The 45,589-nt window shown below is 54.8% G+C and carries 39 protein-coding genes and 1 riboswitch; of the genes, 12 read left to right on the forward strand and 27 right to left on the reverse strand.

Annotated elements, in window-relative coordinates:
- The 5 genes from ACSZPU_RS03030 to folA form a co-directional block, all read left to right on the forward strand.
- Window positions 1-1,141 (forward strand): MFS transporter (locus tag ACSZPU_RS03030; RefSeq protein WP_498995338.1); only part of this gene is annotated, 1,141 nt, incomplete at its 5' end.
- An 11-nt stretch (window positions 1,142-1,152) separates the two neighbouring features.
- Complete coding sequence (locus ACSZPU_RS03035; protein WP_498995340.1) at window positions 1,153-1,656, forward strand: heme-degrading domain-containing protein; 504 nt, start codon at window positions 1,153-1,155, stop codon at window positions 1,654-1,656.
- 123 nt (window positions 1,657-1,779) lie between these two features.
- Window positions 1,780-2,307, forward strand: a complete 528-nt coding sequence (kefF, locus tag ACSZPU_RS03040) for a glutathione-regulated potassium-efflux system oxidoreductase KefF (protein WP_498995414.1) — start codon at window positions 1,780-1,782, stop codon at window positions 2,305-2,307.
- A complete protein-coding gene (gene kefC / locus ACSZPU_RS03045) occupies window positions 2,300-4,162 on the forward strand; it encodes a glutathione-regulated potassium-efflux system protein KefC (RefSeq protein WP_498995343.1) in 1,863 nt (620 codons plus the stop codon). The genes kefF and kefC overlap by 8 nt, the downstream gene beginning before the upstream one ends.
- 188 nt (window positions 4,163-4,350) lie before the next feature.
- Window positions 4,351-4,830: a type 3 dihydrofolate reductase gene (gene folA, locus ACSZPU_RS03050; RefSeq protein ID WP_498995344.1), complete on the forward strand. Its 480-nt coding sequence runs from the start codon at window positions 4,351-4,353 to the stop codon at window positions 4,828-4,830.
- A gap of 48 nt (window positions 4,831-4,878) precedes the next feature.
- Here folA and apaH read toward each other — a convergent pair whose 3' ends face one another.
- Genes apaH through lptD form a run of 6 tightly spaced genes read right to left on the reverse strand, consistent with a single transcriptional unit; the run spans window position 4,879 to window position 11,591 of the window.
- On the reverse strand, window positions 4,879-5,727 hold the full coding sequence (gene apaH, locus ACSZPU_RS03055) for a bis(5'-nucleosyl)-tetraphosphatase (symmetrical) ApaH (RefSeq protein WP_498995347.1): 849 nt from the start codon (window positions 5,725-5,727) through the stop codon (window positions 4,879-4,881).
- 4 nt (window positions 5,728-5,731) lie between these two features.
- The gene (apaG, locus tag ACSZPU_RS03060; protein WP_498995349.1) at window positions 5,732-6,109 is read right to left on the reverse strand and encodes a Co2+/Mg2+ efflux facilitator ApaG/CorD; all 378 of its coding nucleotides are present in this window, start codon (window positions 6,107-6,109) and stop codon (window positions 5,732-5,734) included.
- A gap of 3 nt (window positions 6,110-6,112) precedes the next feature.
- A complete protein-coding gene (gene rsmA, locus ACSZPU_RS03065) occupies window positions 6,113-6,934 on the reverse strand; it encodes a 16S rRNA (adenine(1518)-N(6)/adenine(1519)-N(6))-dimethyltransferase RsmA (RefSeq protein WP_498995350.1) in 822 nt (273 codons plus the stop codon).
- Window positions 6,931-7,917, reverse strand: coding sequence for a 4-hydroxythreonine-4-phosphate dehydrogenase PdxA (gene pdxA / locus ACSZPU_RS03070; protein ID WP_498995353.1), 987 nt, complete (start codon window positions 7,915-7,917; stop codon window positions 6,931-6,933). The genes rsmA and pdxA overlap by 4 nt, the downstream gene beginning before the upstream one ends.
- Window positions 7,917-9,203: a peptidylprolyl isomerase SurA gene (gene surA / locus ACSZPU_RS03075; RefSeq protein ID WP_498995355.1), complete on the reverse strand. Its 1,287-nt coding sequence runs from the start codon at window positions 9,201-9,203 to the stop codon at window positions 7,917-7,919. The genes pdxA and surA overlap by 1 nt, the downstream gene beginning before the upstream one ends.
- A 45-nt stretch (window positions 9,204-9,248) precedes the next feature.
- Window positions 9,249-11,591: an LPS assembly protein LptD gene (gene lptD, locus ACSZPU_RS03080; protein WP_498995357.1), complete on the reverse strand. Its 2,343-nt coding sequence runs from the start codon at window positions 11,589-11,591 to the stop codon at window positions 9,249-9,251.
- Window positions 11,592-11,786: 195 nt separating this feature from the next.
- On the opposite strand from lptD, the gene djlA reads away from it, so the two are divergent.
- Window positions 11,787-12,602, forward strand: a complete 816-nt coding sequence (gene djlA / locus ACSZPU_RS03085) for a co-chaperone DjlA (protein WP_498995358.1) — start codon at window positions 11,787-11,789, stop codon at window positions 12,600-12,602.
- 233 nt (window positions 12,603-12,835) lie between these two features.
- On the opposite strand, the gene rluA is transcribed toward djlA, so the two are convergent.
- From rluA to araB, 7 genes are all read right to left on the reverse strand, one after another.
- A complete protein-coding gene (rluA, locus tag ACSZPU_RS03090; RefSeq protein ID WP_498995360.1) occupies window positions 12,836-13,495 on the reverse strand; it encodes a bifunctional tRNA pseudouridine(32) synthase/23S rRNA pseudouridine(746) synthase RluA in 660 nt (219 codons plus the stop codon).
- An 11-nt stretch (window positions 13,496-13,506) separates the two neighbouring features.
- Window positions 13,507-16,413: an RNA polymerase-associated protein RapA gene (rapA, locus tag ACSZPU_RS03095; protein WP_498995363.1), complete on the reverse strand. Its 2,907-nt coding sequence runs from the start codon at window positions 16,411-16,413 to the stop codon at window positions 13,507-13,509.
- A 286-nt stretch (window positions 16,414-16,699) separates the two neighbouring features.
- Window positions 16,700-19,057, reverse strand: a complete 2,358-nt coding sequence (polB, locus tag ACSZPU_RS03100) for a DNA polymerase II (RefSeq protein WP_498995365.1) — start codon at window positions 19,055-19,057, stop codon at window positions 16,700-16,702.
- Window positions 19,058-19,166: 109 nt separating this feature from the next.
- Window positions 19,167-19,790 (reverse strand): YdcF family protein, encoded by a 624-nt coding sequence (locus ACSZPU_RS03105; protein WP_498995368.1) that lies wholly within the window; start codon window positions 19,788-19,790, stop codon window positions 19,167-19,169.
- Window positions 19,791-19,947: 157 nt separating this feature from the next.
- The gene (gene araD, locus ACSZPU_RS03110; protein WP_498995370.1) at window positions 19,948-20,643 is read right to left on the reverse strand and encodes an L-ribulose-5-phosphate 4-epimerase; all 696 of its coding nucleotides are present in this window, start codon (window positions 20,641-20,643) and stop codon (window positions 19,948-19,950) included.
- Between the two features lie 54 nt (window positions 20,644-20,697).
- Window positions 20,698-22,200 (reverse strand): L-arabinose isomerase, encoded by a 1,503-nt coding sequence (araA, locus tag ACSZPU_RS03115; RefSeq protein WP_498995373.1) that lies wholly within the window; start codon window positions 22,198-22,200, stop codon window positions 20,698-20,700.
- A 10-nt stretch (window positions 22,201-22,210) separates the two neighbouring features.
- Window positions 22,211-23,905: a ribulokinase gene (araB, locus tag ACSZPU_RS03120; RefSeq protein WP_498995375.1), complete on the reverse strand. Its 1,695-nt coding sequence runs from the start codon at window positions 23,903-23,905 to the stop codon at window positions 22,211-22,213.
- 335 nt (window positions 23,906-24,240) lie between these two features.
- On the opposite strand from araB, the gene araC reads away from it, so the two are divergent.
- Both araC and ACSZPU_RS03130 read left to right on the forward strand, forming a co-directional pair.
- A complete protein-coding gene (gene araC, locus ACSZPU_RS03125; protein WP_498995378.1) occupies window positions 24,241-25,086 on the forward strand; it encodes an arabinose operon transcriptional regulator AraC in 846 nt (281 codons plus the stop codon).
- Between the two features lie 128 nt (window positions 25,087-25,214).
- The gene (locus ACSZPU_RS03130; RefSeq protein WP_498995380.1) at window positions 25,215-25,979 is read left to right on the forward strand and encodes a DedA family protein; all 765 of its coding nucleotides are present in this window, start codon (window positions 25,215-25,217) and stop codon (window positions 25,977-25,979) included.
- On the opposite strand, the gene thiQ is transcribed toward ACSZPU_RS03130, so the two are convergent.
- The 4 genes from thiQ to sgrR all read right to left on the reverse strand — a co-directional run bounded on the left by thiQ (window position 25,972) and on the right by sgrR (window position 31,086).
- Complete coding sequence (thiQ, locus tag ACSZPU_RS03135) at window positions 25,972-26,667, reverse strand: thiamine ABC transporter ATP-binding protein ThiQ (RefSeq protein WP_498995382.1); 696 nt, start codon at window positions 26,665-26,667, stop codon at window positions 25,972-25,974. The genes ACSZPU_RS03130 and thiQ overlap by 8 nt on opposite strands.
- On the reverse strand, window positions 26,651-28,261 hold the full coding sequence (gene thiP / locus ACSZPU_RS03140) for a thiamine/thiamine pyrophosphate ABC transporter permease ThiP (RefSeq protein ID WP_498995384.1): 1,611 nt from the start codon (window positions 28,259-28,261) through the stop codon (window positions 26,651-26,653). The genes thiQ and thiP overlap by 17 nt, the downstream gene beginning before the upstream one ends.
- A complete protein-coding gene (thiB, locus tag ACSZPU_RS03145; RefSeq protein WP_498995385.1) occupies window positions 28,237-29,220 on the reverse strand; it encodes a thiamine ABC transporter substrate binding subunit in 984 nt (327 codons plus the stop codon). Before thiB ends, thiP begins: the two co-directional genes overlap by 25 nt.
- 33 nt (window positions 29,221-29,253) lie before the next feature.
- Window positions 29,254-29,354: riboswitch (TPP riboswitch) on the reverse strand.
- A 76-nt stretch (window positions 29,355-29,430) separates the two neighbouring features.
- Window positions 29,431-31,086 carry an HTH-type transcriptional regulator SgrR gene (sgrR, locus tag ACSZPU_RS03150; protein ID WP_498995388.1) on the reverse strand — a complete coding sequence of 552 codons (1,656 nt, stop codon included), beginning with the start codon at window positions 31,084-31,086 and terminating at the stop codon, window positions 29,431-29,433.
- A gap of 87 nt (window positions 31,087-31,173) precedes the next feature.
- Between sgrR and sgrT the strand changes: the two genes are divergently transcribed.
- Window positions 31,174-31,326 (forward strand): glucose uptake inhibitor SgrT, encoded by a 153-nt coding sequence (sgrT, locus tag ACSZPU_RS03155; protein WP_498995389.1) that lies wholly within the window; start codon window positions 31,174-31,176, stop codon window positions 31,324-31,326.
- A 100-nt stretch (window positions 31,327-31,426) separates the two neighbouring features.
- A complete protein-coding gene (locus ACSZPU_RS03160; protein ID WP_498995391.1) occupies window positions 31,427-32,605 on the forward strand; it encodes a sugar efflux transporter in 1,179 nt (392 codons plus the stop codon).
- Window positions 32,606-32,651: 46 nt separating this feature from the next.
- On the opposite strand, the gene ACSZPU_RS03165 is transcribed toward ACSZPU_RS03160, so the two are convergent.
- Window positions 32,652-33,962, reverse strand: coding sequence for an MFS transporter (locus ACSZPU_RS03165; RefSeq protein WP_498995393.1), 1,311 nt, complete (start codon window positions 33,960-33,962; stop codon window positions 32,652-32,654).
- 231 nt (window positions 33,963-34,193) lie between these two features.
- Here ACSZPU_RS03165 and ACSZPU_RS03170 point away from each other — a divergent pair, with 231 nt between their 5' ends.
- The gene (locus ACSZPU_RS03170; RefSeq protein ID WP_498995395.1) at window positions 34,194-35,090 is read left to right on the forward strand and encodes a LysR family transcriptional regulator; all 897 of its coding nucleotides are present in this window, start codon (window positions 34,194-34,196) and stop codon (window positions 35,088-35,090) included.
- A gap of 37 nt (window positions 35,091-35,127) precedes the next feature.
- On the opposite strand, the gene aroD is transcribed toward ACSZPU_RS03170, so the two are convergent.
- From aroD to ACSZPU_RS03190, 4 genes are read right to left on the reverse strand one after another with little or no spacing between them, the layout of a single operon-like run.
- A complete protein-coding gene (gene aroD, locus ACSZPU_RS03175; RefSeq protein ID WP_498995397.1) occupies window positions 35,128-35,883 on the reverse strand; it encodes a type I 3-dehydroquinate dehydratase in 756 nt (251 codons plus the stop codon).
- Window positions 35,884-35,913: 30 nt separating this feature from the next.
- Entirely contained in the window at window positions 35,914-37,125 is a 1,212-nt protein-coding gene (locus tag ACSZPU_RS03180; RefSeq protein ID WP_498995398.1) for an MFS transporter, read from the reverse strand.
- 10 nt (window positions 37,126-37,135) lie between these two features.
- Window positions 37,136-37,999 (reverse strand): shikimate dehydrogenase, encoded by an 864-nt coding sequence (locus tag ACSZPU_RS03185; protein ID WP_498995400.1) that lies wholly within the window; start codon window positions 37,997-37,999, stop codon window positions 37,136-37,138.
- Between the two features lie 10 nt (window positions 38,000-38,009).
- Window positions 38,010-40,043, reverse strand: a complete 2,034-nt coding sequence (locus ACSZPU_RS03190; RefSeq protein WP_498995401.1) for an oxidoreductase — start codon at window positions 40,041-40,043, stop codon at window positions 38,010-38,012.
- A 143-nt stretch (window positions 40,044-40,186) separates the two neighbouring features.
- Between ACSZPU_RS03190 and ACSZPU_RS03195 the strand changes: the two genes are divergently transcribed.
- Complete coding sequence (locus ACSZPU_RS03195) at window positions 40,187-40,321, forward strand: hypothetical protein (protein WP_498995403.1); 135 nt, start codon at window positions 40,187-40,189, stop codon at window positions 40,319-40,321.
- 124 nt (window positions 40,322-40,445) lie between these two features.
- On the opposite strand, the gene leuD is transcribed toward ACSZPU_RS03195, so the two are convergent.
- The 5 genes from leuD to leuL all read right to left on the reverse strand — a co-directional run bounded on the left by leuD (window position 40,446) and on the right by leuL (window position 45,304).
- Window positions 40,446-41,051, reverse strand: coding sequence for a 3-isopropylmalate dehydratase small subunit (leuD, locus tag ACSZPU_RS03200; protein WP_498995405.1), 606 nt, complete (start codon window positions 41,049-41,051; stop codon window positions 40,446-40,448).
- A 12-nt stretch (window positions 41,052-41,063) separates the two neighbouring features.
- The gene (leuC, locus tag ACSZPU_RS03205) at window positions 41,064-42,461 is read right to left on the reverse strand and encodes a 3-isopropylmalate dehydratase large subunit (RefSeq protein WP_498995407.1); all 1,398 of its coding nucleotides are present in this window, start codon (window positions 42,459-42,461) and stop codon (window positions 41,064-41,066) included.
- Window positions 42,462-42,463: 2 nt separating this feature from the next.
- The gene (gene leuB / locus ACSZPU_RS03210) at window positions 42,464-43,555 is read right to left on the reverse strand and encodes a 3-isopropylmalate dehydrogenase (protein WP_498995409.1); all 1,092 of its coding nucleotides are present in this window, start codon (window positions 43,553-43,555) and stop codon (window positions 42,464-42,466) included.
- Complete coding sequence (gene leuA, locus ACSZPU_RS03215) at window positions 43,555-45,126, reverse strand: 2-isopropylmalate synthase (protein WP_498995411.1); 1,572 nt, start codon at window positions 45,124-45,126, stop codon at window positions 43,555-43,557. Before leuA ends, leuB begins: the two co-directional genes overlap by 1 nt.
- Window positions 45,127-45,217: 91 nt before the next feature.
- A complete protein-coding gene (leuL, locus tag ACSZPU_RS03220; protein ID WP_498995416.1) occupies window positions 45,218-45,304 on the reverse strand; it encodes a leu operon leader peptide in 87 nt (28 codons plus the stop codon).
- Window positions 45,305-45,589 lie beyond the last annotated feature (285 nt).

The following is a 45,589-nucleotide window of genomic DNA, read 5'->3' on the forward strand; positions in this document are numbered from 1 at the left end:
CTTATCGGTAGTTAACCCTTCCTCCTACACTCTCCACAATCATGTCCGAGCGTTGCACTTATTATCTGAATTCGCGGCCTGGTCACTGGTGGCGTGGGCGATTGTTTCCCTGGCGACGGGCTTCGTCACGCATGAATATCAGCTGCTGGTGCTGCGCTTTATTCTGGGTGTGTCTGAAGGCGGCATGCTGCCCGTGGTATTAACCATGGTGAGCAACTGGTTCCCGGAAAAAGAGCTGGGCCGGGCCAACGCTTTTGTCATGATGTTTGCCCCGCTCGGCGGCATGTTCACCGCTCCGATTTCCGGGGCGATCATTGCGGCACTCGACTGGCGCTGGCTGTTTATCATCGAAGGCTTGCTCTCTCTCGTGGTGCTGATGGTCTGGTGGTTCCTGATTAGCGACCGTCCGGAAGAAGCGCACTGGCTGCCGGAAAGCGAACGCGAATATCTGGTAACCACGCTGCAACGCGAACGGCAGGCCCGTCTGGCGGAAGAGCCTGTCAGTAATGCGCCGGTCAAAGATGTGTTCCGCAACCCTGGCCTGATGAAGCTGGTTGTCCTCAATTTCTTCTACCAGACCGGCGATTACGGTTATACCCTGTGGCTGCCGAGGATCCTGAAAAATCTCACCGGGGCCAATATGGCCGGGGTGGGGGTACTGGCGATTTTACCTTTTGTCGCCACGCTTGCCGGGATCTACGTGATTTCACTTTTCAGCGACCGTACCGGCAAACGGCGTGCGATGGTGCGTATTTCGCTCTACTGCTTTGCCGCCTGTTTACTGGCATCCGTGGTGCTGAAAGAACACATCGTGGCGGCCTATGTCGCACTGGTGCTGTGTGGTTTCTTCCTCAAAGCGTCAACCAGTCCTTTCTGGTCGATTCCGGGGCGCATTGCATCGCCGGAAGTGGCGGGGAGCGCGCGTGGCGTGATTAACGGGCTGGGGAATCTGGGTGGTTTCTGCGGGCCGTATCTGGTTGGGGTAATGATCTATTTTTACGGGCAAAACGTAGCGGTCTGCGCGCTGGCCGGATCGCTGATCATTGCCGGGACGATAACCTTCCTCCTGCCGAAAAAATGCGACCGTGTGCCGGATGATGCCGCTGCGCTTCGCGGTGATGAAAAACCTCACCGGGCATAAAGGGGAAAACTATGACGCTGGAACAGCACATCGCGCTGTGTGAACGTCACCAGGCACAGCTGCGTTTCCCCTCGTTTGACGCCGCCGATGCCTGGACGCTGGGCAACGCGTTGTATCGTGGGGCTGAGCAAAAAGGCTATGCGCTGGCCATTGAAATCAGAGTTAATCAGGTCTGCCTGTTCAGTGCGCTGATGTCCGGGGCGACGGCGGAGAATATCGACTGGGTGCGACGTAAACGCAACATGGTCGATTTCCTGGGGCTGAGTTCCTGGGCTGCGGGGCTGATGTTGCAGTCCCGCCAGACCACCCTTGCCCAGCGCTATGGTTTAGATTTGCGCGATTACACGGCCTTTGGCGGCAGCTATCCGCTCTATCTGTCCTGCGGGATGTTGATTGGCTCGGTAACGGTTTCCGGCGCGCCGCAGCGTGACGATCACAATCTGGTGCTCAGCACGCTGGCGGCCATGACGGGCCTTGCCGATAGCGAACTGACGCTGGTCCCGGAGCTGCTTTAACCGCGATTTTGGCAGGCACTGTATTGGTGCCTGCCAATCCCGCACAGATTGTCGCTGTTAGCACGACGATTAACTGTCTACACTCAAACAAAAAAGTGTGCAGTGAAAACAGGTTAATCGAGGATTCTGATAATTTATGCCCATCCCTATCCGCAGTATTCCCATGCGAATAAGCGGATGATTGAGCATGCAGGGACCGTAGAGGGCGTGGAAATTCGCTCTCTTTATCACCTCTACCCCGATTTCAATATTGATATCGCCGCTGAGCAGGAGGCGCTAAGTCGCGCTGACCTGGTTGTCTGGCAACATCCCATGCAATGGTACAGCGTACCGCCGCTTCTCAAACTCTGGATTGATAAAGTCCTGGCGCACGGCTGGGCCTATGGCCATGGCGCACGGGCGTTGCAGGGGAAAAGCCTGTTATGGGCGGTCACAACCGGCGGCGGGGATCAGCACTTTGATATCGGCTCCCATCCCGGGTTTGACGTTCTGAGTCAGCCATTGCAGGCCACCGCGCTTTATTGCGGCATGAAATGGCTACCGCCGTTTGCGACCCACTGTACGTTTATCTGCGACGACGAAACCCTGCAGGCGCAGGCTCGCCACTACAAACAAGTGTTGCTCGACTGGCAGGAGGCGCAGCATGGATAGTCATACGCTGATTCAGGCGCTGATTTACCTCGGGGCAGCCGCGCTTATCGTGCCGATCGCGGTGCGTCTGGGACTGGGGGCCGTGCTGGGGTACCTGATCGCCGGCTGTATCATTGGCCCGTGGGGCTTACGGCTGGTGACTGACGCCGAAGCTATTCTCCACTTCGCGGAAATCGGCGTGGTGCTGATGCTGTTTGTGATTGGCCTCGAGCTGGATCCGCAGAGACTGTGGAAGCTGCGCGTGTCGGTTTTTGGCGGCGGCGCGTTACAAATGGTGTCCTGCGGCATTTTGTTGGGCGCGTTTTGTATGGCGCTGGGCCTCGACTGGCCGGTGGCGCTGCTGATTGGTCTGACGCTGGCGCTCTCCTCAACCGCGATTGCCATGCAGGCGATGAATGAGCGCAACCTGACGGTTTCGCAGATGGGGCGCAGCGCGTTTTCCGTGCTGCTGTTCCAGGATATTGCGGCCATTCCGCTGGTGGCGATGATCCCATTACTGGCGAGCAGCGGCGCATCCACAACGGTGGGGGCGTTTGCCCTGTCGGCGCTGAAAGTGGTTGGCGCGCTGGCGCTGGTGGTGGTGCTGGGGCGCTATGTTGCGCGCCCGGCGCTGCGTTTTGTGGCCCGCTCCGGCTTGCGTGAAGTGTTTAGCGCCGTGGCCCTGTTTCTGGTATTTGGCTTCGGTTTATTGCTGGAAGAGGCCGGGTTATCCATGGCGATGGGGGCATTTCTGGCGGGCGTACTGCTGGCGAGCTCGGAATACCGTCACGCACTGGAAAGCGATATCGAGCCGTTTAAAGAGCTGCTGCTGGGACTCTTTTTCATCGGTGTCGGCATGTCGATAGACTTTGGCACCCTGGTGACCCATCCGTTGCGTATCCTGCTCTTGCTGGTCGGTTTCCTGGTCATTAAGACGCTGGTGCTCTGGCTGATTGCCCGCCCGCTGAATGTGCCGGGCAGGCAGCGTCGCTGGTTTGCGGCACTGCTGGGGCAGGGCAGTGAGTTTGCGTTCGTGGTCTTTGGCGCGGCGCAAATGGCCGGTGTGCTCGACCCGGAATGGGTCAAAGCCTTAACCCTGGCAGTGGCTTTGTCTATGGCGGCTACGCCGGTACTGTTAGTCCTGCTGACGCGGCTGGAAAACTCAGCTACCGGGCAGGAGCGGGAAGCGGATGAGATTGATGAGGATGAGCCGCGGGTCATTGTGGCAGGATTCGGCCGCTTCGGCCAAATCGCCGGGCGTCTGCTACTCTCTAGTGGAGTCAAAATGGTCGTTCTCGATCACGACCCGGACCACATCGAAACGCTGCGTAAATTCGGTATGAAGGTCTTTTATGGCGACGCGACGCGCGTGGATCTTCTGGACTCTGCCGGGGCCGGAAAAGCCGAAGTGCTGATCAATGCGATCGACGATCCGCAGGCCAACCTGCAACTCACGGAACTGGCGAAAACCCATTTCCCCAGGCTGCGTATTATCGCCCGTGCTCGCGACGTCGATCACTACATTCGTCTGCGCCAGGTGGGCGTTGAGAAGCCGGAGCGTGAAACGTTTGAAGCGGCGCTGAAAGCGGGGCGTATGGCGCTGGAGGGGTTAGGGCTAGGGCCTTATGAGGCGCGTGAACGGGCCGACCTTTTCCGCCAGTTCAATACGCAGATGGTTGAGGAGATGGCCGGGGTGGATAACACCGCACAGGCCAGAGCGGACGTCTTTAAGCGTACCAGCGCGATGTTGACGGAGATTATCAGCGAAGACCAGGCGCATCTGTCCGTGGTCCAGCGGCATGGCTGGCAGGGGACCAAAGAGGGGCGTCATACGGGGGATATCGCCGATGAACCAGAGGCGAAAGCCCAGCCGTAGCGCGTGTTACGGTTGATTGACGGTTAAGGGGTTGATTCACGGGAAAGTGGAAAGCAAGGTGTCCGATTGCGCGGCGTGGGTTTGCTTACAGATTACGAAAATTTTCTGTCTCTTTACCTGCCGCCAGTCGACGAAAGAATACGCTTTCCGTATAGTGGCGGCAATTTTTTGCATCCGGGAAATTATCAATGATCAGTTTGATTGCGGCGTTAGCGGTGGATCGCGTGATCGGCATGGAGAATGCCATGCCGTGGAACCTACCTGCCGATCTCGCCTGGTTTAAACGCAATACGCTAAACAAACCTGTGGTTATGGGACGCCTGACGTGGGAGTCGATTGGACGCCCGCTGCCAGGCCGTAAAAATATTGTCATCAGCAGCAAGCCGGGCAATGACGATCGCGTGCAGTGGGTCACCTCTGTCGACGCGGCGATTGCCGAGTGTGGCGACGCGGAAGAGATCATGGTGATCGGCGGTGGCCGTGTTTATGAACAGTTCCTGCCGAAAGCACAGAAACTCTATCTGACGCACATTGATGCCGAAGTTGAAGGGGATACCCATTTCCCGGATTACGATCCGGACGACTGGGAGTCGGTATTTAGTGAGTTTAACGATGCGGATGAGCAGAACTCTCACAGCTACTGCTTCGAGATTCTGGAACGTCGGTAATTGTCTGCCCCGGCGGCGTGTGGCGTACCGGGGCGACATCATTCTTGCTTAAGAGGCGACCGCCTCGCCTTCACCCAAATCCATCTGACGGTTTGACGGTTGTACAAACCGGGCTTTATCTTCCCAGCGCAGGCAGGTCAGTGTTCCCCCCCAGCAGCAGCCGGTATCCAGCGCATAAATGCCTTCTGGCGCGCCTTTTCCTTTCAGTGATGCCCAGTGACCAAACACGATGCTGTATTCCTGCGAGACAGGTCCAGGAATGGCAAACCAAGGTTTCAACGGCGCAGGCGCGTATTGCGGAACATCTTTGCAGTACATATCCAGCTCACCGTTCGGGAAGCAGTAGCGCATGCGCGTTAAGGCATTACTGATAAAACGTAGCCGCGCCATTCCGCTTAGCTCCGTCGACCAACTGTTGGGATAGTCGCCGTACATCCCGTCGAGGAAGAACGGATAGGAGTCGCTGGATAGAATGGCTTCAACATCGCGTGCGCACTGTTTGGCTGTGTCCAGATCCCACTGCGGCGTGATACCCGCATGGGCCATCACCAGCTTTTTCTCTTCATCGAGCTGCAACAGCGGCTGACGACGCAGCCAGTTGATCAGATCATCGGCATCGGGCGCTTCCAGTAGCAAATTAAGCCGGTCTTTTGGCTTATTACGGCTGATACCGGCAAACACCGCCAACAGGTGCAGATCGTGGTTACCGAGGACGAGGCGAACGCTATCGCCCAGTGATTTTACGTAGCGCAGTACGTCCAGCGAGCCGGGGCCGCGCGCGACTAAATCACCCGTCAACCATAAGGTGTCCTGCCCAGGTACAAATTGCACCTGATTTAACAATGCGAGCAGTTCATCATAGCAACCATGAACGTCGCCAATAAGATATGTAGACATTGTATCAGTGGATTAGTGTTTGAACGGCAAGTCGGAAGACCGGGATAGCGATGCGGAACGCCTTCCCTTGCGCATCGATCATTTCATAATGGCCCTGCATCGTGCCCATTGGCGTTTCAATTACTGCGCCACTGGTGTACTGATATTCTCCGCCGGGCTCAATGTGCGGCTGGACGCCGACGACACCTTCACCCTGAACCTCAGTCTCACGGCCATTCCCATTGGTGATGAGCCAGTAGCGTTTGAGCAACTGGACCGGTGCCCGCCCCAAATTCCGAATAGTGACGGTGTAAGCGAAAACATAGCGTTCTTCATCAGGTGAAGATTGCGATTCAATGTAGACGCTTTGCACCTGAATCGAGACTCGGGGCGAATTGATCATGACTTAACTCTCCTTCGGCGGCGTATTATCAGTCTGGTAGTTCGCCATCTTGCAATACTGCGCTACAGAGATGTTTTCTGCACGCATCGCCGGATCGATTCCCAGCTCCGTCAGCACCTCAACAGAGAAGATATTTCCGAGGCTGTTGCGGATCGTTTTACGGCGCTGGTTAAAGGCTTCCGTGGTGATCCGGCTCAGCACCCGGACTTCTTTCACCGGATGTGGCAACGTGCGGTGTGGTACCAGACGCACGACAGCTGAATCCACCTTAGGCGGCGGCGTAAAGGCTGTTGGCGGCACTTCCAGTACCGGGATAATCTGGCAATAGTATTGCGCCATGACGCTTAAACGACCATACGCCTTACTGTTTGGCCCTGCAACCAGACGATTGACGACCTCTTTTTGCAACATAAAGTGCATGTCGGCAATGGCATCAGTATAGCTAAACAGATGGAACATCAGCGGTGTAGAGATGTTATAAGGCAGATTGCCAAACACGCGCAGCGGCTGACCCATGGTCTGCGACAGCTCGCCGAAATTCATGGCCATCGCATCTTGCTGAAAAATCGTCAGCTTCGGCCCGAGGAACGGGTGCGTTTGCAGACGTGCCGCCAGGTCGCGGTCCAGCTCGATAACGGTGAGTTTATCCAGACGTTCGCCAACTGGCTCGGTCAGCGCGGCAAGGCCTGGGCCGATTTCGACCATCGCCTGGCCTTTTTGCGGATTGATAGCCGAAACAATACTGTCGATCACAAACTGATCGTTGAGGAAGTTTTGCCCGAAGCGTTTACGGGCTAAGTGGCCCTGATGGACTCGATTAGTCATTGAGTATTAACAATCATGGTGATGGCGAGATTAAGCGCCGTAATAAAACTGCCGACATCGGCTTTTCCCTGACCCGCCAGTTCCAGCGCGGTGCCATGATCCACAGATGTACGAATAAAAGGTAAACCGAGCGTAATGTTCACGCCACGGCCAAAGCCCTGGTATTTTAGCACGGGCAGGCCCTGATCGTGGTACATCGCCAGTACGGCGTCGGCATTATCAAGGTATTTGGGCTGGAAAAGCGTATCGGCAGGCAGTGGACCGCTAAGGTTCATGCCTTTGGCACGCATTTCATCAAGAACCGGAATGATCGTGTCGATCTCTTCGGTGCCCATATGCCCGCCTTCCCCGGCGTGCGGGTTCAGGCCACATACCAGAACATGCGGCTGGCGGATGCCAAATTTCTGCTGCAAATCGGTATGCAAAATGGTGATGACGTCACGCAGCAAGTCTGGCGTTATGGCCTCTGCGACCGCTTTGATCGGCAGATGGGTCGTCGCCAGCGCGACGCGTAACTCTTCTGTTGCCAGCATCATCACTACTTTGCTGACGCGCGAGCGCTCTTCGAAGAATTCCGTATGCCCGGTGAAGGGCGTACCCGCGTCGTTGATTACCCCTTTGTGCACGGGGCCGGTGATCAGCGCAGCAAACTCGCCGCTCAGACAACCATCGCAGGCGCGGGCCAGCGTGTCGACCACGTAAGGCCCATTCTGGACGTTCAGCTCACCCGGTACCACCGACGTCTTAAGTGCGATTGGCAATACGGTAAGGCTTCCGGCCTGTTGTGCAAGGGCGGGGGGTTCTGCGTTGTACTCACGCAAAGTGAGGGGCAAACCCAACTGCGCCGCACGCGCGGTCAGCAGCGCCGGATCGGCACACACCACTAACTCAACGGGCCAGTCACGCTGGGCGAGTTGTACGACCAAATCAGGACCAATCCCGGCGGGTTCGCCGGGAGTGATAACGACACGATGTACGTTCATTAGTTGCTCAGGATTTTAACGTAAGCACTGGCGCGCTGTTCCTGCATCCAGGTTGCCGCTTCTTCGGAGAATTTGCGGTTCATCAGCATGCGGTAAGCACGATCTTTTTGCGCAGCGTCGGTTTTATCGACGTTACGGGTGTCCAGTAGTTCAATCAGGTGCCAGCCGAAGGAAGAGTGTACCGGGGCGCTCATCTGGCCACGGTTCAGCTTCATCAATGCATCACGGAATGCCGGATCGTAGATGTCAGCAGCCGCCCAACCCATGTCGCCACCCTGGTTAGCAGATCCTGGATCCTGGGAGAACTCTTTTGCCGCCGCAGCAAAGGTCGTTTTACCGCTCTTAATATCTGCCGCAATCTGTTCCAGTTTCACACGTGCCTGGTCATCACTCATGATCGGTGATGGTTTTAATAGAATGTGGCGAGCGTGGACTTCGGTCACGGAAATGCTCTGGCTCTGGCCACGCAGATCGTTCACTCGCAGGATATGGAAGCCAACGCCTGAACGGATTGGACCAATGACGTCGCCTTTTTTCGCCGTGCTCAGCGCCTGAGCGAAGATAGACGGTAGCTCCTGAATACGACCCCAGCCCATCTGGCCGCCTTTCAGCGCCTGCTGGTCGGCAGAATAGGTGATTGCCAGTTTGCCAAAATCACCGCCATTACGCGCTTCGTCAACAATAGAACGCGCCTGGCTTTCAGCTTCATTCACCTGGTCAGAGGTTGGGTTTTCCGGCAGCGGAATCAGGATGTGGCTCAGGTTCAATTCGGTGCTGGCGTCGTTTTGGTTGCCCACTTGCTTAGCCAGCGCGTCAACTTCCTGCGGCAGCACGGTGATGCGACGACGCACTTCGTTGTTGCGTACTTCGGCAATGGTCATCTCTTTGCGGATCTGGCTACGGTAGGTGTTGTAGTTCACACCGTCGTAAGCCAGACGGCTGCGCATCTGATCCATGGAGAGGTTGTTTTGTTTAGCGATATTCGCGATGGCCTGATCGAGCTGATCGTCGGTCACCTTGACGTTCATTTTCGTCGCCATCTGCAGAATGATTTGATCCATGATCAGACGTTCGAGAATCTGATGACGTAGCGTCGCATCATCAGGCAACTGCTGACCTGCCTGACCCGCGTTCAGCTTCACGGATTGCATCAAACCATCAACGTCGCTTTCGAGCACCACGCCGTTGTTCACGACGGCAGCGACTTTATCGACAACTTGCGGTGCAGCGAAACTGGTATTCGCAACCATAGCGATACCGAGAAGCAGCGTTTTCCAGTTCTTCATACTTTTTCCATTTCAATTAACCGATAACTTTGCAAATCAACCACATCATAACGAGCTACGGTACGGCAGAATATTTGAGCGCAGCATTTGATGCGTGCCCAGGCCGTAATTCGAGCTCAAACCGCGCAACTCAATTTTGAAACCGATGACGTTGTCATACTTGCTTTGGTTGTTTTCCCAGCCGTTGATTTTGCGTTCATACCCAACGCGAATGGCATAACAGCAGGAGTTATACTGCAGACCTAACATCTGGTCGGCAGGCTTTCTTGTATTGGTATCGTAGTAGTAAGCCCCGACGACGGACCAGCGGTCGACGATCGGCCAACTTGCTGCTGCACCAACTTGCGAAATCCCGTCTTTATATTGTTCTACGGTCGCGTAGCCTGGCAGCGTAGCCTGGATATATTCCGGGCTGGCATAGCGATAACTGAGCTGTACCATACGGTCTTCATCGCGGCGATATTCAATCGACGTGCTGCTGTTAGCGATGTTGTTCAGACGCGTGTCATACTGCACGCCGCCACGTAAGCCCCAGCGATCTGAAATGCGCCAGTACGTATCGCCCGCCCACACCAGTGAACCCGTTTTGTTGTCTTTCTCCCAGTTGATGTTGTCATCGCCAGTGCGTGACTCCGTGAAATAGTAGATTTGACCAACAGAAACGTTAAAACGTTCAACGGCAGCATCATCATAAATTCGGGATGTGACGCCGGTGGTGACCTGGTTCGCCGATGCGATGCGATCCAGACCACTATAGGTACGGTCACGGAACAGGCCGCTATAGTCGGATTGCAGCAGCGTGGAGTCGTAGTTATTGATGCCGCTCTGGTTGCGATACGGCACATACAGGTACTGGGCGCGCGGTTCCAGCGTCTGGGTGTATCCTTCCGCCAGATTCATATCACGCTCGAAAATCAGCTTCCCGTCGACCTTAAACTGCGGCATCACACGGTTGACGGACTCTTTGTAATCGGTGCCGTTAGATTCGTTGTACGCATCAAGATTGGTTTGCTGATAGTGCGTTGCCAGCAATTTAGCTTCGGTATCGAGGCTACTCCAGTTATTCGACAACGGCAGGTTCAGCGTCGGTTCAAGGTGAACACGCGTAGCTTCCGGGTTATTGGAGTTGGTATTAACAAAATGCACCGCCTGACCATAGATATGCGCGTCAAACGGACCTAAATCGTTTTTGTAGTAATTCACATCCAACTGGGGTTCAGCAGCATAGGAATTACTGTTCTCACGGTTAAATACCTGGAACTGTTTGGTTGATACGGTGGCGTTGAAATTCTCCAGCCCATAACCGAGGCTGAATTTCTGCGTGGCGTAACCATCAGTACTGGAACCGTATTTCGACGAAAAATCGTTAAAATAGTACGGATCGCTGACTTTGGTGTAATCGACGTTGAAACGCCATACCTGATCCATCACGCCGGAGTGGTTCCAGTAGAACAACCAGCGATGACGATTCGATTCGGCAGGATAGTCATCCTGATAGACGTTATCCGACGGTAAATAGTCGAACTCAACCAGGCCCGCACCCGCCTGTGTCAGGTAGCGGAATTCGTTCTGCCACTGAATATTGCCGCGTTTTTCAATGTAATGCGGGGTGATCGTGGCATCGAAGTTGGGGGCAATGTTCCAGTAGTACGGCAGATAAAACTCAAAGCCATTGTTCGTGCCGTACTTCGCATTCGGGATCAGGAAACCTGAACGGCGCTTGTCACCTACCGGCAACTGCAGGTAAGGACTGTAGAAAATCGGTACCGGGCCGAGCTTGAAGCGCGCGTTCCAGATTTCAGCAACCTGCTCTTCACGGTCATGAATGACTTCGCTACCCACGACGCTCCAGGTATCCGAGCCCGGCAAGCAAGAGGTGAAAGAACCGTTCTCAAGAATGGTGTAACGGTTTTCGCCGCGCTGTTTCATCAGGTCGGCGTTACCGCGCCCCTGACGCCCCACCATCTGGTAGTCACCTTCCCAGACGTTGGTGTCTTTAGTATTCAAATTTGCCCAGGCTTTCGGACCTTTCAGGATGACCTGATTGTCGTCGTAGTGCACATTACCCAGTGCATCCACTGTACGCACCGGGTCAGTCTGGCCTTCCACCTGTTTCTGATGAAGTTGAACTTCATCGGCCTGCAGGCGGCTATTACCCTGATTAATATCCACATTGCCACTAAAGTTGGCATTGTCAGGGTAGTTACCTTTGGCGTGATCGGCGTTGATGGTCACAGGCAGATTGTTGGTATCGCCTGTCACCAATGGACGGTTGTAGCTGGGAACGCCAAGCATACATTGCGAGGCGAGACTGGCTGACATCCCTTGTTGACTGTAGAGGGCTGTGCCGATCATTGTGGCCAGGAGGGTGGGAATACGTTTTTTCATACGTTGTATTTGTTGTTCCGTCATCTGTGGCTTTACGCTGGCAAACGGTCAGAGACTAACGTACTCATCTTCGCAGCGCTAGTTAATCCTGCCCGTTTTCGAGCCAGGTCAGAGAAGACTGTGCCTGTGCACGGCATAGAATGACGGGTATGATAAAGCAAATTTTAGCCGACGGCATGACGATTTGGGGAGTATATGCAGTATTGGGGGAAAGTGGTTGGTGTGGTTTTCGCTCTGATCATGGGCGGAGGCTTTTGGGGCGCGGTTCTGGGACTGTTAATCGGCCACATGTTTGATAAGGCGCGCAGCCGAAAAATGGCGTGGTTTGCCAATCAACGTGAACGTCAGACGCTCTTTTTTGCCACCACCTTTGAGGTGATGGGCCATTTAACAAAATCCAAAGGACGCGTGACGCAGGCCGATATTCAGGTTGCCAGTCTGTTTATGGACCGGATGAACCTGCACGGTGACTCCCGTGCGGCGGCGCAACAGGCCTTTCGCGTAGGGAAAGCGGATAACTACCCATTACGTGACAAAATGCGTCAGTTTCGCAGTGTTTGCTTCGGACGCTTCGATTTAATCAGAATGTTCCTGGAAATACAGATTCAGGCGGCATTTGCTGATGGCTCGTTGCACCCTAACGAACGTGAAGTGCTGTACGTTATTGCCGAAGAGTTGGGGATCTCCCGCGGGCAGTTCGATCAGTTCTTGCGCATGATGCAGGGTGGGGCGCAGTTTGGCGGCGGCTATCAGCAGCAAGCGGGCGGTAGCTGGCAGCAGCAGGCGCAGCGTGGCCCGACCCTCGAAGATGCCTGTAACGTGCTGGGCGTGAAGCCGACGGACGATGCCACCACCATTAAGCGCGCCTATCGTAAGCTGATGGGCGAGCACCATCCGGATAAACTGGTGGCGAAAGGGCTACCGCCAGAGATGATGGAAATGGCGAAGCAGAAAGCGCAGGAAATTCAGAAGGCTTACGAGCTCATCAAAGAGCAGAAAGGATTTAAGTAAGTTGCGGTCTAGCGTACTAGCCAGATTATCCCCGGGCTGTTGCTCGCAATCCTCACGTACTTTGAGTTCGCTCTGGTTGCTGTGCGCGGGCCGTGAATAATCTGCCCGCCATCGCTGGCTTGGCGTTAGGCTCCGCAATAACCCCGGGAGTCGGCGTAAAACGCCTCGCCCGGGCTAATGGCTGGGTAGCCCGGATAAGGCGAAGCCGCATCCTGGATGAGAGCAGCGTTAACTCAGAAATCCACCGGCGCTTTGAATGTCATGCTGTTGCCATACGCCGGGTGGGTTATCGTCAATGTCTCCGCATGCAGTTGCAAACGTGGTGCCATCGCTAACGCCTCGTCGTGGGCGTAGAACCTGTCGCCCAGAATCGGGTGCCCCAGCGCCAGCATATGCACACGCAGCTGGTGCGAGCGCCCGGTAATCGGCTTGAGCCGCACGCGCGTGGTGTTGTCGGCAGCGAACTCCAGCACCTCATACTCGGTCTGCGCGGGTTTACCGGTTTCATAGCAGACTTTTTGCTTCGGGCGATTCGGCCAGTCGCAAATCAGCGGCAGATCCACCAGTCCCTCTTCTTTCTCCAGATGCCCCCAAACGCGCGCCACATATTGCTTTTTCGGTTCGCGTTCGCGGAACTGGCGCTTGAGTTCGCGCTCCGCCGCTTTGGTCAGAGCCACCACAATCACGCCGCTGGTCGCCATGTCCAGACGATGCACGGATTCCGCCAGCGGAAAATCGCGCTGAATACGCGTCATCACACTGTCCTTGTGCTCTTCAAGACGTCCCGGCACGGACAACAGACCGCTCGGCTTGTTGACCACCATAATCTGCTCATCCTGATAGAGGATGGTCAGCCAGGGATCCTGAGGCGGATTGTAGGACTCCATTACCATAGCCTGCTCCGTTACTGATGCGTCACGACGATAAGACGCAGCGCGTCAAGACGCCAGCCTGCCTGAGAAAGGCTTTCCAGCACCTGCTGGCGATTGCTCTCGATGGCGCTCAGTTCGTCGTCACGAATGTTCGGGTTGACGGCTTTGAGGGCTTCGAGGCGCGACAGCTCTGCGGACAGTTTTTCGTCCGCTTCGGTTTTCGCGGCGTCAATCAGCGCCTGGGCAGCTTTCTCCACCTGGACTTCACCTTTCTGCAGAATAGTGTGGACATCCTGCTGTACCGCATTCACCAGTTTGCTACCGGTATGACGATTCACCGCGCTGAGCTGACGGTTGAAACTTTCAAACTCGACCTGGCCTGCGAGGTTGGTTCCGTTTTTATCGACCAGCAGACGGATTGGCGTCGGTGGCAGGAAACGCGTTAATTGCAGCTGTTTCGGTGCCTGTGCCTCAACGACGTAAATCAGTTCCAGCAGCAGCGTACCGACAGGCAGGGCCTTGTTCTTCAACAATGAAATAGTGCTGCTGCTGGTATCGTCAGAGAGGATCAGATCCAGCCCGTTGCGGATCAGTGGGTGCTCCCAGGTAATAAACTGGGCGTCTTCGCGGGACAGTGCCACTTCGCGTTCAAAAGTGATGGTACAGCCATCTTCCGGCAGGCCCGGGAAGTCCGGTACCAGCATATGGTCGGATGGGGTCAGCACAATCATGTTCTCGCCGCGATCGTCCTGGTTAATACCGACGATATCAAACAAGTTCATAGCGAAGTTGATCAGACCGGTGTCATCGTCTTGCTCTTCAATGCTCTCTGCCAGCGCCTGCGCTTTTTCACCGCCGTTAGAGTGGATTTCCAGCAGGCGGTCGCGACCTTGTTCAAGCTGTACTTTCAGCGCGTCATGCTGTTCGCGGCAGGTCTTGATCAGGTCATCAAAGCCTTCGGTCTGTTCCGGGGACGCCAGATAACCGATCAGGCTGGTGTGAACTTTGTCATAAATTGCGCGACCGGTCGGGCAGGTGTGCTCGAACGCGTCCAGACCTTCGTGGTACCAGCGCACCAGCACGGATTGTGCGGTTTTTTCCAGATAAGGCACGTGGATCTGAATGTCGTGCGCCTGGCCGATACGGTCCAGACGGCCGATACGCTGCTCCAGCAGGTCCGGGTTGAACGGCAGATCGAACATTACCAGATTGCTGGCGAACTGGAAGTTACGCCCTTCGGAGCCGATTTCAGAGCACAACAGCACCTGTGCGCCGCTGTCTTCTTCACCGAACCAGGCCGCCGCACGGTCACGTTCGATAATCGACATACCTTCATGGAAGACGGCTGCGCGAATACCTTCACGCTCGCGTAATACCTGCTCCAGCTGCAGCGCGGTGGCGGCTTTGGCACAGATCACGAGAACTTTCTGTGAACGATGGCTGGTCAGATAGCCCATCAGCCACTCGACGCGCGGGTCGAAGTTCCACCAGGTACCGGTGTCGCCTTCGAATTCCTGATAAATCTGTTCCGGGTAGAGCATATCGCGGGCGCGATCTTCGGCGCTTTTGCGCGCACCCATGATACCGGAGACTTTAATCGCCGTTTGATACTGCGTCGGCAGCGGCAGCTTGATGGTGTGCAGCTCGCGTTTAGGGAAGCCTTTCACGCCGTTACGGGTGTTACGGAACAGCACGCGGCTGGTGCCGTGGCGGTCCATTAACATCGAAATCAGCTCCTGACGCGCGGCCTCAGCGCCATCGCGGTCGCTGTTGGCAGCCTGCAGCAGCGGCTCGATGTCCTGTTCGCCAATCAGGTCGCTCAGGGTATTAAGCTCATTATCATTCAGGCGTTTGCCTGCCAGCAGCAGAGCGACCGCATCGGCGACCGGACGGTAATTTTGCTGCTCGTCAACGAACTGGGTGAAATCGTGGAAACGGTTTGGATCCAGCAGGCGCAGACGCGCAAAGTGGCTCTCAAGGCCCAGCTGTTCCGGGGTTGCGGTCAGCAGCAGGATGCCCGGCACACGCTCAGCCAGCTGTTCAATGGCCTGATATTCGCGGCTGGGGGCCTCTTCGCTCCACACCAGGTGATGAGCTTCATCCACCACCATCAAATCCCATTCCGCATCGCACAGGTGCTCCAGGCGTTGCTTGCTGCGGCGCACAAAGTCCAGCGAGCAAATCACCAGCTGTTCTGTTTCGAAAGGGTTGTCGGCATCGTGCTGTGCTTCGGCATAGCGCTCGTCGTCAAACAGCGCAAAGCGCAGGTTGAAGCGACGCAGCATTTCGACCAGCCACTGGTGTTGCAGGGTTTCCGGCAGAATGATCAGCACACGTTCCGCAGCGCCTGAGAGCAGCTGCTGGTGCAGTATCATCCCGGCTTCGATGGTTTTACCTAAGCCGACTTCGTCCGCCAGCAGTACGCGTGGCGCATGGCGGCGACCAACATCATGGGCGATATGCAACTGGTGAGGGATCAGGCTGGTACGCTGACCGCGCAGCCCGCTCCACGGCATACGATACTGTTCACTTTGATATTTACGCGCGCGAAAACGCAGCGCAAAGCGGTCCATACGGTCAATTTGCCCGGCGAACAGGCGGTCCTGCGGCTTGCTGAAAATCAGTTTGCTGTCGAGAAAGACCTCGCGCAGCATAACGTTGGTTTCCTGCGTATCCAGGCGTGTACCGATATAGGCGAGCAGGCCGTTTTCTTCTTTTACGTCTTCAACAGTCAGCTGCCAGCCTTCGTGGCTGGTTACCGTATCGCCAGGATTAAACATTACGCGTGTAACGGGGGAATCGCTGCGTGCATACAGACGATTTTCTCCCGTCGCGGGAAAAAGCAGAGTAACGGTTCGCGCATCCATCGCTACGACTGTACCCAGTCCGAGTTCGCTTTCCGTGTCGCTTATCCAGCGTTGACCAAGTGTAAAGGGCATAAATTGAACTCTATATCTCAAATTGCAGGCAATAGTTCGTCACCGCCTGAGAATCAGGCGGACGTCTAAGTTTGGGGCCAGGAATAGAAAGGGCGCTATGGTACTGGATGGCAATGCTTTCGTCACTCTCGTTATGCCCGTTGTTTTGCAAGTCGCCTCGTTGTTGGCATCCTGGTCACATTGTTCACAATGTGCCTGAAAACGTTCTCAACAATGGCCGCGAAGCAACCTGCAATCCAGAAGTACAAACGGTGGCGCGATGTTACCGCACCAGACGGATGCGAAATCAAAACAATCCCAGTTGCCCTGTCAGTAGTGTAGCAAAATCATCGTCAGTGAAGGGCAGTATTCCATCGGCGACCGGCTGAAGTTGTTTGGTCAGGTAGTGATCGTAGTCCAGTGGCGCTTGCTGATAATCCACTGGCTCCGGTCCTTGTGTCGTCCAGACATACTTGATGGTTCCCCGATTTTGATACTGCGCCGGGCGTCCGCGTTTTAGATTTTGTTCATCTGCGAGTCGCGCCGCGCGAACGTGGGGGGGCACGTTACGCTCGTAGTCCGCCAGCGGGCGGCGCAGACGCTTGCGATAGACCAACTGGTCATCCAGCTCACCTGCCATCAGCTTATCGATGGTCTCCCGCACATAGTCCTGGTAGGGTTCGTTGCGAAAAATACGCAAATAGAGCGCCTTCTGGAATTGCTGCGCCAGCGGCGTCCAGTCGGTTCGCACCGTCTCCAGCCCTTTAAACACCATCCGCTGTTCTTCGCCGTCCTGAATCAATCCGGCGTAGCGCTTCTTACTCCCCTGGTCCGTGCCGCGAATGGTCGGCATCAGAAAGCGGCAAAAATGGGTTTCGAACTCCAGTTCCATGGCGCTGGTCAGGTTTTGCGACTGGAGATGCGTCGTCCACCAGCTATTGACGTGTGCAACCAGTTCGCGACCAATACGCGCGGCATCGGCCTCGTTATGGGCTTTTTTGAGCCAGACAAAGGTGGAGTCCGTATCGCCGTAAATGACGTCGTAGCCCTGTGCTTCGATCAGTGCTTTGGTCTGCCGCATGATCTCATGGCCGCGCATGGTGATCGATGAGGCCAGTCGCGGATCGAAAAAGCGGCAGGCGCTGGTGCCCAGCACGCCATAAAAGGCATTCATGATGATCTTAAGTGCCTGCGACAGCGGCTTGTTGCCCACTCGCTTGGCTTCATCGCGCCCGTGCCAGATCTGGCCGACGATTTCCGGCAGGCAATGGGTTTGCCGGGAGAACCAGGCACCGAGAAAACCTTCGGTACTGTGTTCGGCGTCAGGCTGTGCCATCCCTTCTACCAGACCCACCGGATCGATTAAGAAGGTGCGGATGATCGAGGGGTAAAGGCTTTTGTAATCCAGCACCAGCACGGAATCGTACAGGCCCGGACGCGAATCCATCACGTAGCCGCCGGGGCTTGCCTGTGGTGGAACGTCGCCGAGATTTGGCGCGACATAGCCCGCCCGGTGCATGCGTGGAAAATAGAGGTGGCCAAACGCGGCTACCGATCCGCCATGTCTGTCGATCGCCAGGCCGTTTACCGTGGCACGCTCCAGCAAGAACGGCATGATCTCCGTTTTGTGGAAGATGCGCGTCACCAGCTCGCAATCTTTCAGGTTGTAGGTGGCAAGCGCGGGTTTGTTCTCGGCAAAGCGACGATCGATTTCGTCCATCCGATCCCACGGGTTATCGATCGCTTTACCTTCGCCCAGGAGTTCCTGGGAGACCGTTTCCAGCGAAAACGAGGAGAAGTTCCAGAAGGCGGATTTGAGCGCTTCAATCCCGTCAATAATCACCCGACCGGTCGCCTGGGCGAAGAAGACGCCGTTTTTGAAGCCGTGCTCGCGCCATTCAAGCGGCTGGTTACCGCGCCCGAGTAACAGCGGGATACGGTAGCGCTCGGCGCTCTTTTGCAGGACGCGCAGGTCAAACTGCACGACGTTCCAGCCGATGAGCACATCGGGATCGTGCTGTGCAAACCAGGCGTTAAGTTTTTCCAGCAGTTGCGGGCGGCTGGCGACATACTCGAGATGAAAATCCAGCCCGCTGGCATCACCGTTTTCCGGGCCTAGCATATAGACCGTGCGCTGGCCACATCCCTCCAGACCGATGCAGTAAAGCTCGCCGTTACGGGTGGTTTCGATATCCAGCGAGACCCATTTGAGGGACGGACGATAGTGCGGATTGGGTTTCAGGCGCGCATTGATCAACTGCTCGCCGCGCGGGTCGCCATCCACCCACACCGGTGCGGTAATAAAGCGCTCCATCAGAAAGCGTTCCGGTGGGCGGACGTCGGCTTCATATACCGTGACGCCGCCGTCGCGCAGCAGCTTTTCATAGCGCATCAGTTGACGGTGCGCGCGGCAATACAGCCCCTGAACCGGCTGGCGATGGAAGTCCTTAAGTTGCAGCGGCGTGAGACGATACTGGCTTTCTCCGACAAGCAAACGCTGTGCCTGGCTGACCTGTGTGGCTGGAATAAATGCGACCGATTCTTGTGGCGGCAAAAAGACCTGCAGCGGCCCGTTATCCGTCGCCAGCCAGAATTCCACCTCGGTTCCCTGTGGCGTGTCCCGCCAGTGGCGGGTCAGTAAAAAGCCTTCTCGCGCTTGCGTCACACCGTTCTCTCATCACGTCATTATCGGCGAGATTATAGCCTGGATTGCGCAGAAATACTGATTTTTTGTACAGGTATGTGGTTTGCGACTGGTGCTGCGCGTAGCCTGGCTACAGGTCGACTTTTTGTATCGGCGTGCCTGGTAGATATCTCAGTATGCGATAACCGGTGTAATAGAAAGCTTCGCTCAGCAGAAAAGGCAACTGTGTTGACCATGAACGATACCGGCTTGTGCTGGTGGGCGAGGACCAGCTCACGATGTCGTTATCCTGAGCGATAAGCCGCATGCGCAACATATGCAGAGGGTCACTGACCAGCAGTGCCGTGTGCATCTTCTGGCGTTCCATGATCGTTTTGGCGTTACGGATATTTTCGCGTGTGACGGTAGACTGCTCGTCGATAAAAATAACCGCCTCAGGGACGCCAAGGTGAACGAGATAGTCCCGGGCGATGGCGGCATCGGATTCGCTTGCGCCCTGGCTGAGGCCACCGGTCAGGATCAGCGTATTCACTTTGCCGTCCCGATAGAGCCCAATCACGTGGTCCAGTCTGGCGGTAAAGACCGGGCTGGGGGATTTTCCATTGATACCAGCCCCCGCAACAATCGCGCAGTCGGCTTTGCGGGTCTGATCCTGTTGGCTAAAGCGGTAAATAGCGATGGCGTTATAGACGATCACGAACGCCGCCGTGGCGATCCCCAGCAGTAACCATTTTCCCGCTCTCTTTATTAGCACCGACGTTTCTCCCTTGTTTCAGCCTGGGGGTTAGCATTATCCGTTCACGTCGAAAAAACAACATTATGCGGATTTATGTCGATGTATTCGGAATTTGACAGAAGGGGATCGGTAGCCCGGATAAGGCGCTTACGCCGCATCCGGGAGAGAGTTGAACTCACTGTCCGTAATAGGCTTTGGCGCCGTGTTTACGCAGGTAGTGCTTATCCAACAGCGTCTGTTGCATATCCGGGAGTTCTGGTGCGAGCTGGCGGCAGAAAATGCCCATATAGGCCACTTCCTCCAGCACGATGGCGTTGTGCACCGCGTCGTCGGCGTTTTTCCCCCAGGCGAATGGCCCGTGGGAATGCACCAGTATGCCGGGCATCTGCGCCGGATCGATACCCTGCGTACTGAACGTTTCAACGATCACGTTGCCAGTTTCCCACTCATACTCGCCGTTGATTTCGGCATCGGTCATTTTGCGCGTGCAGGGGATCGTGCCGTAGAAATAGTCGGCGTGGGTTGTCCCGGTTGCCGGAATCGCCTGGCCGGACTGCGCCCAGATGGTGGCGTGGCGCGAATGGGTATGTACAATGCCGCCAATGCTCGGGAACGCCTGATAGAGCAGGCGATGCGTTGGGGTATCGGAAGAGGGTTTTTTCTTGCCTTCCACCACTTCGCCGGTTTCGATACTGACCACCACCATGTCCTCGGCGGTCATCACGCTGTAATCGACGCCGGAAGGTTTGATAACGAATACGCCGTGCTCACGGGAGACCGCGCTGACGTTACCCCAGGTCAGGGTCACCAGATTGTGTTTTGGCAGGGCCAGATTGGCTTCCAGTACCTGCTGTTTCAATGCTTCTAACATGCTGCTTTCCTCCAGGAAAAAGAGGCCTGCCGGAGCAGGCCAAATGTTCCCCTGTTAACGTTTGGAGCCGTAATACACTTCGTTCCAGCGCAAAGCGTCTTTAAAGGCAGGCAGGCGGGTATCGTTATCGATAACCGCAATTTCGATGCCGTGCAGCTCAGAGAACTGACGCATGTCATTGAGGTTCAGGGCGTGGCTGAACACGGTATGGTGCGCGCCGCCCGCCAGAATCCAGGCTTCGGAGGCGGTCTGTAAATCCGGCTGCGCTTTCCAAAGGGCATTAGCAACCGGCAGTTTCGGCAGGTCGTGCGGCGTCTTAACGGCGTCAACACAGTTCACCAGCAGGCGGAAGCGATCCCCCAGATCGATCAGGCTGGCGTTAATGGCCGGGCCAGTTTTGGTGGAGAAAATCAGACGTGCCGGATCGGCTTTACCGCCAATGCCGAGGAACTGCACATCGAGGATCGGTTTTTCATCCAGCGCGATGGTCGGGCACACTTCCAGCATGTGTGAGCCGAGCGCCAGATCGTTGTTCTCTTCGAAGTGATAGGTGTAGTCCTCCATAAAGGAGGTGCCGCCCTGCAGACCGGTCGACATCACCTTCATGATGCGAAGCAGAGCGGCAGTTTTCCAGTCGCCTTCGCCAGCGAAACCATAGCCCTGTTGCATCAGGCGCTGTACGGCCAGCCCTGGCAGCTGTTTCAGGCCGTGTAAATCTTCAAACGTGGTGGTGAAAGCATGGAAACCGCCTTGTTCGAGGAAGCGTTTCATGCCCAGCTCAATGCGTGCGGCATCGATAACGTTCTGGCGCTTGTCACCGTTCACCTGTGCGGCGGCGTTCAGACGGTAGCTGCTTTCATACTCATCGACCAGCGCGTTAACGTCGCCTTCGCTGATGCTGTTCACTACCTGCACCAGGTCGCCCACGCCCCAAGTATTGACGGAGAAACCGAATTTAATCTGTGCGGCCACTTTATCGCCGTCGGTCACTGCCACTTCACGCATGTTGTCGCCGAAACGGCACACTTTCAGATGACGGGTATCCTGTTTCGACACCGCCTGACGCATCCAGGCACCAATACGCTGGTGCGCTTTTTTGTCCTGCCAGTGGCCAGTAACAACGCTATGCTGCTGGCGCATACGGGCGCCGATAAAGCCGAATTCACGGCCGCCGTGTGCGGTCTGGTTCAGGTTCATAAAGTCCATGTCGATGCTGTCCCACGGCAGGGCGGCATTGAACTGAGTATGGAATTGCAACAGCGGTTTGTTGAGGATAGTCAGGCCGTTAATCCACATTTTGGCCGGTGAGAAGGTGTGCAGCCACACTACCATCCCGGCGCACTTGTCGTCGTAGTTGGCGTCACGGCAGATATTCGTAATTTCATCCGGCGAGGTGCCGAGCGTCTTAAGGACCAGTTTGCAGGGTAATTTGGCTTCGGCGTTCAGCGCGTTAACCACTTGTTCGCCATGCTGCGTCACCTGACGCAGGGCTTCGGGTCCGTACAGGTGTTGGCTGCCAATCACAAACCAAACTTCATAATTATCAAAAATCGTCATTATTGTGTCCTTAGTGAGTGAGCGCTGCCTGCGTTGCTGGCGCGGCTACAGGAAGATAGTGAAGCTCGGCGCTTTTCGCCCATTGCTGGTAGCGGCGGTAGAGTTGTTCAAAGCGTTGAGCCTGCGCGGGAGCGGGCTGCAGCGTATTTTCGATTTGGCTGGCCATCTGCTGTTGGGCACCGGGGATATCGGTATGAACCCCTGCGGCGACGGCGGCAAAAATGGCCGCACCGAGCGCACAGCATTGATCCGATGCGACAATTTGCAGCGGGCGGTTAAGCACATCGCAGCAGGCCTGCATAATGACCGGGTTCTTGCGGGCGATACCGCCCAGTGCCATGACGTTGTCGATGGCAATGCCCTGTTCGGTAAAACACTCCATGATGGCGCGAGCACCAAAAGCGGTGGCGGCAATCAGCCCGCCAAAGAGCGCCGGCGCGTCGGTGGCCAGGTTCAGGTCGGTGATCACCCCTTTCAGGCGCTGGTTGGCGTTCGGCGTGCGGCGGCCGTTAAACCAGTCGAGCACCACCGGCAGATGTTGCAGCGAGGGGTTTTGCGCCCAGGCTTCTGTCAGGGCTGGCAGTAGCTGTTTCTGGCTGGCTTTAATTTGCGTTTTCAGTTCCGGATGCTGCAGCGCCAGCTGTTCCAGCGGCCAGCCGAGGATGCGTCCAAACCAGGCGTAGATGTCGCCAAAGGCGGATTGCCCGGCTTCCAGACCAATAAAGTCCGGTACCACGCTGCCATCCACCTGACCACAGATGCCTTTCACCGCACGGTCGCCGACGCTGGGCTTATCAGCAATCAGAATGTCGCAGGTGGAGGTACCAATCACTTTGACCAGCGTATTCGGCTGTGCGCCTGCGCCTACGGCACCCATATGGCAGTCGAACGCGCCGCCGGAAATGATCACCGTCTCCGGTAATCCCAGGCGTTGCGCCCATTCGGCGGTCAGCGTGCCGACCGGAATGTCTGCGGTAAAGGTGTCAGTAAACAGCGGGCACGGCAGGTGTTTATTGAGGATCGGATCCAGTTCATCGAAGAAGCTGGCGGGCGGTAAGCCACCCCAGCTCTCGTGCCACAACGATTTATGCCCGGCGCTACAGCGGCCACGGCGGATATCCTGCGGACGGGTGGTGCCAGAAAGCAGAGCAGGCACCCAATCGCACAGCTCAATCCACGATGCGGCGGCCTGGGCGACGTCGTTATCGGCGCGGGTGACGTGAAGGATTTTTGCCCAGAACCACTCGCTGGAATAAATCCCACCGATGTAGCGTGAATAGTCGACTTTGCCCGTCGCGTGGCACAGGGCGGTGATTGCTTCCGCTTCCTCGACCGCCGTGTGATCTTTCCACAACACAAACATCGCATTGGGGTTGTCCGCAAACTCGGGACGCAGCGCCAGTACGCGCCCTTCGGCGTCGATAGGGGCGGGCGTTGAACCTGTGCTGTCCACGCCAATGCCTTTGACCTGGGCACGCTGTTCCGACGTCAGTTCCGCCAGCACGCTTCTAATCGCCATTTCCATCGATTCGATATAGTCCCGGGGATGGTGACGAAATTGATTATGTGCCGCGTTGCAGTAGCGTCCCTCTTGCCAGCGGGGATACCACTCCACGCTGGTGGCGATTTCTGCGCCAGAGGTACAGTCCACTGCCAGTGCGCGAACGGAGTCGCTGCCAAAATCGAGGCCAATTGTGATTGCCATCGTGTTGCTCCATGAAGAATAACCTTATGGAGAAACATAGTGATCGGCTGAAAAAAGCGTCAGGCAGGATTCGCTAATCTTATGGACTAAAATGCTATGGCACTGCAAAGTGTGACCGTGTGCAAAAATTCCATGTGGACATTTTAGCCGTCTTTATAGACACTTTGGTTGACCCTTTTTATCCCCTTTGTGTCATAAAATTGGCGTAATTGCTTTTATCTGGCGGGGTTAAAAGTGACGGTGTTTTCCTTGTGCCTGGTCAAAACGCCTGATTAATGAAAAGCGTATCAATATGGACAATTGGTTTCCTTCATGATGACCGGAGTATCGAGTTTATGGCTGAGTCGCAAAATGATCCTCTGTTGCCTGGTTACTCGTTTAACGCCCATCTGGTGGCGGGGTTGACCCCCATCGAGTCCGAGGGCTATCTCGATTTTTTCGTTGATCGTCCACTGGGAATGAAAGGGTACATTCTCAATCTCACCATCCGCGGTGAAGGTGTCATCAATAACCACGGGAAACAGTATGTTTGCCGCCCTGGCGACATGATTTTGTTTCCGCCGGGGGAAATCCACCACTACGGCCGCCACCCGGATGCCAAAGAGTGGTATCACCAGTGGGTCTACTTCCGTCCGCGCGCGTACTGGCACGAGTGGCTGAGTTGGCCGACTCTCTTCGCGCAAACCGGTTTCTTTCGCCCGGAAGAGGCCTGGCAGTCGCAGTTTAGCGAGCTGTTTGGGCAGATTATCGATGCCGGGCAGAGCGGTGGGCGTTACGCGGAATTGCTGGCGATAAATCTGCTCGAGCAGCTGTTGTTGCGCCGTATGGATGCCATCAATGAATCCCTGCATCCGCCGCTGGATAACCGCGTGCGCGATGCCTGCCAGTACATCAGCGACCACCTGGCGGACAACCACTTTGATATCGCCAGCGTTGCGCAGCACGTTTGTTTGTCACCGTCTCGCCTCTCGCACCTGTTCCGCCAGCAATTGGGGGTGAGCGTGCTGAGCTGGCGCGAGGATCAGCGAATCAGCCAGGCGAAACTGTTACTGAGTACGACGCGGATGCCGATCGCCAGCGTCGGGCGAAATGTTGGCTTTGAAGACCAGCTTTACTTCTCGCGGGTCTTTAAAAAATGCACCGGCGCCAGCCCCAGTGAATTTCGTGCAGGATGTGAATAGAGCGTAAAGAATGGCAAGAAGTGGCCCCGCAACCTGTCATAACCGGAAAATTATTCAGATAATTGAAGCTTGACCCTCAGGGTAAGCGCCTGGAGAATTCCAGCTTCAATTTTTTGACCGGAAAACGTATGCAAGCATTGCTGGAACACTTTATTACCCAATCCACGACCTACACGCTGATTGCGATTGCGCTCGTGGCTTTCCTGGAGTCGCTGGCACTGGTGGGGTTGATTCTGCCTGGCACGGTGATGATGGCGGCGCTTGGGGCGCTGATTGGCAGCGGTGAAGTGAATTTCTGGCACGCCTGGATGGCAGGGATTGTCGGGTGCCTGCTGGGGGACTGGATCTCATTCTGGCTTGGCTGGCGTTTTAAAAAGCCACTGCACCGTTGGTCATTCATTCGCAAGAACAAAGCGCTGCTGGATAAAACCGAGCATGCGCTGCATCAGCACAGCATGTTCACGATTCTGGTGGGGCGCTTTGTCGGCCCGACGCGCCCGATTGTGCCGATGGTTGCGGGGATGCTCGATTTACCTGTGACGAAGTTCTTACCGCCCAATATCATTGGTTGCCTGCTGTGGCCGCCGTTCTATTTCCTGCCGGGTATCCTGGCGGGCGCGGCGATTGATATCCCGGCAGGGGAGCAAAGCGGTAATTTCAAATGGTTGCTGCTGCTGGCGGCGGTACTGCTCTGGCTGGCGTTCTGGATGTGCTGGCGTCTGTGGCGCAGCGGTAACGCGGGGCTGGATCGTTTAACGGCATATTTGCCGCGTCGCCGACTGTTCTGGTTAGCGCCACTGCTGAGCGTGGGCGCGGTGTTTGCGGTGACGATTCTGGTTCGCCACCCGCTGATGCCTGTCTACCTGTCTATATTGCAAAAAGTGGTTACCTGATCCCCAGTAACGAAGAGACCGGGGCGTTGCCGCTGAGCAATTCGTCGGTCTTCCCATCCCAGGCAATACGTCCATCGGCAATCACCAGCGCGCGCGACGCGATGCGGGCGGCGTCTTCCACATTGTGCGAAACCATCAGCAGCGTTAACTGCTGGCGGTGGCAGACCTCTTTTACCAGCGCGAGCATCTCCTGGCGCAGGGCCGGGTCGAGGGCGGAGAAGGGCTCATCCAGCAGGAGCACAGGCTGTTCGCGTACCAGACAGCGGGCTAGCGCCACGCGTTGCCGCTGGCCGCCGGAAAGCTGATCCGGCAGGCGATTGAGTAACGTCTCCAGCCCCATGGTGCTGGCAATAGTCGTAAGCTTCGTATTTTGCTCAGGTGACAGCTTTAGCCCGGGGTCCAGCCCCAGACCAATATTTTGCCGCACCGTGAGATGGGTAAAGAGATTGTTCTCCTGAAACAGCATCGACACCGGGCGTCGCGAAGGCGGCGTGTGGCTGTGATCGTTATTTTCAATCATGATGACGCCGCTGGCCGGTGAGAGAAAACCGGCAATCAAATTCAGCAGCGTACTTTTCCCGGCCCCGCTTGGCCCCAGTACGGCGACCTGCTCACCCTGTTTAATCGACAGCGTAAAACGCATGGGTAAATGCTGATATAGCCAGGTTACATCAATCAGTCTTAGCATGGCGGCCCGGAAGTTTTTCGATAAAGGTAAACAATAAAAAGCACAGGAGCAGCAAAATCAGCGCGGTAACCGCACCATCCTGCGTGCGATAGGAGCCAATCTGCTGATAAAGATAGAACGGCAGCGTACGGAAATCGTCATTGCCAAACAACGCCACGACGCCAAAATCGCCAATCGACAGTACGCAGGCAAAGGCCAGCGCCTGCGCCAGCGGCGTTTTCAGCGCCCGCAGTTCAATGACTCTCAGGCGACGAAAACCCTCAATGCCCAGCGACTGGCAGAGCAGGCTGTAGCGCGCCGTCACATCCCGCATCGGGTTTTCCAGCACTTTCAGGGCATAGGGAATGGCCATCAGGGCATTGGTGAAAATCACAATACCATCGGCGGACGAGGGCAGGCCGATGCTGTTATTGAGCAGCAGGAAAAAGCCGGTCGCCAGCACAATGCCCGGCATCGCCAGAATCAGCATGCCGCTCATCTCCAGCGCCTGCCCGGCCAGCTGAAGCTGGCGGGCGCGTAGCTCGCGGCTGCTCCAGAGCAGCATCATGGTCAAGGTCACACACAGCAATCCCGCCGCCAGCGCAATGCGCACCGAGGTCCAGATGGCCTGCCAGAGCACGGGCTGGGTAAGAACATGCAACAGGCTGAGGTTAAGGCCATCGAGAATCACCGCCAGCAGCGGCGGTAACAGCAGCAGGAGCGCCAGGGCAATAAGCGTGTAGTCGGCGATACGGCTGAATGGACTGTCTTCCGGGTCGCGCCAGCCCTGAATCTGATGGCTACCAACGGAAAGGGTTTTGCTCAGGCGCTGGCTAAGCAACACCAGCCCAAGGCAGCAAATCATCTGAATCAACGCCAGCAGCGCCGCGCGCCCTGGGTCGAAGTCGTAACTCAGCGCCTGATAGATAGCCAGCTCAATGGTGGTTGCCTGCGGGCCGCCGCCGAGTGACAGCACGGTGGCGAAACTCGCAAAGCAGAGCATAAAAATGAGCGCGGTGACCGGGGGGATCTGGCGGCGTAGCCATGGCCACTCGACATAACGGAAGAACGACCAGCCGCGCATCCCCAACTGGGCCGCCAGCTGGCGCTGTTCGCCGGGGATCTGTTCAAGCGCCTGTAACAACAGACGTGATGCCATCGGCAGGTTAAAAAAGACGTGCGCCAGCAGAATACCCAACAGCCCGTACGGCGAGAATGTCCACTCCAGGCCTGCCGCGCGAAACGCGGAGGCAATCCAGCCCTGGCGGCCATAGACGCTCAGGATCCCAAACACCCCGACCAGCACCGGGAGGATCAACGTCATGGCACACAGGCGCAGTAGAGCAAGACGACCGGGGAAGCGTCGCCGATAGAGCGCGCGGGCGAGAAAAATAGCCGGTGCGACGGAAAGCAGCGCCGAGAGAAAGGCCTGCCAGAAAGAGAAACGCACCACGTGCCACAGATAGCTGTCCTGCAGGAGCGCAGCCAGATCTGCCGTGGGGGCGTTTTGCCAGAGTGCGAGAAACGCGGCGATAGCCACCGCCACCATTAACGTAGCGGCGGCCAGGCCGGGAACCAGCCAGCCGAAGGTTAGTGGCTGACGGCGCGTTGCCATGCATTAATCCATTCGCCGCGCTGGGTTGCGACGTCTTGCGGGGTATATTCCAGCGAGGTCTGTGGTTTCACCAGCGTGTCAAAACCCACGGGCAGGGCGACGTTGTTGACCGGGAACATCCAGTTGCCGGTCGGGATGGCGTTCTGGAATGCCGGAGAGACCATAAATTTCAGGAACTTCTCTGCCAGCTCCGGCTGCTTGCTGGCAGCGGTACGGGCGGCGACTTCAACCTGCAGGTAGTGACCTTCGATAAAGGCCGCGGCGGCGTAGTTGTCTTTCTTCTCTTCAATGATGTGGTAAGCCGGAGAGGTGGTGTAGCTCAGAACCAGGTCGCCTTCCCCTTTCAGGAACAGACCATACGCTTCGCTCCAGCCCTTGGTCACTGTGACGGTTTTAGCCGCCAGTTTTTGCCAGGCTTCCGGGGCTTTATCGCCATACACTTTCTGCATCCACAGCAGCAGGCCAAGGCCCGGCGTGCTGGTGCGCGGATCTTCATAAATCACGCGCCATTTCTGCTCGCTTTCCACCAGTTCTTTCAGGCTTTTCGGTGGGTTTTTCAGCTTGTTTTTGTCATAAACGAACGCGAACCAGCCGTAGTCAAACGGAACGAAGGTATCGTTTTTCCAGCCGCCAGGAACGGTAACGGCGTCCGGGGAAATGCCGCTTTTGGCGAACAGTTTGGTCTGTGTGGCGGCTTCCAGCAGGTTGTTATCCAGCCCCAGCACCACATCCGCTTTGCTGTTTTTGCCTTCCATACGTAAACGGTTAAGCAGCGATACGCCATCTTCCAGCGCGACAAATTTCAGCTCACAGTTGCAGTCGGCTTCGAAGGCTTTTTTCACCGCCGGCCCCGGCCCCCATTCTGCAGAGAAGGAGTCGTAGGTATAAACGGTCAGGATCGGTTTCGCGAAAGCGGGTGCTGCGGCAAGCAGCAGGAATGGCAGAACTTTTTTAAGCACTTTGCACCTCAAAAATGGGTGGCAAAGAGGATTTTAAGCGATAGCCTCAAATCCCTTCGCCGGCGTTATCCGGATCAGGTTCGACGGGTATTTTCTCAGCACACGCTTTTGGCGCAGCACCCCGTTGAGCACCGCGCCATTGTAATGAGTTTGTAAGTTTTCTGAAAGCATCCCTTCATTATTCGGCTGGACGTACCAAAAACGTAAGGATTATGGGTCGGGCGGGGCGAACCACGCGGATTTGAAGTCAAACCAGCCAAGGGTGTTCATGCGCAGACCGCGCATACTGCGCTGGCCCTGAATCCTTAGCCAGTGGTGAATCAGCGGCACCATGGCTTTGCTTGCCAGTAGCTGCTGACACCAGGCGGCTAGGTTCATCTCCCCGGCGCGCCAACGCTCCGCATCGGCCTGCCAGTCCAGTGAAACGCAGTGCTGAATCAGCGGGACTTCATATAAATGGGTGAAGAGGGAGAAATCGAGCGGCAGCGTGAAGTTGGCGCTGTTGAGCCAGATATCGCTGACGATATCGCCACGGTGCCACTCCTCATAGTCCACCTCTTGTATCTCAAGGGGTACGTCATGCTGCGCCAGCAGCTTGCTCATGGTGTGGGCAATGGCTTTGTGCTCATTGTGATCGCGGTAAAAGGTCAGCGTAAGCGACTCCAGCCCCGCCGGCTTTTCACCGCTGGCCGGGCGCGCATGGTGCCAGCGCGGCAGCAGGCCATACGCCGGGAACCAGTACTGCTGATAATGCTCTTCTGCGTGATAAAGCAGCCGGGTGGGGGAAAGTACCTGACTTATCCAGTCGCGCACGGCCTGGTTTGCACCCCGATGTGAACGGGCATCGAAGAGCAGATAGTAACAGCCTTCCTCAAGGCGGCTTTCAACGGCTTTCTCGCCGTCGGTGGGGCCATCGATGGTCAGGCCGCCGTTCGGCTCATCACCAATTTCCGGCAGCACCCAAACGTTCACCTCGTCAATAAGAGCACGATAGCCGAAGTAATCATCAAAGGCGTGGATTTTCAGCTGGTTATTGTTGTTGCGGGTGACCGCGTAAGGCCCGGTGCCGACCGGATGGCTGGAGAAATTCGCCATTGAGTTCCACTCCTGCGGCAGGATCATGGCTGGCACATGCCCCATCAGCCAGGGCAGCCAGTTGTCCTGCTGTGACAGGTGAATATCCAGCGTCCAGGGCGTCGGGGTGACAATCTGAGTGATATGCGAATAGAGCGGCAGCGTACAGACGCGCTCGAGAGAGGCGATAACATCGCGCATTTCCAGTTCGCGACCGTGGTGAAAATGGATGCCGGGACGTAAATAAAAACGCCAGTGGAGCGGCGTAATGGCCTTCCAGTGATGCGCGATGTCCGCTTCCAGTTCCCCGTTTTCCTCATTTATGCGTGTCAGGGCGCTGAAAATTTGCCGCGCCATGTGGGTTTCGGAGCGTCGCAGGGCGGTGCCAGGCAGCAAATTACGCAGTGGGCGGTAGTACAACACCCGAAGAATATGCCGCCCCTGGCGGAAACTACGCCCCAAATGAGAGACCAGCATCTGGCGGACCGCGCTCTTATCGCCCACCAGTTGTACTAACTGATCGATCCTGTCCTGCTCCAGTAAATCCTCCGCCCGCTGTTGCTGCAATGCCAGACCGGTGTAGAGGAACGTCAGGCGCGAACGCTTACCACGCCCGGCTTCGGCCTCCCAGGTCAGCCAGCCGCGCTCTTCCATGGTGTTGAGCAGGGTGCGCATATGGCGGCGGGAACAGCTCAGCAGATCGGCCAGCTCATTGAGCGTTGTTTCCTGGGATTTTCCGTCGCAGCATTGCCACAGACGGATGAACTGTTGTTGCAGGCGACCTGACGGCATAAAAGGGGAACTCCTGATAAAAAGTCAGCAATTTATTTATCCCTATATTAAGCCAATAATCTTCCGTGATGAAGCGAGGAGGTGGCTATGAAGAGATCGTCCACACGGCAATTTTACTTAGCGTATTTTCGCGCGACGCAGCATGCGTCCCGGCTCTTTGGTCTGAGCGCGAACCAGCGGCTGAAAATGCTCGAAGAATTAATGCAGTGGGAAGTGACAATCCCGGTCTCTAAGTCCTGAATCGCGTCCATCATGTGTGACTGAGTATTGGTGCTAATCACCACGCCAGCAGTTATTATCTGCTGGCTTTTTTCGTTTCTTTCGCAAGCAAGGGATCTTTATGCTCTGGTTAGCCACGATGGGACGTCGCCTGAATGGGGTCTTCATCGCTTTTATGATCGTCGCGTTTATGATCGGTGTTGCCGGTGCTTTGCAGGCCCCAACGCTGAGCTTATTTTTGAGTCGTGAGGTGGGTGCGCAACCTTTTTGGGTCGGACTGTTTTATACCGTCAACGCCATTGCCGGGATCCTTGTCAGCCTCGGGCTGGCAAAGCGTTCTGACCAACAGGGCGATCGCAAAAGGCTGATCATGTTCTGCTGCCTGATGGCGGTAGGCAACGCCCTCTTGTTTGCCTTCAATCGCCATTACCTGACCCTGATCACCTGCGGGGTGATGCTGGCCTCGCTGGCGAGTACCGCCATGCCGCAGCTCTTTGCGCTGGCAAGAGAATATGCGGACAGCTCGGCGCGAGAAGTAGTGATGTTCAGCTCCATCATGCGTGCGCAGATTTCGGTGGCGTGGGTGATTGGCCCGCCGATGGCCTTTATGCTGGCGCTTAACTACGGCTTTACCGCTATGTACTCGATTGCCGCCGGCATATTCGTGATAAGCCTTGTGCTCGTGGCATTCTGGCTGCCTTCGGTGAAACGAATTAAACAGCCGGCGGATATTGCCGTCACTGAGGCCAGTGGCTGGAGCAATAAGAACGTCCGGATGCTGTTTATCGTCTCGACGATGATGTGGACCTGCAACACGATGTACATTATTGATATGCCGCTGTGGATCAGCAGTGAGCTGGGCTTGCCGGACAGTCTGGCGGGCGTGCTAATGGGGACGGCCGCAGGGCTGGAGATCCCGGCCATGATCCTGGCAGGCTACTATGTTAAGCGTTTCGGTAAACGCAAAATGATGGTCAGCGCAGTGGCGGCGGGCGTGGTCTTCTACGCCGGTTTGATCATGTTCCACAGCCGTGAGGCACTGCTTGGCCTGCAGGTCTTTAACGCCATCTTCATTGGCATTATTGCCGGTATTGGCATGCTGTGGTTCCAGGATTTGATGCCAGGACGCGCAGGGTCTGCCACCACGCTGTTCACCAACAGTATCTCGACGGGGGTGATCCTCGCCGGGGTGATTCAGGGCGCACTGGCGCAAAGTTTAGGTCATGCGAAAGTGTACTGGGTCATTGCGGTGCTCTCGCTGGTCACGCTCTTCCTGACCAGCCGGGTTAAAGACGTCTGATGCGAAAAAACGCTCCCGGCTATGCAATGTTGCCGGGAGCAGCGGATCAGTTGAACTCAATACGTTTGATATCACCAATGATAAAGATGTAAGCCACTAAACCTATTAATGCGGTTAAGCCAATATAAATGAGTGCGTAGAAAAAATTTCCCGTCCCGGCAATAATAAAGCCGATAATCAGCGGCGTAATAATGGATGCCATATTGGCACAGAAGTTAAAGATTCCCCCTGTCAGTCCCGCCATATTTTGGGGTGCAATATCGGAAATGAGTGTCCAGCCGAGGCCGACCATTCCCTGGCCAAAGAAGGCAATGGACATAATGATAATCACCATGGTGTTATTCGACACCCAGTTGGCCGTAATAATAAAGCTGGAGAGTAACAGCCCGGTAATAATGGGGAGCTTCCTGCTGACGTTTACCGATGCCGTTTTCTTCAATAATTTATCCGAAACCCAGCCGCCGAAAATGATGCCAATTGCCGCCGCAAGAAATGGCCATGTGGCAAAAAAACCAACGTGAAGCCACGGTAACTGGCGTTCCTGAGCCAGATACGTGGGGAACCATGTCAGAAAGAAAACCAGCGTTGTATTGCCAGCATACTGTCCTAAGCTAGCGCCGATAACCTGACGACAGCAGAGCAGGCGTTTGGCATCCGCCCAGTTGAAGGGGATATTTTCATTTGCGCTTTCTTTATTTCCAATGCCGATGTAATCCAGTTCTTCTTTATTTGCTGCTGTGGATTCATGGGGCTCTTTATAAAATTTCCACCACACAAAAGTGAATGCAATGCCTAATCCACCAGTGATGAAAAATAGTGTTCTCCAGCCATGGTGTTCAAGAATTAAAAATAGAATTGGCGAGAAAGCGGCCAGGCCAATATATTCACCAACCGTGTAGGTTGCCGTTGCCCGGGCGCGCTCATGCTGCGGAAACCATGTCCCCACGACGCGGCTGTTAACAGGAAAACAAGGGGCTTCACTGATTCCCAGACCCAGGCGAAATAACAAGAGAGATTTTAAACCCAGTGAAAAACTTTGTAATAATGTGAATGTCGACCAGAAAAAGATGGAAAGGGCGTAGGTTATTTTGTTCCCGAAGCGATCTAAAAACATTCCTCCGGGAATTTGCGCCAGCGCGTAGGTCCAGGCAAAGGCCGAAAATACGATCCCCATTATGGCAGGATCGATGTGAAGCTCGCTGGTTAACGCAGGGGCAACAACACCGAGAATGGTGCGATCAAGGTAATTGATCATTGTGCCGATCGATAATAACAATAAAATTACAATTCGCGCCCGGCTTCTTTTCCTCGTTCCGGCTAAGGGTACGGCGCTTTCCTGGTTCGCTATTGTCCTCATGTGAATATCCTTTAAAGTTTAAAATATTTTTGCATATATCGCCACATGCAGAAATACTTTATCCCCCCGTTGTTTATTTTCACGCTATAAACTAACGCGTAACATATTATTTACCGCAGCATGTGAATATTTGATATTGCCCAAGAATTCATGCTTTACCCCCTAAGGACTACCCCTGTTGTGCTATATTCAATGCAATATCTTTAATTTTATATTATACGGTCAAAAATAATGAACCTAAAGCAACTTTATTATTTTAAGCGATTATCTGAAACGGAGCATTACACCGAAGCGGCCTCCAGCCTCTTCATCACTCAACCTTCGCTAAGCCACGCCATATCTGAGCTGGAGAAGGAGCTTGGCGTGTCCTTGTTTGCCCGAAAGGGGCGCAATGTCGAAATTACGCAAAATGGAAAACGCTTTCTTCCCTATGTCGAGGATGCGCTGACATCGCTGGAAAATGGCAGAATGACCTTACAGAAAAGCGGGCTGGAAAATAAGGAGAATATTCGCATCGCCTTTATTTATACTATGGGTGAATATGTTGTTCCGCAATTAATCCAAAAATATTCTACACTTCCTTCTCGCCACAATGTGACCTTCTCGTTTACGCAGGGGACGTCACTGACCTTATTGCAGGATTTGAAATCCGGTAAGAGTGATTTAACGATTTGTTCCTATATTCCTGATGAACCAGATATTGATTTTATCCCGATTATTCAGCAGGAACTGGTGGTCGTCACTGCGAAGGATCACTCGCTGGCGAAGCTGTATCAAAATGAAGTGGATCTTGTTGAGACGATTCACTATCCATATATCTATTTTTCTGAAAACAGCGGGTTACGACCATTTATTGATAATGTCTTTATGCAGCAAAAATTGGTGCCGGATATTGCCTGTTATGTTGATGAAGACACGGCGATGGCGGGGCTGGTCAGTATTGATTACGGTATTGCGATCATGCCAAGAATTTCCGCGCTCTCGTACTACAACGTCCATATTCTGGCTATCAAGAATAAGATCCCGCCGCGTTATATCTATCTGGCGACCATGAAAGATCGCGTACTGTCACCGACTATTCAATCGTTTAGAAACTTCATTATTAATGACAGCCAGCAAAAGCGCTAACAAAACGCCCGGAGGTAAGCTCCGGGCTTTCTATTTTTTAGTACAGAATATCCATTAGCTCACGCAGCTCTTTGATCGCGATCTGCCCTGGTGCGGAGGCCTGACCGACGGTACCGAACGTCATCGCTGAGCCAAACAGGCGACCCGTTACGCGGCTGACGCCACCCATTTTTGCCATTGACATGGTAATAATCGGGCGTGTCGCATACTTTTCTTTCATGGTCAGGGTGGCTGACAGCAGCGTCAGCACATCCTGTGGCGTTTGCGGCATCACGGCAATCTTCGGCAGATCGGCACCCAGATCCTGCATCCGGCGAAGACGATAGATGATGTCTTCCTGGGCAGGTGTTTTATGGAAATCATGATTACTCATGATGACTTTGACACCTGCACCATGGGCCGCGCCGATCACTGCGCGAATCTGCGCTTCATCATTGAAGAGCTCAATGTCGATCAAATCGACCAGACCGCTGATGGCTACCTGACGATTAAGCTCGAAGTAAGCTTCCTCGCTGATTTCCGTTTCGCCACCTTCTTTTTTGCTGCGGAAGGTGAACAGCAGCGGGATATCGGCCAGAATCTGGCGGATTTCGCCCAGCGCCTGCTGCACGTGCTGCGGTTCGCGAACGTGCGTGAAGTGGTCAACGCGCCACTCGATAAGATCAGCACCGGCGGTAGCCAGCGTCCTGGCATTCGCTTGCAGTTCGTCGAGCGTTTTGCCGATCAGCGGCACACAGATAAGCGTGGTCCCTTCCTGAAAGGTGATGTTTTTAACCGTTACTGCTTTAGTCATTTTAGTATCCATAATTTTCTCGCCGAACCGTCAGGCTGTGGCGGTTGCGCGGACCGTTTTTTGGACAGCGCGAGCCTGAAACTGACGATAACCGATGTACAACGCAATCACAAAGCCGATTATGGCGATAATCAAATCAAACCACATAATGCTGGCGATGCTGATTTTGGACAGTTTTGCCGTGATCAACGGGATCGTGAAACTGGCAATACTGCCGGCGGTGTAGAAGATCCCGGTGGCTTTGCCTTTCCCTTTCGGGAAGCTCATCGCCATGATGGTTGCACCCAGCTGTAATACCCCACCTGCTGCTGAGAAACCGATCACGAAAGCAAAGCCGGTCACAATCATCGGTGTGGGGAACATGCAAACAACCAACAACGAAATCATCGAGATGCCGGTATAGAGAATCATCGCGACGGCAGAGTTAATGACATTTTTCACGAAGGTGGCGGTGACAAACACACAGCTCAGCGAGCCCGCCGTGTAGATACTCAGTAACTTGATGGCTGATTCATAGGGAATACCCGCAACGAACTGACCGTACTGCGCCAGCCACTGACTGACCAGGTAAAAGGTCGCCATACCAATATAGCCATACAGCGTGAACACCAGCATATCCATGGTACCGGCATCAGACTGATGTGCTGTTGCCGCGACAGGTTTCTCGGCGGTCTCTTTTTTCGCCCGATGGTCAGGAAAGGGCATTTTGATCAAATAGATGGCGCTCAGAACCATCAATACAGCCGCAATGACAAATGACCAGCCAAACCACATGTTCGCCCAAATCAACAGGCTAATAATGAAGGGCAGCAGGAATTGTCCGGCCGAAACAAACGCTTTGATTAACACGTTTGCGCGGCTTGCGGAGTTGGGGAAAGATTCCATCAGCGCCGGATAAGTTCCGGAATCCAGGAAGCTGTTCGCCAGACCAGCCATGATGCCAAAGCAATAGGCAGCATAGATATTTTTGGTCAGCAAGATGCCGAAGAAAAACAGCAAATAGCTCAGAATACCCAGATAGATAAAGGGCTTACGACCGTAGCGGTCAGAGAGGAAACCCGTCACGATGGTGGCAAGTTTACCGATACCCAAAGACGAAATAACGATCGAAACGCCGGCTCTGTCTGTTCCCCACTGTTCCTGTAAATTCGCCATGTTGAGGGTAATGAGTAATACCCCCATGCCATGAATCAGGTAGTTGAGATACAGCCCAGCCGCAGTTGGGACATATCTATTTTTCATCGTGCCAGCCTCAGAAAAGGACGTTTTTGACGTAATCGACCGGCATCTCTTTACCTGTCCAGATTTCAAAGGCTTTCGCCCCTTGCCAGAGCATCATTCCCAGGCCGTTCAGGGTACGGCAGCCTTTCTTCTCAGCAACTTGTAGCAGGTGGGTTTTGCGCGGATTGTAAATCACGTCAGACACGATCAGATCCGGGCGCAGGAAACTGTCGTTTGGCAGCAGCATCTGGCCTTCAAACGGTTTCATGCCGACGCCGGTGGCATTGGTGAGGATCACGCTGCTGTCGATTTCCTGACGCAGTTTGTCGTGATCGGCCAGATCGTACAGGTGGATGGCACAGCTGGTGTTATTGCGGATCTTAGCGACGGTTTGCTCCGCATTGGCGAAGAATTTGTCTTTCTGGTTGAAAATGGAGATCTCTTTTACGCCGTCCAGCGCTGCCTGAACGCAGAGCGCCGTTGCCGCACCGCCTGCACCCAGTACGGTCATTTTTTTGCCAATGATGTCTATGCCTTCTTCGGCAAGCGCGCGCATATAGCCGGTGCCGTCGGTGATATGGCCGGTTAGTACGCCATTATCGTTGACCACGGTGTTCACCGCACCGACCAGTTCTGCTGCCGGGGAGAGTTTATCCAGATACTGGCAAATGGCGGTTTTGTTCGGCATGGAGACATTGAAACCACGCAGTTCCAGGGCACGAAAACCCTGTACGACATCTTTCAGCTCCTGATTGTCGACTTCAAAGGCCAGATAGACATAGTCCAGACCCAGATGGGCAAAGGCTTCGTTATGCATTGTCGGCGACATGCTGTGACGAATCGGCGTTGCAATCAGGCCAATCAGCTCAGTGTGACCAGTAATACGTTCTGCCATGATTAAATCCTCAATATGTTAGAAGTGGAATTTTTGCTGATTCGCGGTTGCCCAGAGCACCCATGTCTTCGAGGGTGTCCAGCACGTTGCGTCCTTCGCGCACGCCATCAATGATTCGCCGGGCCATCAGGCTGTCGCCGATGTTCATTATTTTTACGTTATTGGCTCTGGCCCATTGTTCAATCTCATTGAGACCGGCGGTATTGGCACGCATTCCCAGGCAAACAAAGCCGTAGTCAAAAGGAATGTCATAAGCGCGGTCGGCTTGCTTGACGCTAAAGTGTGTCGGGTGAACGGCGACGAGTTGTGTCTGCATATGCTGTTCCACGTGGTGTTCATCCAGCATGGTCAACATGGCGTTTTTAGTGATGATGTCCAGGTCGCGGCCTGGGCCATCCTGCATCTCAATCAGCGCGGTGCTTGCGCCGCGTGCGGAAAAATATTCGATAACATCCAGACCGACGGCCCCGCCGCCGACAACGGCAATGCGTTTTCCCTCTACATCCGCGAACTGGTCCAGGTGATGAATCATGCCCATGATGGAGAAGACGTTGCCGCCCTCGACATCGATGCACTCTTTCAGCCCGTTAATTGGCGGCAGCAGCGGCGTGGAGCCGGTAGCGTTAACAATCAGGTTTGGTCGCAGCTCGGCAATGCGCTTAACATCGGCCTCTTTACCCACCTGCAGCATCAGATTGTCCAGTCCGGCCATGCGGTTTTTCATAAATTGCGGGAAGTCGGCAATACGCTTTTTCTCCGGCAGGCGTGAGATTTCTGAGGCCAGGCCGCCAAGGCTGTTTTTCTTCTCCAGCAGCCAGGTGTGGCAGCCCACTTCTGCTGCGGTACAGGCGGCTTCCATTCCTGCAGTACCTGCACCGATTACCACAACGCGGGTATCGCGGTTTACCGTACGCCGTTTGTAGGCATCGCCATGAATAATGTCCGGGTTGATGGAGCAACGCAGCGGGCGAGAGCGGGCGATACGGTGGTCGGCGCAGCCGATATTGCAGGAGATGCATTTGCGCATCAGGCGTTCGTTACCGCTCTGGACCTTCTGCACCCATTCCGGTTCGGCAATCAGCCCACGGCCAATGGCAATCAGGTCTGCATCGCCCGTTGCGATAATGTCTTCGGCGACTTTCGGGGAGCGAATATTGCCGGCGATAACGGTCGGTTTATTAAAGGTGTCGCGAACGGCGCGGGAGAGATAACGTTTCCAGCCATCTTCCAGTGACATCTGGTCAATTTGCAGATTCAGGTTGTCGTTTTGCGCGGCGGAAACATTGAGAATGTCGACCTTGTCCTGACACAGTTCCAGAATCCGCAGCGTATCTTCCAGCGTGTTACCGCCCTCAAGAAAGTCATCGGCGCTGAAACGCAGGCTAATCGGGAAGCGGGGGCCGACGCTGGCACGCACTTTATCCACCACCAGGCTTAATATTCTGGCGCGATTTTCAGTGGAACCGCCAAATTCATCGGTACGCTTATTAAACAGCGGTGACAAAAACTGGCTAATTAAATAAGAGTGGCCTGCATGAATTTCCACGCAATCAAAACCCGCGCGTTTAACGCGTTCTGCCGCTTCGCCAAATTTATTGACCGCATGATATATCTCTTCATGTGTCATGGCGCGAGGGATATTTCCGTTCTTTTTCGACGGCGTATTCGAAGAGGAGAGCGGCTGCTCGCCATTCAGGCGATAAGCATAAGCAGAAGCACCCGCGTGATTAAGCTGAATAGAGACGCAGGCACCGTGTCTGTGCAGTGTTTCGGTTAATTTGAAGAGCCCTGGAATATATTGGTCGTTATCGATACGCAGCTGCGTTGTACCGTTAGAGGCGAACGGGAAATCGATGCAGATATTCTCAATGGTAATTAAGCCCGTACCCCCTTTGGCCCGCAACTCATAGTACTCAAGCTGTTCCTGAGAGACTTCGCCGTTCAGGCTCGCCAGATTGGTACCCATTGGCGGCATGATGATCCGGTTTTTAAGCGTCATCCCGTTAATGGCTAGCGGGGTGAAAAGGTGTTGGTAGTGGCTCATTTGCTCTCTCCACGGGAAATCCAGGAGGCCGATATGCCGGGGGTCCTGATATATCCAAAGTTAATATGTTTCTGTGGGAAAGATAACGAGGGGGGCAGGGGAAAAATAATGCTTTTTTTTGCATGAAACCATAGGGTCTTTCTATGCAATTAACCGTTTTTTTACATGCTGGTATTTTTATATTAAATAATTGGGCTGTATTTTTACTTGTGTTGCCGAGTTTATACAAAAAAGAGGGAGGAACTGCACTAAATAAGGGCGTTATTGCGGGAAATTAAATTTTATATTTTCAAATATCCTTACACATCACAGGGATGAGTGTTTGATTTTGTGATCTGGATCGCGTTATGGAAAGTAAAATGCCCGGCCAAAAGACCGGGCATCAGAGAGACAGCAGGCGGTTTAGTTCATAAACGCGGGCTGTTTGTTCTCGTAGTTGGAGATGGCATCTTCATGCTGCAGGGTCAGACCGATACTGTCGAGACCGTTCAGCATACAGTGACGGCGGAATGCGTCGATGACAAACGAGTAGGATTTATCCCCGGCTTTCACTACCTGGGCTTCCAGGTCCACCTCAAACGAGATGCCCGGATTCGCCTGAACCAGTTTAAACAGCTCATCCACTTCTTCGTCGCTCAGTTTCACAGGCAGCAGCTGGTTATTAAAGCTGTTGCCGTAGAAGATGTCCGCGAAGCTCGGTGCAATAACGGTTTTAAAGCCGTAGTCGGTCAGTGCCCAGGGGGCATGCTCACGTGATGAACCGCAACCGAAGTTTTCCCGCGCCAGCAAAATGGACGCACCTTTGTATTCCGGGAAGTTAAGAACGAATTCCGGGTTCGGCACTTCGCCTTTATCATCCAGGAAACGCCAGTCGTTAAACAGATGTGCGCCAAAACCGGTACGCGTCACCTTCTGCAAAAACTGTTTTGGAATGATGGCGTCGGTATCGACGTTGGCGGCATCCAGTGGGACAACCAGGCCAGTGTGCTGTGTATATTTCTCTGCCATGATTATCTCCCCTTACAAGCTGCGAATATCAGCGAAATGACCGGTTACCGCAGCAGCGGCTGCCATTGCCGGACTGACCAGGTGGGTACGACCACCGCGACCCTGACGACCTTCAAAGTTACGGTTACTGGTGGATGCGCAACGTTCGCCCGGATTCAGACGGTCATTGTTCATGGCCAGGCACATTGAGCAGCCCGGCAAACGCCACTCGAAACCGGCTTCGATAAAGATCTTATCCAGCCCTTCGGCTTCGGCCTGCGCTTTCACAGGACCAGAGCCCGGTACGACCAGCGCCTGCACGCCTGGCGCCACTTTACGGCCTTTGGCGATTTCAGCCGCGGCACGCAAATCTTCAATACGTGAGTTTGTGCAGGAGCCGATAAAGACTTTGTCAATGGCAACAGACGTCAGCGGCACGCCTGGTTGCAGGCCCATATAGGCCAGCGCTTTCTCAGCAGAGGCGCGCTCAACCGGATCGGCAAAGGAGGCCGGGTCCGGGATGATGTCATTAACGGAGATAACCTGACCCGGGTTGGTACCCCAGGTGACCTGCGGCGCAATCTCTTCCGCCTGCAACGTCACAACCGTATCGAAAGTCGCACCGTCGTCGGTTTTCAGCGTCTTCCAGTATTCCACCGCGTCGTCGAAATCTTTCCCTTTCGGCGCATGCAGACGACCTTTCACGTAGTTAAAGGTGGTTTCATCCGGCGCGACCAGGCCCGCTTTAGCGCCCATTTCAATGGCCATGTTGCACAGGGTCATACGACCTTCCATGCTCAGCGCCGCAATCGCGTCGCCGCAGAATTCGACGACATGCCCGGTACCGCCCGCGCTGCCGGTTTTACCGATAATCGCCAGCACGATGTCTTTCGCTGTGATGCCAACTGATGCTTTGCCTTTAACTTCGATTTTCATGGTTTTGGCGCGGCCCTGTTTCAGGGTTTGTGTCGCCAGCACGTGCTCAACTTCGGAGGTCCCGATACCGAACGCCAGTGCGCCAAACGCGCCGTGGGTGGCGGTGTGGGAGTCACCGCAGACGATGGTCATGCCCGGCAGGGTGACACCCTGTTCCGGCCCCATCACGTGTACGATGCCCTGATACGGGTGGTTCAGGTCATACAACTCAACGCCGAATTCTTTGCAGTTCTTGATCAGTTCCTGCATCTGAATACGCGCCATCTCGCCGGAGGCGTTGATGTCTTTGGTCTGCGTGGAGACGTTATGATCCATGGTCGCAAAGGTCTTGCCCGGCTGACGTACCGGGCGATTGTGCGCGCGCAGGCCGTCGAACGCCTGAGGTGACGTCACTTCGTGCACCAGATGGCGGTCGATATACAACAGCGGGGTTTCGTTTGGCGCTTCGTAAACAACGTGCGCATCAAACAATTTTTCGTACAGCGTTTTGGCCATGGTTACACCCCTTCGGCGATATAACGGGTGATGATGTCACCCATCTCATCGGTACTGACAGCAGCGGCGCCACGGGCTAAATCACCGGTACGCACACCTTCTTCTAAAGCGCGGTTGATGGCGCTTTCAATCGCCGTTGCCGCGTCGTTGGCATCCAGGCTGTAACGCAGCAGCAGCGCGAGAGACAGGATCTGCGCGATCGGGTTGGCGATATTTTTGCCTGCGATATCCGGTGCGGAGCCACCAGCCGGTTCGTACAGACCAAAACCTTGCTCATTCAGGCTGGCAGACGGCAGCATACCCATAGAGCCGGTGATCATTGCGCACTCATCAGACAGAATGTCGCCGAACAGGTTAGAGCACAGCAGCACGTCAAACTGGGACGGATCTTTAATCAACTGCATGGTGGCGTTATCGATATACATATGCGCCAGTTCTACGTCCGGGTATTCCTGTGCCACTTCATTGACGATTTCACGCCACAGCAGAGAGGTCTGCAATACGTTGGCTTTATCAATGGAGTGCACTTTTTTACGGCGTTTACGCGCAGATTCAAAGGCGATACGCGCAATACGTTCGATCTCAAAACGGTGATACACCTCGGTATCAAACGCTTTCTCATGCTGACCACTGCCTTCGCGGCCTTTTGGCTGACCGAAGTAGATACCGCCAGTCAGCTCACGCACGCAGAGAATATCAAAGCCGTTAGCGGAGATATCAGCACGCAGCGGGCAGAACGCTTCCAGCCCCTGGTACAGCTTTGCCGGACGCAGGTTGCTGAACAGTTTGAAATGTTTACGCAGCGGCAGCAGAGCCCCACGCTCCGGCTGCTGTGCTGGAGGCAGATTTTCCCATTTCGGGCCGCCTACGGAGCCAAACAGGATCGCGTCTGCCTGTTCACAACCTTCCACGGTTGCCTGCGGCAGCGGGTTACCATGACGATCAATGGCGATACCGCCCACATCATAGTGGCTGGTGGTGATACGCATATCGAAACGGCGACGAACGGCTTCCAGTACTTTTAAGGCTTGCGCCATGACTTCCGGGCCAATACCGTCACCCGGCAACACGGCAATATGGTAGTTCTTCGACATCACACGGTTTCCTTGTTGTTTTCTTTATTTTGAGCTTTGCGTTGCAATTCTTTTTCAACTTCTGCGGCGCGCCAGATGTTGTTCAGCACGTGTACCATCGCTTTGGCGGAGGATTCCACGATATCTGTTGCCAGACCCACGCCATGGAAACGGCGTCCGCTGTAAGTGACGACGATATCCACCTGACCCAGCGCATCTTTGCCCTGGCCTTTGGCATTGAGATCGTATTTGACCAGCTCAACGTCATAACCGGTAATGCGATTAATCGCCTGATAAATGGCGTCTACCGGGCCGTTGCCGTTAGCGGCTTCTGCTTTGGTTTCTTCACCACAGGCCAGCTTCACGGAGGCGGTTGCGATATCGCTGGAACCGGACTGCACGCTAAAGTAATCCAGGCGGAAATGCTCGGGCTCTTCCTGCTGTTTGTTGATGAACGCCAGCGCTTCCAAGTCGTAATCGAAGACCTGGCCTTTTTTGTCCGCCAGTTTCAGGAACGCATCGTACAGATGGTCCATGTTGTAGTCGGTTTCTTTGTAGCCCATCTCTTCCATACGGTGTTTCACCGCCGCGCGACCAGAACGGGAAGTCAGGTTCAACTGGACATGGTTCAGGCCGATGGATTCCGGGGTCATGATTTCGTAGTTTTCGCGATTTTTCAGCACGCCATCCTGGTGGATACCGGAGGAGTGGGCGAAGGCGCCGGTGCCGACAATCGCTTTGTTCGCCGGGATTGGCATGTTGCAAATCTGGCTGACGGTCTGGCTGGTGCGCCAGATTTCGTTGTGATTAATGCGGGTGTGCACATTCATGATGTCTTTACGCACTTTGATGGACATGATGACTTCTTCCAGCGAGCAGTTACCCGCGCGCTCGCCGATGCCGTTCATGGCGCCTTCAACCTGACGTGCGCCTGCATGAACCGCGGCAATGGCGTTGCCAACCGCTAAGCCTAAGTCATCGTGGGTGTGGACAGAGATAATGGCCTGGTCGATGTTCGGAACACGTTCGTACAAACCGGAAATGATGTTGGCGAACTCGAAAGGCATGGTGTAGCCAACGGTGTCCGGGATGTTGATGGTTTTTGCACCCGCGTTGATGGCGGCTTCAACCACACGTGCCAGGTCAGCAATCGGCGTACGGCCTGCATCTTCGCAAGAGAACTCAATGTCGTCGGTGTAATTACGGGCGCGCTTAATCATATAAATGGCACGCTCGATCACTTCATCCAGCGTACTGCGCAATTTGGTGGCGATATGCATCGGTGACGTGGCGATAAAGGTATGGATGCGGAACGCCTCGGCGACTTTCAGCGATTCAGCCGCTACATCAATATCTTTCTCTACACAGCGTGCCAGCGCGCAGACGCGGCTGTTTTTGACCTGACGCGCGATAGTTTGTACGGATTCGAAATCGCCCGGAGAGGACACCGGAAAACCGACCTCCATGACGTCAACACCCATACGTTCCAGTGCCAGGGCGATCTGCAGCTTCTCTTTCACACTCAGGCTGGCCTGTAACGCTTGTTCACCATCACGTAAGGTTGTATCAAAAATAACGACTTGCTGGCTCATGGTTTGGTCCTTGTCTCTCTTCGGTCGCCTTGCTACGAGCATAAAAAAACCCGCGCCAAGGCGCGGGTTCTTAGTGTAACTGGAGGATGACTCAACGCTGAGTGTCGCCCACCGGTCTACCGCGCACATGGGATGCGTTTAGTAGTAGTAGACCGAGGTTGCGAACATTGCGAATCATTAACCATGCTCCAGATGAATGCGATTAACTGCGATATGCCATTAGTGGTACTGGATTCAGAAATCAAAGTCAACACTTAGCCCTGTAAAAGCGCATGAAAACGGATTAGGCACTGCGTTTTATTTTAGTTAATCGTGCTGTAATTCAATGAAAAATCAAAATAAGGTATTAGTGCTATTTCATACTTGACGTTGTTTGTACCTAGATTGTGTCGTCACGAGGATAAAAATCATTGATAATAGGGCCTTCTAATCAGAAGGCCCTATTATCATGACTATTCCAGCC

Source organism: Phytobacter sp. V69, from assembly GCF_965644215.1.
Classification (GTDB): domain Bacteria; phylum Pseudomonadota; class Gammaproteobacteria; order Enterobacterales; family Enterobacteriaceae; genus Phytobacter.

Excerpts from the sequence above, each read along its gene's own strand:
- ACSZPU_RS03190 (WP_498995401.1), bottom strand. The coding sequence starts at position 40,043 with ATGAGCCACTACCAACACCTTTTCACCCCGCTAGCCATTAACGGGATG.
- ACSZPU_RS03035 (WP_498995340.1), top strand. The coding sequence starts at position 1,153 with ATGACGCTGGAACAGCACATCGCGCTGTGTGAACGTCACCAGGCACAG.
- folA (WP_498995344.1), top strand. The coding sequence starts at position 4,351 with ATGATCAGTTTGATTGCGGCGTTAGCGGTGGATCGCGTGATCGGCATG.
- leuD (WP_498995405.1), bottom strand. The coding sequence starts at position 41,051 with ATGGCAGAGAAATATACACAGCACACTGGCCTGGTTGTCCCACTGGAT.
- araA (WP_498995373.1), bottom strand. The coding sequence starts at position 22,200 with ATGACGATTTTTGATAATTATGAAGTTTGGTTTGTGATTGGCAGCCAA.
- ACSZPU_RS03180 (WP_498995398.1), bottom strand. The coding sequence starts at position 37,125 with ATGAAAAATAGATATGTCCCAACTGCGGCTGGGCTGTATCTCAACTAC.
- thiP (WP_498995384.1), bottom strand. The coding sequence starts at position 28,261 with ATGGCAACGCGCCGTCAGCCACTAACCTTCGGCTGGCTGGTTCCCGGC.
- kefC (WP_498995343.1), top strand. The coding sequence starts at position 2,300 with ATGGATAGTCATACGCTGATTCAGGCGCTGATTTACCTCGGGGCAGCC.
- sgrT (WP_498995389.1), top strand. The coding sequence starts at position 31,174 with ATGAAGAGATCGTCCACACGGCAATTTTACTTAGCGTATTTTCGCGCG.
- leuB (WP_498995409.1), bottom strand. The coding sequence starts at position 43,555 with ATGTCGAAGAACTACCATATTGCCGTGTTGCCGGGTGACGGTATTGGC.
- ACSZPU_RS03160 (WP_498995391.1), top strand. The coding sequence starts at position 31,427 with ATGCTCTGGTTAGCCACGATGGGACGTCGCCTGAATGGGGTCTTCATC.
- aroD (WP_498995397.1), bottom strand. The coding sequence starts at position 35,883 with ATGACTAAAGCAGTAACGGTTAAAAACATCACCTTTCAGGAAGGGACC.
- leuA (WP_498995411.1), bottom strand. The coding sequence starts at position 45,126 with ATGAGCCAGCAAGTCGTTATTTTTGATACAACCTTACGTGATGGTGAA.
- ACSZPU_RS03170 (WP_498995395.1), top strand. The coding sequence starts at position 34,194 with ATGAACCTAAAGCAACTTTATTATTTTAAGCGATTATCTGAAACGGAG.
- ACSZPU_RS03165 (WP_498995393.1), bottom strand. The coding sequence starts at position 33,962 with ATGAGGACAATAGCGAACCAGGAAAGCGCCGTACCCTTAGCCGGAACG.
- apaG (WP_498995349.1), bottom strand. The coding sequence starts at position 6,109 with ATGATCAATTCGCCCCGAGTCTCGATTCAGGTGCAAAGCGTCTACATT.
- pdxA (WP_498995353.1), bottom strand. The coding sequence starts at position 7,917 with ATGAACGTACATCGTGTCGTTATCACTCCCGGCGAACCCGCCGGGATT.
- araD (WP_498995370.1), bottom strand. The coding sequence starts at position 20,643 with ATGTTAGAAGCATTGAAACAGCAGGTACTGGAAGCCAATCTGGCCCTG.
- rsmA (WP_498995350.1), bottom strand. The coding sequence starts at position 6,934 with ATGACTAATCGAGTCCATCAGGGCCACTTAGCCCGTAAACGCTTCGGG.
- djlA (WP_498995358.1), top strand. The coding sequence starts at position 11,787 with ATGCAGTATTGGGGGAAAGTGGTTGGTGTGGTTTTCGCTCTGATCATG.
- rapA (WP_498995363.1), bottom strand. The coding sequence starts at position 16,413 with ATGCCCTTTACACTTGGTCAACGCTGGATAAGCGACACGGAAAGCGAA.
- sgrR (WP_498995388.1), bottom strand. The coding sequence starts at position 31,086 with ATGCCGTCAGGTCGCCTGCAACAACAGTTCATCCGTCTGTGGCAATGC.
- surA (WP_498995355.1), bottom strand. The coding sequence starts at position 9,203 with ATGAAGAACTGGAAAACGCTGCTTCTCGGTATCGCTATGGTTGCGAAT.
- araB (WP_498995375.1), bottom strand. The coding sequence starts at position 23,905 with ATGGCAATCACAATTGGCCTCGATTTTGGCAGCGACTCCGTTCGCGCA.
- apaH (WP_498995347.1), bottom strand. The coding sequence starts at position 5,727 with ATGTCTACATATCTTATTGGCGACGTTCATGGTTGCTATGATGAACTG.
- leuL (WP_498995416.1), bottom strand. The coding sequence starts at position 45,304 with ATGATTCGCAATGTTCGCAACCTCGGTCTACTACTACTAAACGCATCC.
- lptD (WP_498995357.1), bottom strand. The coding sequence starts at position 11,591 with ATGAAAAAACGTATTCCCACCCTCCTGGCCACAATGATCGGCACAGCC.
- araC (WP_498995378.1), top strand. The coding sequence starts at position 24,241 with ATGGCTGAGTCGCAAAATGATCCTCTGTTGCCTGGTTACTCGTTTAAC.
- ACSZPU_RS03130 (WP_498995380.1), top strand. The coding sequence starts at position 25,215 with ATGCAAGCATTGCTGGAACACTTTATTACCCAATCCACGACCTACACG.
- ACSZPU_RS03185 (WP_498995400.1), bottom strand. The coding sequence starts at position 37,999 with ATGGCAGAACGTATTACTGGTCACACTGAGCTGATTGGCCTGATTGCA.
- ACSZPU_RS03195 (WP_498995403.1), top strand. The coding sequence starts at position 40,187 with ATGCAATTAACCGTTTTTTTACATGCTGGTATTTTTATATTAAATAAT.
- rluA (WP_498995360.1), bottom strand. The coding sequence starts at position 13,495 with ATGGTAATGGAGTCCTACAATCCGCCTCAGGATCCCTGGCTGACCATC.
- thiQ (WP_498995382.1), bottom strand. The coding sequence starts at position 26,667 with ATGCTAAGACTGATTGATGTAACCTGGCTATATCAGCATTTACCCATG.
- leuC (WP_498995407.1), bottom strand. The coding sequence starts at position 42,461 with ATGGCCAAAACGCTGTACGAAAAATTGTTTGATGCGCACGTTGTTTAC.